Below are 57,281 nucleotides of genomic sequence, written 5' to 3'. Positions count from 1 at the left end.
GTTTGGAAGATTTATATCTACCCTTTAAACAAAAACGCCGTACAAAAGGGCATATTGCCATTGAGGCAGGTATCCAGCCTTTAGCAGATGCTTTATTAGCCAATCCGCAGCTTGATCCCAACCTTGAGGCGCAAAAATACTTCAATACAGCAGAAGAGTTTAAAGAGGCCTTTGTCGACACCAAAGGGGTATTGGAAGGCGCGAAATATATTCTAATGGAGCGTTTCGCCGAAGACCCAGAGTTAGTAGGTGAACTACGTACTTATTTACAGTCTGAAGCAAAACTAAAATCTGGCGTGGTCAAAGGCAAGGAAGCCGAAGGTGCGAAATTCCGTGATTATTTCGACAATGCAGATGCTTTAAAAACTGCGCCTTCACATCGAGTTTTAGCCATGCTGCGGGGGCGTAATGAAGGCATTTTACAATTGAGCATTGATGTTGATAAACCTGATGAGGCTCTCTTGCATCCGTGCGAGGTTTTGACTGCTAAGCGCCTTGGTATTCAAAATAAACAACGTCCTGCTGATGCTTTCTTAGCTGAAGTCGTGCATTGGACTTGGAAAGTGAAACTCCACACTAAACTTGAAACCGATTTACTCAGCGATTTGCGCCAAGCTGCCGAAACTGAAGCAATTCGCGTGTTTGCGCATAACTTAAAGGATTTGCTGTTAGCCGCCCCCGCAGGTCAGCGCGCGACTTTAGGCCTTGATCCGGGGTTGCGGACAGGTGTGAAGGTGGCAGTGATTGATAGCACGGGGCAATTTATTGATCACACCACTATCTACCCGCATGCCCCGCGCAATCAGTGGGAGGAGTCAATTGCGACTTTAGCTAAATTAGTTGCAAAATATCAGTTAGAACTGGTGGCGATTGGTAATGGCACAGCTTCACGAGAAACCGATAAATTAGTTGCTGAGCTACTGAAAAAACACCCTGAACTCAATCTGCAAAAAGTAGTAGTGAGTGAAGCAGGTGCTTCGGTGTACTCAGCTTCTGAAACTGCAGCGAAAGAATTTCCCGATTTAGATGTAACGATTCGGGGGGCTGTGTCGATTGCGCGTCGTTTACAAGACCCGCTCGCTGAGTTAGTTAAAATCGAACCCAAGTCGATTGGCGTAGGGCAGTATCAACATGATGTCAGTCAAGTCCAGTTGGCCAAAAATCTGGATGCAGTGGTAGAGGATTGCGTCAATAGTGTCGGGGTAGAGGTAAATACAGCTTCGGCGGCTTTATTGCGACGAGTCGCTGGGTTAAATCAAACAATTGCAGATAATATCGTTGAATTTCGGAATAAAAATGGCCGTTTTACCAGTCGGGAAAATTTATTAAATGTGCCTCGTTTAGGCGCGAAAACTTTTGAGCAAGCTGCTGGGTTCTTACGGATTCATGGCGGTGAAAACCCTTTAGATAGCTCAGCGGTTCACCCGGAGGCCTATTCTGTAGTAGAAGCGATTGCTGCTAAAACCAAGACGAATTTGCAAAGCTTGATTGGCAATTCACCACTTATTAAATCTTTAAATCCTGTCGATTTTACGAGTGAAAAATTCGGTTTGCCGACCATTACTGATATTCTCGCAGAATTAGATAAACCGGGACGCGATCCACGCCCAGCATTCAAAACAGCTAGCTTTAAAGAAGGGGTCGAGTCCCTCACTGATTTAAAAGTGGATATGCTGCTGGAAGGTACAGTTACTAATGTTACAAACTTTGGTGCTTTTGTGGACATTGGTGTGCATCAAGATGGCTTAGTGCATATTTCGATGCTAGCCAATCACTTTGTTAAAGACCCTCATTCTGTAGTGAAGGCTGGCGACATCGTAAAAGTTAAGGTGCTTGAAGTCGATCAAGAACGTAAACGGATTGCTTTAAGTATGCGTTTAGGTGAATCGACTGCTAGTCCGCAAACTAAACGGATTGCCCAGCCTCAAGCAACACAGAAGACAAATTCTAAAGTAGAAATTGCAAATAAACCTGTGCGCCCACCACAGACCGTACCAACAGGTAATAGTGCCTTTGCAGCTGCTTTTGCTAAAGCGCAAGAACGAAAATAGTTCTCTTATGAGGTACAAATTCTTGTGTGTAAGCAGGCTTGTTTTTTTTGGCCTGCTTTTAGCTTCTTTTTAAAGATAGGATTCTATTTTCTAAATAAATAACTATTTAGTTACTAATCATGTGGAGTTAACCTTTTCAATGTTATTCTCTGTAATAATTAAAATTTATTATATATAAATAAGAAATAAGGGCGATGGGGGTAAGATTAGTGAAGAAGCAAACGCTTGGTTTAGTGCTAGTTTTAGCAAGTGGTTATCCATCCTTAACTCAGGCTTTGAGCTTAGGAGACATCCAGTTTAATTCGCGCCTTAATGAACCCTTTAAAGCGCGTATCGAATTATTGAATGCGACTCAACAAGAACTAGATAAATTGCAAGTTCATGTTGCCCCACCAAGTATTTTTGCTCAAGCACAGTTGCAGCGCCCTCAATTCATCGATAGCTTAAAGTTTGCACGCTCCGTTAAGCACGGGAAACACTATCTCATTATTAGCTCTCCTCAACGTGTCGCTGAAACCGAGTTTAATCTGCTGTTAGAAGTGACTAGCCCTAAAGGTGACTTACTCAAGCGCTATTCAGTGGCTTTAAAAGGTGGAGCTGGGGCAAACTCTAAAGTTCAAACTGTACAAGCGCCCATTGCAGAGCCTGCAAATTCTGAGTCCAGTGGAGCGCTAGCCGAAACAATATCAGCTACTCCACCTGCAGATAATCAAGAAAGCCAAGCTAGTTTAGATTTAGCTCAAAACCCCGAGGCTATTAGCAGTGAACAAGGTGCGGAATCTTCAAGGTTTGAGCCAACAAGTGCAGGTGAAGCATCGGCTGCTTTGAATTTAGCGGTGGATACCGAGGAGCTAAGCGCCAATGCAGCGCCAACTCCTGAGTTAGAGGCTGAGCCGGTTCAAGTCATAGCAGCAGTTAATGAGCCTGATGCGGCTGCTTTAGTACCAGTCAGTATACCCGTTGAGCGTTCAACGCGGGTCAGACCCAGTCCTGCTAAAGTAGCGATTCCATTGCCTAAACTTGCTTTCAAATATAAGTATCGGGTGCGTAAAGGCGAAACTATTTTCAGTATTGCTGAGCGTTTGAAAGTAGGAAAGCTGAGTCTAGACGAGACAGTCTTAGCTCTATATGCACGTAATCCTAAAGCTTTTGTGAATGGCGATATTAATCAACTGAAGCCTGGCTCTGTACTGCGTACCCCTAATGCCGTTGGAAAAAGGCGTGTTGTTGAGTCTATACCTGCTCCAACTCAGGTGGTTAGACAAGCCAAGCCTATTGAGCGTCCAGCTCAAGCCCCAGCTGTTAAACCTAAAACTGCACCCGCACCTATTTCTACAGCCGGAACTATCTTAGCGAGTGCACCGGCTACTATCGATCCACCATTGTTACAAGCAGTCCATGAACTCCAACAAGCCTCACAACTTAAACTAAGTGATTTGCAAGAGCGCTTGAGCCAAACTCAGCAATTACTAGAAACACGGGCACAAGAAAATAATCAACTTAAAGAGCTAGTCCAAGAGAAGAATCGCTTACTCACTCGCCGTGAGGAGGAACTGGCTGGTTTGCAAACTGAAGTTGCTCAGCAAAAAACACAAGCTCAAGCTTTAATGACAGTAGGCGCGGCAGGGCCAGAAGGTAAAGCTGATTTAGAGGCATCAGCTAGCACTACTAGTCCGGAAGCATTAGTCACCAATAATACTTGGGGGGATGTGTTAGCTTCACCTTTAGTGTGGCAATCAATGACGGCGAGTACCCTGTTTTTACTCTTGATCGGATTTTGGCAAAGACGCCGCAATGCCGATAAGCTGATGCAGTTACATGTACAAAACAGTATCTTAATGCCGGAGGCGTATGCGGACGAGAGCGAGGAGGAAGAGGGTAGTTTATTAAACTTCCTCTGGGGTGAAGAAGAATTAGAGCAAGCGCGGGAGCAGTTGCAAAACCTGCGGCACTCAATGGCAAGTTTACGTGAGCAGAGTCAGCGCTTACAAGCTTATCTGAACCCGATCCCCCCACTGAGTGCCAGACCGATTACTTCACTACAGGCAAGCTTTCAACTTTGATCGTACCGTGCTGACTAGTAAAGCTTAATTTGTAGCCCGAGCCATCTTGTTGTTGGGATACACCACCAATTTGATGGTCTTGGGTGTCATAAAGAGTGACTTTGCCATCTTGCTCAATGGCTAAGCGCGCTATCGAAGGGAACCAAGCATAACGAGTGTTGTTCTGTGCTCCACTCGTACTGGGGCTACCCAAATGGCTCGGCCACCATTGACCAGATAGCTTGGCTGAATGGTTTGAACTAGTATCACCTGCTTTAGTTGCGTCCGGCTCTACAGAAGTTTCAATGAGTTTTGAACCACTGGCTAAAGCGCTGGATAAATCATTACCAAGATTATCGACGGTAGATTTTAAGTTCTGATTGAACATATCACCAATCATACTCATACCATTGAGCATCCACTGACCAAAACCACCCAATTCAGGATGGTTGAATTGCGCCATCGTCCCTTGACCCTTATAAATTGCGTCTAACATCGTTTTGACAGCTTCAGGCGATAAGTTATAGCGTTGCGCTAACTGCTCAACTAATGCTTGACCCTCTGGGGTTAATTTAAGCATGCATACACTCCAAAATTTTTATACAAACTCGTTCTAGCGGTTGTTTTAAGTATGGTAGGTTTTTTCTAGGCTAACTAAAAAATCTAGGGGTAAAAATAATGGAATAGCAATTAACTCGTGCGATTAGGCTAAATCAATGGCATACCCGCTACAGAGTGAAGTATCTTTGCTTGAATTGCCTAAAGCATTTTGTCGTAAAATGAACTCAAACACGGCGGGTTCTAAAAGTTAATTTGGAGCAACACTACGATGTTAGTTTTGGGAGAGAAAGGCTTAGAATTAGGCCTCGCTAATGGCGAGCAAGCCTATTTTAATTATTATTGGCTGCGTGATAATTGCGCCAGCTCTTGGGATGCTGAGACGCAAGAACGCATCTACGATATTCTTGAAGAACCCGATCATTTAAAGCCGACAACGGCTTACATTGAAGGCTCAGTCCTTGCACTTGAATGGCCAGACGGACACCAAAGCAAATATGACTTAGCGTGGTTAGCGCGTTGGCACACCAACGATAATCGACCTTGTTTGGGGCATGGTGACCTTGCCCAACGCCAGCGCCAGCCTTGGTATGCGGATCATTATCCGCAAGTACAGCGCTTTAGCTTTCCAGAGCTAGTTGAACAGCCTGCTAAAGTGGCTGATTGGACGGAAGCGCTGTTGGATGAGGGTATTGCGCTATTAACCGAAATGCCGAATAGCAATGAAGGTTTGCAGCAAGCTTGTGAACTGATTGGGGTAGTACGCGCTTCGTTTTCTGGTTATACCTTTGATGTGCGTACCGAAGCTAATCCGGTGAATTTGGCCTATACCAATAAAGCCTTGGAACTGCATACCGATTTGCCGCCGGAAGAATTAGCACCCGGAATCCAATTTCTACATTGCCGAGTAAATGATGCCATCGGTGGCGAAAGTTTATTCGTTGATGCTTGCAGCGTGGCGCAAGCGTTTCAGGCGCAATATCCCGATTATTTTAATCTCCTCACCGAGCTAAAAGTTCCGTTCCGCTATACCACTAATTTTCAAGATGTACGTGCGCGTCAAGTGATTATTGAGCTGGATCCGCATAGTGGTGAAGTGAGTGGCATTCATTTCAGCCAGCATCTCGCCGATGTATTTGATTTTCCGCCTGATGTGATGGACGAGTTTTATCCGGCTTTCCGTAAGTTTGGGCAAATGTTACAAGACCCCAAATATCTTATGCGGTTTCGCCTGAATGCGGGCGAGTGCATTGTGTTTGATAATCATCGCGTGGTGCATGGGCGGACTTCGTTTGTGGCCGGAAGCGGTGCACGGCATTTGCGTGGTTGCTATGTGGATCGGAATGAAATGCGCAGCACTTACCGCAGTTTACGTGCCAAATATCCCAGTGTTAAGGAGGATTAAATGAGTGATTCACTTCATTATTGGCAGGAGCGGGTTGATTTAGCTGCTGCTTTTCAGTGGACAGCACGCTTAAATCTGCATGAAGCGGTAGCGAATCATTTTTCTTTAGCGGTGAATCCTAGCAGCACGCAGTTTTTAATTAATCCGAATCAGCGTCATTTTGCCTTGATCAAAGCCAGTGATTTATTGCTGCTGGATGCGAATGATCCAAGCACCATGGATCGGCCTGATGCACCCGACCCGACTGCGTGGGGTTTGCATGGCTCAATTCACCGCTTATGCCCACAAGCGCGCTGTGTGATGCATGTGCATTCGATTTATTCCACCGTCCTTGCCTGTTTAGCGGATAGTAATCTGCCGCCGATTGATCAGAATACCGCGACTTTCTATGAGCGCTATGTAATTGATGAGCAATTCGGTGGCTTAGCTTTTACTGAAGAAGGTGAGCGCTGTGCTGCCTTACTCAGTGATCCGAAAAAGAAAGTGATGATTATGGGTAATCATGGCTTGCTAGTGTTGGGTGACACGGTGGCAGATACGTTTAATCGTTTGTATTACTTTGAGCGGGCGGCAGAAACTTATATTCGCGCTTTGCAAACCGGCAAGCCATTAAGAGTGTTATCGCATGAAGTGGCGGCGAGAACCGCGAATGAATTAGATAATTATCCGAGCCAAGCCGAACGGCATTTTGCGGATATTAAAACATTGTTGGGGCGTGAAGGTTCGGATTTTATGAGTTAACTGCAGGATTGTTAGGAATATACTTGAAATAGCTGGCGATGATGGTTGGCTTTGCTACAAATACGACATTGGGTTTGAGCTGTTTGCATTGCTGGATAGTGAAAAGGACTGCCACAAGTTTGGCAGCGTGTTTGCTTTAAAAGAACAGGCTCTGGTTGTGGGCTATAGGTTTTCAGTGTTAAGGCTTGTTGGTCGCAGCTATCAACACACAGTTTGCAGCCAGTACATTGCTCTGGGCTAGTTTCATAGGCCATTTCCTTTGCCGATAGTTTGACTATGCTCAAGGCTTGATGGGGACAGAGCTGTATACAAGCATCACAGGCATTACAGCGTAGCGGATTAATCTGTGCTGCAAAGGGGTATAATGCACTCTCTGAATTGGGATTAATTGGCAAAGAAGCGGCCCAAGCTTGCGCTGGTTTTAGTTCAGGTTCAAGGCTCAATTCTTTAGCCTCTAAACCTTTTTCTACTGCTAAATTCACTGCTTGCTTTAAGAATTGGCGTCGAGTTTGTGCGGTCTCAGGAGAACTAGAGGGTTTAAGGCTGGTTCGTTGCTGATTCCAAGTTTGTGGATCTAAGTGTTGAAACTGGATGAGGGGAGCGGCACGACTTGCTAGCAGTCGATTAAACTCCTCTAAATGTTTAGTAAAGGAACTGGTCTGTTGGCGTGGACAATGCTGACAATCACCACACGCAAACTTAAGCTGCTGATACCCTAACTTATAGGCTTCAGTAAGGCGGGCAGGGGAGATTAAATACAAGCAAGGGATAAGCCCCTTACCCTTGAGTTTCTGGTCGGTGTATTCACAAGCTACGAGTAAAGTTTGTTTACCCGCTAATTCCCCACTTAATAAATCCAGTTCTTGAGTTAAGGCAGTTTCAGTGCAAGCAGCCACACATAAGCCGCAGCCATCGCAGCGGCTGGTGTCTATGGCCAAGCTACCCGCATCTAAGAGCCAAGCTGCATGCGGGCAGGCCTCTACGCAGTTAGTACAACTAGCAATTTCACACTGACTGTGTACACAACGTTCAGGATGGATTTCAGGTAAAACCCATTCCTGTTTTAGCTGTTTAAACCACTGCAACATGGTTTAAGATCTACCAACTCAGTGAACTACCAGGGAAATAACGCATGGTTTGCGGTTGTACCGCCGCTAAGGTTTTTGCCTTCATGCGTGCTTCGATTTCCTCCTGACTAGGGCGTAATTCCCCCGTAATGCTCGCTAATAAATCACGTAACTCATCAACATATAAAGCCGTCAATAAAGCCAGCGCTCCGTAAAATTCCGTTGTACAACGGGCGGAAACCCGCTGTGCAAACGGTAATAGCCACCGTAATAAATGTTCATCCATGAACCGAGCAGCTTCGGTCAGTTGTAGTGAGTTTTGTTCATTAGCCGTTTTCTCCAGTAAATAAGCGACAAAGAGCAGCTCATTCACTAGATGATCGTCCATGAGCTTGCGCCAATTAGGAACGACTAACTCATGTTTGGCATACCATTCGCGTACTTGAAACATGGGCTGCTGACAGGTCAACTCCTCATCATCAATCCAGACTGATTCATTAGGTGAGCCATGAAATTTGCCATTCAAATAAATATCAGCAAAGTCACAAGCTAACTCATCTAATAAACTAGCAGGTAGTTCAGCAGGAAAGCCTTGTAGGCAAGTCATTAATTCCTGCGAGGCTAATTGCAATACTTCCGTATTAGCATTCAAGGCTAAAAGTTCCGGAAAGCCCATTTCACGCAAGGCTTGCAAACGTTCTTTAGTCAATTCAGTGGCATGTAAGTCAGCCAATAAACGTAAGTCAGTGGCTAGCAAACGACAGAACTGCGTTAGCAGTAAAGAGTCATCTAAGTTGATGCTAGCCATTGGTTTTTACCCCAGTTGCTGCTGGAGTAGCAGGAACCGTTTGAACCGGTGCAGTTGGTGTAGGCACGGGAGCAACTGGGACTGCTTGTGTAGGAGCTGGCGCTGCTTGATTGAGTGGTGCACCCACCGCCCCTTGACTATGCGCGATAAACACAATCGAAGGATGGGTCAACTCAGGATCAGCCATACCTTTGACTTGACCTACTACAGTTTCATGCGGTGCACGTGCTTTAGTTTCATAAGTACCTGCACGTAATTGGTCAATCGGGCCAATATCGAGTACCCGCATCATGCACGCTTGTACACAATAAGGTTTACGTCCCGCATCAATTTCATCCACGCACATATTGCATTTGGACACAATATTTTGCTCTGGAATAAATTGGGGCGCACCAAACGGACACGCAGCCTCACAACGACGGCAACCAATGCAAAGGGTAGAGTCAATATCGACAATACCATCTTTTTCGCGTTTGAAAATCGCACCGGTGGGACAAGTCGGTAAACACGCAGGTTCAGCACAATGGTTACAAGACATATTGACCTTGTAAGCATAGACCTGAGGGTAAGTACCCCCTTCTACGTACATCACACGACGGAAACGTGGGCCTGGAGGTAAACCATTTTTGTCTTTACAGGCAATTTCACAGGCACGACAACCGATACAATCCACATTATTGTGAATAAAACCAAATTGTTGCGCAGGTTTTACGGGTGTATAGACTTCTTTTTTGCGTCGTACAATCGCTTCTTTAATTGCACTTTGATCTTTAACTACTTCATTTGCCATGATGCTTCTCCCTTAAAGATCACGCCGGAAGACGTGGCTACGTGAAGTAGCTAATTGATCCCAACCCGGCTTATGCGCTAAATCAGTTTTTTGTACATTCACCAGTACCGTATTGTACGCAAAGGCTCCCGCAGGACTTGGCTCATCGAGGGTTAAGAAGTCTGGATTACCCGCACGGTCAATACCGTTCTCATCCAAATCCATCCATGCACCTTCGTGCAGTACCATCACCCCAGGCATGCAACGCTCGGTTACATAAGCAGGTACTACGACCTTACCGCGATCATTAAATACCTCAACCGTATCACCTGTTTTAATGCCTAACTTCTTAGCGTCAGAGGCATTAATAGTTACTTCTTGTGAGTAGGTCTCACGTAACCACGCGATATTGTTAAAGATTGAGTGAGTACGCCAACGTGGATGGGGCGAAATCAAATGGAACGGATGTTTAGTGGTCTTTTCCGCTGCATTTAAGGATTCCCAAGGCTCAATCCATTTGGGAATCGCAGGAATGTAGTAACCATAAGCGGTCTTAGTCCAATCGGTGTATTGAGCTAAGGTAGTCGAGAAAATCTCAATCTTGCCGGATGGAGTTTCCCACTTCACACCTTTCTCAATATTGTCTTGGAACGCAACGTGGGGACGATCTAATTTAAATTTGTAAACGCCATGTTTTTTGAAATCTTCCCATGACATTTCCACACCTTGATGGTGTTGCACACGTTCCCACCAAGCCATGAGATAAGCTTCATCTACATCATCATCGTGATTAAAGTACTCACGCGTTGCACGAGGATTGTACTTCTTACCAAACTCATCACCCCCTAAACGATACGCCAATTCGGTGTAAATTTGGAAGTCAGTCTTACTCTCACCCATCGGTTGAATCACCTTAGGACGATGAATGTAGTAGTGACCTTTATACCAGGGTAATGCGACATCGTGACGTTCAAAGTGAGTAGCAACGGGTAACAGTACATCAGCCCATAAACCGGAAGGCGTAATGGTAGAGTCATTACAAACCACCAGATCGAGCTTCTTAATCGCCTGAATTTCTTTATTAATATTGGTTAATTGGTTAAACCAATCTGAGCCTTGCCAGAAAATCCCGCGAATATTAGGAATAACCCCATCACCCGCTTGACCACCTGGCCATAAACCAATCTCTTCACGTTTAACATTAGGATAATTGAGTACGCAATGTGCCCAGCGATCAGACTTAATAGACTCATAGAACACATTGGCATATTCGTCATAAGGATAAGCGACTGCTTCAGAGTGCCAGCCTTTACCAATCCCTTCCGCACAACCACCAAGTACCCCTATATTACCTGTCATGGCTTGTAATGCCGCTGCCATACGATTGTATTGCTCACCGTAAGCATTACGTCCAGGCGCCCAGGACGCTTTTAAAGCAGCAGGTTTAGTCGTGGCGTACATTTCTGCTAATTTCTTAATATCATCCGCAGAAACGCCACAAATATTGGCTGCCCACTCTGGGGTTTTAGGAGTATTGTCGTACTTACCTAAAATGTAATCCTTAAAGTTTTCCTGACCCTTAGCCCAGTCTGGCATAGTACCTTCGTCCATACCTTGAACGAACTTATTAATGTACTCCTGATCGTGCCAATTTTTGCTAAAGATATAATGCGCCATACCTGCCATCATCGCAGCATCGGTATTGGGGCGAATTGGAATCCACCATGCATCATACGCTGCCGCAGAGTCAGTGTATTGCGGATCGACTAGCACAAACTTACAACCTTTTTGTTTAGCCATACGCATGTAATAAAACGTATTACCGCCATGGAAGGTGTAAGCAGGGTTCCAACCCCACATAATGATCAGTTTGGAATGCGCAAAAGCATCGTCTTCGTTACCGTCTTGAATCGTTCCGAAGGTAATACGCGAGCTAAATTTAGTACCTTCATAAGAGGGAATCGACCATGAGCTAGTACGGCAACCATACATGCCCAAGAAACGCCCTAATAGACCTTCTACTTGGTCAGACTTATGGAGTACCCCATATGACGCACCTGCATAGGATTGGTCGAGTAATGCAGTAGGACCATATTTTTGCTTTAGCTCTTGCATCTTGCCTGCGACTAAATCTAAAGCTTCATTCCAAGACGCGCGTTTGAATTTACCTTCACCACGCTCACCCACACGAATCATGGGATAGAGTAAACGTTCTTGTGAGTACAGACGTGCACGATAAGAACGTCCCCGTAAGCAAGCACGTAATTGCGGTTCTTCAAAGGTATCTTTACCAAACTCGCCTTCGGCTTGATAACGTCCATCATCAGTGGATAGACGTACAATCACATCCCCTTTTTTGTGAGCCACCAACATATGACGTGAACCGCAGTTGTGTGCACAACTGGTTACAACCGTGGTTAAATCGTCATCACGAGGATACGGTTCGTAAGCAAACGCTTTGGCTTCTTTCGGTTTTACGGTTAAACCACCGGCTGCAAGCGCTGCCGAGCCGACCGCAGTGGTTTGCAAGAAAGTACGGCGATCCATTTGGAGCGCAGTTTTTAATTTCTGTTTCCAATCAGTTCCAGTCATGGCGTGCTCCTTGGTTTATTGTTGAGCCGGTGCGCCCTGAATGAGGAAGCGCAAGTCAGATTCAGTTGGGCGATCTTTAGCCCAATCGGGAGCAGGGCTTGATCCGGGCCAAGGGTGACGTGGATAAGGAAAACTGGTGCGATACCAAGAGCGTCCACCATGACAGCCATAACAGGTGTCACTGTTAGCTGCACCTTCTTTTTCTATATCAGCTGCTTTTAAAAAGTTAACTTGGTGACGAGTGGTGCGAATGGCTGCATGACATAACAAACAGTTATTTTGGAACATTTGTCCACTTTCATGCCAAGGACCAGTTAAACCCATATTTTTATAAGGAAACTGACCATGACACATCAAGCACACTTGTGGGTTGACCATCTTGCGTAGAGTTAAATTGGCTTGAGCATCAGCACTGCCTGTGCCGGTTTCTTCGCGTGGATCATTGCCTTGATGGCAAGTTGTACAGCTCATCGTAGCAACCTTTTTAATAAAAGGGGCCACTAAATGGCGCTGATGGAAAGTCATTTGCTCACCTTGGTAAGTATCTAAGGTTTGATACCAAGCGATAGTTTGATTCTTATTGAGGCCAGCAGGGGTGGTGTCACGCGTATTGGTGGTGAGAACTTCTTGGTGACAGGCTAAGCATTGTGCATCAGTGGCTTTATCAATCGCTGGCTTGAAATGAATTGGGTTCCAACGGGCTTGTTCATAATTGTTAGTAGCCGTTTGCTGAGGAACTTGACTTAAGGTAGCTTGAATATTAGCAATAGTTTGTTTTGCAATTTCTTCATTAGATACCGGAGTAATAGTCATTGCCTCTGGAGCTGGAGCTGTCGAGCTAACTTGCGTAGTAGGTGTTGTATTAGTTGCTGGAGCTGCGGCAACTGAGGGAGCGGTATTATAAACAATGTACTCAACAGGTTTGGGCGCTGGTGCAGGAGCCAACATTTTTTGTACTGCGAGTAATTCATCTGCACGGTTGGGTTGACCAAAAAGTAAGCCTACAAACACAGCAAGCACACCAGCAACCCCTAAAAAGAAAGCGAGAGCCAAAGCTAGTTGTGGCCACCTCTCCCTAATAAAACTCATCTTAGAACTCCTTATGACTGAGCCATAGATACAAATTGTATCTATGGCTTTGGCTAGTTAACGATAAATCGTTCTAGTGGTTATTGCTTAGGAGGTGTCCAAGTTTGACCGGACATGCCGCCCATACCGGACATGCCGCCCATACCGGACATGCCACCCATACCGGACATGCCGCCCATACCGGACATGCCACCCATACCGGACATGCCACCCATACCGGACATGCCGCTCATACCAGTTTGAGCCGGAACCCATTCAGCACATACCCAGCCTGGCCCTGGCTGACCGGACATGCCGCTCATGCCGCCCATTCCAGACATTCCGCTCATGCCACCCATACCGGACATTCCGCTCATGCCACCCATACCGGACATGCCGCTCATGCCACCCATACCGGACATGCCGCTCATGCCACTCATGCCACTCATACCTTGTTGCTGACCGGACATGCCGCTCATTCCGCCCATTCCAGACATGCCACCCATACCGGACATGCCGCTCATGCCACCCATTCCAGACATGCCGCTCATGCCACCCATTCCAGACATGCCGCTCATGCCACTCATACCTTGTTGCTGACCGGGCATGCCGCTCATGCCGCCCATTCCAGACATGCCACCCATACCAGACATACCACCCATACCAGACATGCCACCCATACCGGACATGCCACCCATACCGGACATGCCGCCCATACCGGACATGCCGCCCATACCGGACATTCCGCCCATACCGGACATTCCGCCCATACCGGACATGCCGCCCATACCCGACATGCCACTCATGCCGCCCATTCCAGACATTCCGCTCATACCCGACATGCCGCCCATACCGGACATGCCGCCCATTCCAGACATACCGCCCATACCGGACATGCCTTCTTGAGCTGGTACCCATCTAGCACAAACCATGCCTGGCATACCCGACATACCGCTCATACCCGACATGCCACTCATGCCGCCCATACCGCTCATGCCACCCATACCCGACATGCCACTCATACCTTGTTGTGTCTCAGCCAGTGCTACACCACTGCATAACAAAGTAGCGACAACCAATGACAAAGCTTTTTTGTAAATATGTTTCATAAAAATCTCCTACGAATTGTGTGTAATGGTGTGGGTCTTACTTGTTAATGGATTGCCTGTGCCAACCGCGAAGGTCATAGCGGTCGTTCATACCTGCATGCGTAAACGGATTGAACCAAGAACCTTGATCTTCTAGAAAACCTAAAGACGCAGGATAAGGTTGCTCAACACCAGTTAAAGCGTGGGCATACCACTGTGCATCTTTATTATCAGTGCTAAGAACAGGAGCACTGTGCGGACGTTGAGCTGGATTCGTGCCAGCAACATAAAGCAGCTCATCAGCAGAGCTAGGGGTACTTGTAATAATTAAACTAATTAAACCAATGACTAAGCTGAAGCTACGCATTAGGGTTCCTCCGGCAGGTTCTGTACTTATTCCTTAAGTGAATAAGCATTTGCTGTGCCATGACTGGTGTATCTATTTAATGCCTTGAATTGATGAGTATTTATTTTTTATGTTCAGAGCTAGCTAAAGATTTTAAATGACAAAATGTCATAAAATTTCTGACTAAATGTCAGAATCAGCAAGAGTAAAGACAAAATGTCAGGAAGGGTTTACACTTCTAAGTGATTCGCAAACTTATTAAGTCCTATTTGCAGTGTTATGAACCTTAAAAAGCTTTTCCAACAACAGCCGTTAGAAAGACGTTTTTTAATATTTCTATTCGGTGTATTAGCTTTAGTATCTGCAAGTTTTTTAGTGTTTTTTTATGCTTTTTATCATGCACAAATCAGCGAGGAACGGACTAAGACCTCGCAAGCGGTCAGCCTCTTACTACAATCTTCTTTAGAGCGAGCCATGTTGCGGCGCGATTTAGTGGGATTGCAGGAAATTATTACCGACCTAGGCCAACAGTCAGGGGTAGAGGAGGTCTTGATTTTAAACCCAGCTGGAGAGGTACGCTTTGCTGCCAATCCCATGCAATTAGGCAGTTCTGGCTTAAGTATCATGCAGGAGTTTTGCCCCAATTGTGCCATTAATGATTTACCACTAGAGCCGACTTCCCGATTCTTTACCATGCCAAATGGACAAGAGCGTTTACGTACTTTCCATCCAGTGCGCAATAAACCGGCTTGTTTAGCTTGTCATGGTGATAGTCGCGAACATCCTGTCAACGGTATTTTAGTTGTCGATTACGATGCTTCGCCAATTCGGCAAAAAGGTTTGCTCAATATTGGTATGCTGCTGCTAGCGGGTAGTGTGGCTTTGCTGTTTAGTGCTTGGGCAGCATGGTGGTTTATGCAGGCTTATGTTCTTCAACCGATTCAGCAACTCCATCAGGCTAGTTTAGCTTTAGCAGAAGGTAAGTTAGATCGACGCGTACCTATCAAACCAATGACTGATGAAATCAATAATTTAGGCCGTACTTTTAATCTAATGGCTGAGCATTTGCAGGCCAATCATTTAGAATTAAAAGAGCGTGAGCGTTTCTTACAGGATTTGCTAGATGCTGTACCTGACGGGGTGCGGGTGATTGATCGCAACTATCGGATTGTGATGGCCAATCGTGCCTATCTGCAGCAATTAGGTTTAGAAAGTTTTGCGCAACTTCAGCAACAACCGTGCTATCAAGTTACGCATCAGTTAAACCAAGCCTGTCCTCCTTCGCTACGGACTTGCCCTTTAGATTGCTTGCATGCTGAGCAAACTAGTTTGCGCTTTATGGAAACCCTGCGCCGTGCTGATGGTAGTTATTTGTCAACCGAGGTCTATGCCGCCCGTTTAGTGGTAGCTACCTTGCAGGGGACAGAATATTGGATTGTCGAAGCTATCCGTGATTTAGATCAAGCAGTGCATTATTCACATGAACAAAAGCTAGCTGCTTTAGGCGAGTTAGCAGCCGGTGTCGCTCACGAAATCCATAATCCATTGGCTTCCGTGCAAATTGCCCTACAAGCCAGTGATCAAGTAGTAGATGCGGTGTCTGAGCCTGAAGCAGTGCATGAATTACGTGATTATTTGCATCTAGTGGGTGAGCAGGTTGAACAGTGTTTGGATGTAACACATCGCTTAATGAAATTAGGCAGTTTAGCAAGCAATCACCCTGAATTAGTCGAGGTGAATATCGTGATCAAGGAAACCTTATCCTTGTTACGGTTTGAGCGTGAACAGCAAGCTATCCAAGAGCAATTAGAGCTTGCAGATAGTAATCCGAGAATTTTGGCAGCTGACAATGACTTACGTATGATTATTCTGAACTTAGTTCAAAATGCATTTCATGCGATGCCTCAAGGTGGAACTCTAAAAGTGCGTAGTTTGAAGCAGGTCGGCCAAGTCATTATCGAGATCGAAGATACAGGGGTTGGTATTGATGAGGCGATCATTGTACGTATTTTTGACCCCTTTTTTAGTCGTCGCCAAGGAAAGTCAGGGTCAGGTTTGGGTTTAACGATTGCCCGTAGCTTAGTGAAACAACATCAAGGAAAGATTGAGGTACCTGTTCACCAGGCAGGAAAAACCTTGTTCAGAGTCACTTTTCCTGATGTGGATGCACCAATAGATAAGGATTAGGGATTGGTATGCTGCCTTTATTGTTAGTGATTGATGATGATATGACACTAAACCGTTTGATTGTTGGGCAACTCAATCGTTTAGGCTATGCAGCAACTGGCGTTTATTCATGGGCAGATGCTCAACACTATCTACAGCAGCATGATCCCCAATTAATTATTTTAGACTGTCAGCTCCCTGATGCACGCGGTTCTGAAGTTTTGCCTTCTCTAGCGCTTGATTATCCAGTCATTATGTTGACTGCTTATGGAAATGTAAAAGATGCAGTCAAAGCCATGCGTGATGGTGCGGCTGAGTATTTATTGAAACCAGTGAATATGGATGAACTAGAACTGATCATCCGGAAAACACTGGATACCCATAATATGAAAAAGGAGTTTCTCTATCTCAAAGAAAATGCCAAAAAACGTCGCTCTTTTATGATTGGCACCAGTAAAGAATTAAAAAATGTCGAGAAAATGATTGATGCGGTTGCCCCTAGCAGTATGACCGTATTAATTCAAGGTGAAAGTGGTGTTGGCAAAGAATTAGTCGCCCGCGAAATCCATGAGCGTAGTCAGGTTGCTAAATCAGGTTATGTAGCTCTGGATTGCTGCACAATGCAAGAAAATTTATTTGAGTCAGAATTATTTGGCCATGAAAAAGGTGCATTCACAGGAGCTGATCGGCAGAAGAAAGGCTTAATCGAAAGTGCTGAGGGGGGGAGTTTATTCTTAGACGAAATTGGAGAAATTACTCCAACTATTCAAGCTAAGTTATTGAGAGTACTAGAAACTGGTCGTTTTCGGCGTTTAGGGGGGAATCGCGATTTAAGTGCTAATGTACGGGTGGTAGCTGCTACTAATCGGGACTTACTGGCGATGTCACAGGAAGGACAATTTCGCGCCGATTTGTTCTATCGCCTTAATGCCTTTACTATTTATGTACCCCCTTTACGTGAGCGTACTAAAGATATTCCAGCTTTAGTGGAGCATTTTATTCGTAATCATGATTTTTCGCGGCGGGTGAATAAGCATTTGACCGAAGCGGCTTTGCATAAGCTTCTGCACTATGCTTGGCCGGGAAATATCCGTGAGTTAAAGAATATGGTGGAGCGGGCGATTATCCTTTCAGCCGATTCCGCCGAAATTTTACCTGAGCATTTCACTTTAAATTCTGAGCACTCTGCACATCCTAACGCGAGTACAACTCGCAAAGCAGTGAGCTTAAGTTTTGAAGAAGTTCCAACCTTAGACGAAGTAGAAAAGTCTTATGTGCATCTACTGTTGAGCAAATATAGTGGGCATCGTGGCAAAGTAGCCCGCGCTTTAGGGATTAGTGAACGTAATGTCTATCGTTTACTGCGTAAGTACGAATTAGCAGCCGTCAATACAGAGTTTGAGTAGGATGTTTAGGTAAGTTTAAATTGATATTTAGTGCGCAGCGATCTCAGTAGCTAAGTCTAGGCAGGGGATTGTGAAATTGTTATCATCCGCGCTTTTCTTTTTATAGACAGAGTGTTAGCTGCAGCATGGAACTGAATCTTGTTTATACCAAAATCAAAGACCTGCAAGCGCGTTTAGAGGCGCTTAGGGGGTATCTTTGACTACGAAACCAAGCATGAACGCCTCGAAGAAGTTAATCGTGAATTAGAAGACCCGAAAATTTGGGATAATCCTGATTATGCTCAACAATTAGGCAAAGAGCGTGCCTTCTTAGAAAACGTCGTCGGTGGCATCGACCGTTTAACCAATGGCTTTAATGATGCCAATGATTTATTAGAGATGGCCGAGGCCGAAGGCGATGAAAGTAGTGCCAATGAGGTCATTGCCGAAGTCGACTCTCTAGAACAAGATGTGGAAAAGCTTGAATTCCAACGGATGTTTTCTGGCGAATTGGACCGAAATAATGCTTTCCTTGATATTCAGTCTGGTGCGGGTGGAACAGAAGCACAAGATTGGGCAGAAATGATCTTGCGCATGTACCTGCGCTGGGGCGAGGCTAAAGGCTTTAAAACTGAGTTGATTGAAGCCTCTGCCGGTGATGTGGCAGGTATCAAAAGTGCCACCATTAGCTTTGAAGGTGAATATGCTTTCGGCTGGTTGCGGACTGAAACAGGCGTACATCGCTTGGTACGTAAATCGCCATTCAGTGCGAATGGGATGCGGCATACCTCGTTTGCTGCCGTGTTTGTCTCCCCTGAGATTGATGACAATATTGAGATTGATATTAATCCAGCCGATTTGCGGATTGATGTGTATCGTGCCTCAGGTGCAGGTGGTCAGCACGTTAACCGGACGGAATCAGCGGTACGGATTACGCACTTGCCCACTAATACCGTGGTGCAATGCCAAAACGGGCGCTCACAGCATCAGAATAAAGACACTGCGATGAAGCAACTGCGCGCTAAGTTATATGAGCTTGAATTGCTCAAGCGTAGCGAAGAAAAGCAGGCTTTAGAGCAAACTAAATCCGATGTAGGTTGGGGTAGTCAGATTCGCTCTTATGTTTTAGATCAATCGCGGATTAAAGATTTACGTACTGGAGTGGAAACCTCCAATACCCAAGCAGTATTAGATGGTGGACTCGACCGCTTTATTGAGGCGAGCCTAAAAAGTGGACTATAAAGCGGACAGATTCCATGAGTGAACAAGATAATCAGCAACACGCTCATCAAGACGATAACCAATTAATTCAGCAACGCCGCGAAAAACTAGCAGGCTTGCGTGAGCAGGGTAATGCCTTTCCCAATGATTTTGTACGTGAGCACAAAGCAGCCGACTTACATGCAAACTACGAGCAGTATGATAAAGAATGGTTTGAAGCTAATGAGGTTAAAGTATCGGTAGCAGGGCGGGTAATGCTGCGCCGGATGATGGGTAAGGCGAGCTTTGCTACCCTTTCGGATACCTCGGGGCGTATTCAAGTCTATGTACAATTACAGCGAGTGGGTGAAGCGGTATTTGAGGCTTATAAGCATCAAGACATTGGCGATATTATTGCGGTCGAAGGTGTGCTGTTTAAGACTCAAACGGGGGAGCTTTCCGTAAAGGCTTCAGCAGTACGCTTATTAACTAAGTCACTGCGCCCTTTGCCGGAAAAATTCCACGGCTTAACCGATCAAGAGCAGCGTTATCGTCAGCGGTATATTGATCTGATTATGAATGAGGAAAGCCGTAATACTTTCCGGATGCGCTCGAAAATCATTAGCTATATCCGCAATTTCTTCACCCAGCGCGATTACATGGAAGTCGAAACACCGATGCTGCAAGTGATTCCGGGTGGGGCGAGTGCGCGTCCGTTTATTACTCATCATAATGCACTCGATTTATCTATGTACTTGCGGATTGCGCCTGAGCTTTATCTGAAGCGTTTGGTGGTCGGTGGTTTTGAGCGTGTGTTTGAAATCAATCGCAATTTCCGCAATGAGGGCGTGTCGGTACGGCATAACCCTGAATTCACCATGATTGAATTCTACCAAGCCTATGCCACTTATGTAGATATGATGGATCTAACTGAGGCTTTATTTAAAGGCTTAGCAGCTGATTTATTAGGTAGCACGGAAGTCCCTTATCAAGGTCAGGTGTTTGATTTTGCTAAGCCTTTCGAGCGGATTACCATTCGTGATGCAATTTTGAAATATAATCCTGAGGTTACACCTGAACAAATCGACAACTTAGATGCAGCACGCTTAATTGCCAAGAAAGTGCATGCACCGATTAAAGACAGCGATGGTTTGGGTAAAGTACAAGTCGCAATTTTTGAAGAAACCGTTGAGCATTTATTGCAACAACCTACTTTTGTCATGCAACATCCGGCAGAAGTATCGCCTTTAGCACGCTTGAATGACGAGAATCCGTTTGTCACTGATCGCTTCGAGTTCTATATTGGTGGGCGCGAGATTGGTAATGGTTTTTCTGAGTTAAATGACGCGGAAGATCAAGCCGAGCGCTTCCTCCAGCAAGTGCGCGAGAAAGAAGCCGGTGATGATGAAGCCATGTTCTATGATGCTGATTTTGTGCGTGCACTGGAATATGGCATGCCACCCACAGCAGGCGAAGGGATAGGAATTGACCGCTTGGTGATGTTGTTTACTGACTCGCCGTCGATTCGGGATGTGATACTTTTTCCGCATATGCGCCCTGAAGCCCTTTAAACAGCTCATCTCACTCCTCAAACAAGCTATCGACAGTAGGTAGCTTGTATGATTCTTGTGTTCTACTATCAATATCTATTCTAAAGCTTTGCACGCATCGATACTTGCCTTTTTCTATGACTAATTCTTCAGAATTAGAACGCCTACAAAACTCAATTTTTACAGCCTTCGGCTCAATTCCTTTTCCAAGATTTGGTTTAAAAGCAGCCAGAGCACTAGATGATTGGATCACCGATGAAGATGTATTAACCAAGATTACACTAGAAACCGATATACATGGCGAATGGTGGGAAATACCCGCAATAGAGCTAGAAACCTACGCATATGATGCTATGTGCTATTTAGAACCTGATGGTATGTTGTTTTATATACCTGCGTATCTAAATAATGCCTTAAATACCTTAAAGTATTCAGCTTTGATGACCTTGATTTTTTGGATGACACCTTGGAAACGTGAAAACAGTGAGGATGAAGAGCATTTTCAAGAAATGTATAGTTATTTTTGCAGTAAATTTTCAAAATTCACGAATACGCAAAAGCAGGTTTGCAAATCGGTATTAAGTTACTTTGTCGAAAACTCAAATGCTATGAAAGTAGATGAGTTTTTCACAAATCAAGCTCTACAAGAAATTCAGGCTATTTTGAGGCATGATTATTGGAAAGTTTCAGTCGTGGTGGATATGAAAACCTTACAAGCCTAGTAACATCAAGGGCGTTTAAGTGTTTAAACGCCCTGATTCATTTAAGCTTTCAAGGCCTTAGCATGCCAAGCAATATGCTCGCCAATAAATGTACCAATGAAATGATAGCCGTGGTCATAGCCATCTTGCATACGCAGAGTGAGCTTTTGTCCACCTTGTTCGCAGGCCGCTTTAAAGTTCTCCGGCAGCAATTGCCCCTCAGTTAAGAACTCATCCGCTGTGCCTTGATCAATCAAAATATCCGGCACCCGCGCACCGGCTTGTACTAAACAAGTCGCATCGTAGGTTTGCCAATCCGCTTGATTCGAGCCGATATAAGCGGTAAAGCAGCCTTGTCCCCACGCACCATTTACGGGATTACAAATGGGTGAAAACGCCGAGACTGAACGATAAGCTTGCGGATTTTTCAGTGCCACAATCAGCGCACCATGCCCTCCCATCGAATGCCCAGAAATCGACTTCACACCCGCAATAACGGGGAAATTGGCTTCAACCAACGAGACCAATTCCTCAGTCACATAGGCATACATATGATAGTTTTTATCCCAAGGTGCTTCAGTGGCATTGACATAAAAACCTGCACCTTTGCCCAAATCATAACGCTCTGGCACATCCGGCACATCATCACCGCGTGGGCTAGTATCAGGGATAATCAAGGCGATACCATGTTCCGCTGCATACCGTTGTGCTCCCGCTTTGACACGAAAGTTATCATCGGTACAGGTCAAGCCAGATAGCCAATACAACGCTGGTACTTTCTGCGTCTCCGCTTGTGGCGGCAAGTACACCGAAAAGGTCATGGTGCAAGCGCAAGCTTCCGACTCGTGCGTATAGCGATTGAGATAACCGCCCCATTCTTTAATGCTTTCGATTTGCTGCATACTCACCTCAGAAAATAATCACTGAGCGAATGCTCTCACCATGATGCATTAAATCAAAGGCTTTATTAATGTCTTCCAGCGGCATGGTGTGCGTGACCATACTATCCAGTTCAATCTTGCCATTCATATAGTCTTCTACATACCCCGGCAATTGCGTGCGGCCTTTTACCCCACCGAAGGCAGTACCTTTCCAAGTACGACCTGTTACGAGTTGGAAAGGACGAGTAGCAATTTCTTGGCCTGCACCAGCTACCCCGATAATGGTAGAAACACCCCAGCCCATGTGAGTACATTCCAGCGCATCGCGCATGACTCTGACATTGCCGATACATTCAAATGAGTAATCCACGCCACCATTGGTCAAGTCTTTAATGTACTCAACGACTGAACCATTCACTTCTTTCGGATTGACGAAATCAGTTGCCCCTAAGGCTTTGGCGATTTCCCATTTGGCAGGATTCAAGTCCACCGCAATAATGCGTCCGGCTTGAGCCATCACTGCACCTTGAATAACCGATAAACCGATACCGCCTAAACCAAATACCGCAACCGTAGAACCTGGCTCAACTTTGGCGGTATTTAACACCGCGCCAATCCCCGTGGTAACGCCGCAGCCGAGTAAGCAAACTTTATCTAAAGGGGCAGCAGGATTGATTTTGGCGAGGGCGATTTCTGGAACAACCGTGTATTCGGAGAAGGTTGAACAGCCCATATAGTGGTAAATTTCTTTACCACCGACTTTAAAGCGGCGCGTATGGTCAGGCATATATCCCGTCCAAACCGTAGCTGCAATCGATTGGCAAAGGTTGGTTTTTGGCGATTGGCAGTATTCACAAACACCACACTCTGGGATGTATAAAGGAATAACATGATCGCCAGGCTTGAGGTTTTTCACCCCAGGGCCGCATTCTTCCACAATACAGCCACCTTCGTGACCTAGGATACAGGGGAAAGCACCTTCAGGATCATCACCGGAAAGGGTAAAGGCATCAGTATGACAGACACCCGTCGCAACGACCTTTAATAAGACCTCGCCTTCACGTGGCTTTTCTACTTCTACTTCTTCAATGACTAAGGGTTTTTGCGGCTCCCACGCCACGGCTGCACGGCATTTCATAGCACTCTCCTTCTGTTTTTAATGACGATTAAAGTCAACATAGAATGAATGTTCATTTCTGTCAATCATCCCTGTTCAGAAATTTAATCAATCTGCACCGCAAGTTTCTCACTGGCTTAGCTTATAAAATGCAGCTTAGCTCCAATTTTCATAAGCTTGCTTTAGGTTTTGTCAGTAGGTTTAATTTTTACAGGGTCGCTGCCTGCTTGATTCGATAATATTGACGAGTATCAAACACCGATTGGGTTAAGCGCAAGCTTGGAGGTAGTAAATTAAGTTTATACACATGCCGCGGATGAGTTCCGCCCACCCCTGGACTACCCAAATTATACCGACTACCTAACAGATAAGGATCAGTCAAATTCCGTACTACACTGATAATCCCTAAGCCAGAAGCTAATTTTGGATCATACCAAGTCAGATAGTCATCACAGTGCAACCGGCCACGATAATGATGCAACACACAGCAATTAATGCCGACCATCTTGCCTTGCCATTGATAGCGGTCGATTTTGAGAATAGCGCGCCCTGAATGTTGTACCGCTGCCAACCACGCTAAAGTCACATGCGCATAAGCATCCTGGTCTTTTAATTCAGCCGCCGTGAAGCGCTCAGCCCAAACCTGCAGAAGCCAAGGTCGAGCCTCAACAATATTGATTAACTTCCCTGGGACAATGCTGAAACTAGCGAGTTTTTTAAGCTTACGGCGAATATCGGTACGGCGGCTCGGAGAAAGTAACTGCAGATATTTTTCAAGTGGTAAGCCATAAGCGCTGGCGGTAGGTTCTTGCTTTACCTGCGGATCATAACTCACAACATCGGTATCAAAATAAGGCAAACGTAAACGCTTTAAAACCTGTAAAGCACCTGGGGTGTAAGTTGGGCTAATCGCTGGCGAATTCGGCATAGCCGCGATATAAGTATAAGTATCATTGTTATAGCATTGCCCTACTGGCAAATAGCCATCCGCTTTGCCGTGATAATCAAAGCTTAAAAATAAGCGCGGATTACGCATTCCCGGATAACGCAAAAGCTGCTGCACCAGCATCGGTGAAGCATATAAGGAGCCATCATCTAGGTCTTTGAGGATTTGTAGTTCTTTTAAGCTTAATTCCACTGGACACTATCCCTGCCAAACTCCCCCTAACCCTCGCTAAACTAGGCTGAAGAAGCTAGCAGCACCCGCATAGCTGGTGATGGAAATACGACTAATGACACTCTAAAAAACCAGCTGAGCATGAACAGCTGGTTAGTTTATCAGTAGTCAACTAGAGCTTAGTTACTGATCTGTAAAGCCTACCCGTTGATGGGAGCCATCACAATAAGGCTTATTCGCTGAAGCTCCGCAGCGGCATAAAGCGGTCATAGTGTGGGTAGTAGTCGCACCCGTTTTATCTTGTACTTCAATCGCACCTTGCACAATTAACGGGCCATTTGGCGTTACTTTGACTTTAACCACTTCTGTTTTGGTAGTGGCTGCGGGTATGCTCGCTTGATCCATTTTGTAAGATAAGGCACCAGAAGGACAGCTTTTCACTTGCTCAATTAAGCGCTCTGTGGTGGCCGCATCCACCTTCACCCACGGACGCTGTTGAGGATTAAACACCTGCGGCAAACTACGGAAACACAAGGTTGAGTGAATACATTTAGCCGGTTGCCAAACAATCGTCACTTCACCATTCGAATACTCTTTAACAATCGCTTGATTAGGCATGACTCACTCCTTTTTCAGTTAATTTCAGCTAACGAGCCGACTCAATGCCGACGTTTCGGTGGCAAAATCAGATTAGCAAACATTAAACCTGCCACAATCGCCATAAACGCCAACAAGACTTGTGCACTATTCATAGTATTAGCAAGGATTGACTCGCCGGTCACGAAATTATTTAAACCAATGTACATCTTGCTCCCCGGCACTAAGAGCACAATGCCTGGTAGCAGCACAATTGAAGTCGGTCGATTCTTGAGTACTGAATAGGCATTCGCATAAATGCCTACCACTAAAGCACCCATCAAACCGGCTAAGCTCGACTCAAATACGATTGCCCCTAAACTCGCACTCACATAAGCAATCGTGCCTGCCAATAAGCCCCAAGGCGCATCTCGCCAGCTAATTTTAAAAATAATTAAGAGTGACAGACTCAAACCGAGCACTGCTAGGTAACTCCAAATACTTACGGTAGCTGCCTGCAAAGGAATTTGTGGAGTAGTCCACCAAATACCGGCTAAGGCGAGGCCAAACATCGCACCAAAATAGAGCTTAAACACTGTCATCCCCGCATCCATAATCCGCACCGTACCCGATAAAACATGCCGTGCGGCTAATTCACGCAAACCAATCGTCATCACCAGCCCCGGAATATAAGCAATAACTCCTGCCAAAATCACAATAGGCACATTTAACTTAGCGCCTAATGCGGTAGCACCACTAATCCCAAAAGCGATTAATAAAGCAGTAAGTGGCTCTAACATTTCCTCCAAACGTTTAGAGCGTTCAGATAACACTACTAGTAAATAGGCAAAGCAGCCAGCAGTACTGGCCGCAACGATTTCTGGCCATTGTGCTCCACAAACCAAAGCAAAACTTGCCGAGAGCACACCCCAAGCTAAGAGCATTAACCAGCGTGGATAAGGGTCTGGCATGGTTTTAATCTGTTCCAGTTGAGTACGTGCTTGTTTTAGATCGATTTGTTTAGCCAGCACGGCATCCACCAATTCATGCGTGCGGGCGAGTCGATTCAAATCAAATAAGTTCGGTTGCACTCGCTCGATATGGTTGTGTTCCTCATCCGAGTCTTTTTCCCGAAATAGGAAATGCATCGTGGTCGGTGTGACTAAAAATACTCCCTCAATCCCTAAAGCAGTGGTGACTTCTTCCAATAGATTTTCTAAGCGATGCGCTGGAGCACCATAAGTATGTAAGCTAGTACCAAGCTTAATAATAAAGCGGCGTAGCTGCCCTAATTCAGATGCTTGCATGGTGCTTAAAGACTCTCAAACTGGAGTTAAAATTGTTATAACCCTAAGCGCTTGGCTTTCTAGCGGCTAACTTGCCATACTAGCTCGCGCCCTTAATCGAGCAAATAATATCCTGTTGTGTTCCTGAAAAGCGCAATAGGCTCAAATTTTTTATAAGCACTATGAGAAGAACTTCATGAGCAAATCAATCAAAGTCGTGGCTATTAGCGGCAGTCTGCGGGCGAAATCAACCAATACTGGCTTACTGCACTATGCCCAAGCGCAGGCACCAGAGGGGATGGAAATTACCATTGCTGACATTAAAAACTTACCCTTTTATAACGCTGATCTCACTGAAAAACCTGCCGCCGTGCACACCCTATTAGCCCAATTAGCGGAGGCAGATGCTTTATTATTAGCTTGTCCTGAATATAACTATTCTATTGCGCCTGCTTTGAAAAACGCTTTGGATTGGGCCTCACGTGAACCCAATAATGCTTTGTTATCCGGTAAGCCAGTTGCTATCGTGGGTTCTGCAGCAGGGATGGGTAGCGCCCGCGCTCAATACCATTTGCGCCAAGTTTGTGTGTATTTAAACCTGCATCCTTTGAATAAACCGGAAGTTTTCTGTAATGCTTTTGCTAATACCTTTGATCAAGACGGCAAGCTGACTGATGCCAGCATTCAAGGTTTAATTAAAGAACAGTTAGCGGCCTTACGTCTCTGGATTGAGCAGCTCAAAAAATAACTTATCTGCACTCACTCTGAAGCCTCATCCAAGCTTCAGAGTGTTTAGCTTCCTCCTTTTTCAAAGCGCCTATAGACTTTAGCCCTGATTGCTTTAATATGGACTCTAAATGGTATTTTAAGTTATGCTGAAAAGGAGCCTAAAACTATGAAACACTCTTATCTCACCTGGGGTTTAGCTGCTAGTTTCTTAGTGGGTAGCACGAGTCTGGTTGCTAGGGATAATAGACCAGACCTTGCTGATTTAGTGATCGGTCAATATCATGGCGAAGTCACCTCAGACTCTCGTGGTAGTTCAAAAACGGATGTGAATCTAACAGTGACCAAAAAAAGCCCAACTAGTGTCTTAGTCACTTCAGATTATGCACGTTTAGGGAGTGTTGTTGTGCCTTTGGAGGCTTTACCTAATCGGATTATTTTAGCAGCTTCAGGTAAATCAACCTTCCTTTGGGATGGCAAACAACGCCCCGTGCGCTTAGATTATTCACCCGATGGCTCGGTGGCTTATGTCGGTTATAAGCAATAAATTTTAGTGGTTACTTCTGTTTAGCCACCCACGCAAAATGCAGCTGCAAAGCCGGATCAGCCAGCAAAGCTTGTAAACTTATGAACGCCTTTGCTAGCTGCATTTCAGTGTAAAGATCGTGAATCCCATTATGGCAAAGCCGACAGACTGCAATACCTTGGTTTAATTCGTCGCGACCATATTTTTTCTTAAAAGCTGTGCGGCGATGTAGCTTGCGGGGAATTAAATGATGAAAAGTGAGAGCGGTGTTACGTCCACAGCAAGTACACACACCAAAATGCTCGGAGTGCTTTAAGCCCATAGTCTAAATTGCAATTAAATAGTCCGCCTTTGCGCGCAAACTGGCTACTAAAGTGGCATTTTTAGCATCACTGGATAACACTCGTTCTAAAGCAACCTCCTGGCTAATACCCCAAGCTTGCTGATGCCGCTGCACTAAGCGGGCTTGGGCTAATTCCAGCGGGGTATCTAAATACCAAGTTTCATCCCATAAGCCTTCTAAACCAGCCCACTCCTGCTCACGATAAAGAATATATAAACCCTCGACCAGCACAATTTGGCAACTAGGCTCGACGCTAATCGCATCCGCTACGGGGTCACCTACACTATGTTCAAAGATCGGCCAAGTTACCTTTCTTCCCTGCCCGAGTTTCAGGTCACGAATCTTTGCCACAAAACCAACTGCATCAAAGGTCCAAGGCGCTCCTCTTCGTGCAAAGGCACGCTCTGGGTTCGGCATCGCCTGTAACTGCGCTTTACTTAAATGAAAACCATCCATGCTAAGTACTTGCATTGAGCCAGTTGGATTGGCTGTTAGAAATTCGTTTTGTAATTGCTGAGCTAAGGTGGTTTTACCTGAACCGGGCAGGCCAGCTAGGCCGATTAGAATCCGTTTAGAGCTAACGGTAGTTAAGGTTTGCAGATGCTGCAGAGGGTAGCTAAGTAGTGGTACATGGACTTTATTCATAAATAACTAAGTTTGCTATTAAATAAACTATGGGGACTTTTAACAACATCAATCGAATTGCAGTAGCTAGACATCATTTAACAAGTTTTATGCAAAGTACAACTAAAATTTACCCTCATACCTAGCATGAGGGTAAATACAAATACTATAGTAATGCTCTACCAATCTAAACGCTGCCCATCCCGAAAAAATCCCCCCGTTGGCCCATCTTCTGGCAATTGTGCAGCCCAAAGAATCCCCGGAATCGCTTCCTCAATACTCCGATCCGCTTGGCTACCTCCCATAGCCGTGCGCACCCAACCGGGACAAACACTATTCACCTTAAATTTTGGATTATGCACCTCCGCGACGGTAAAGGTAGTGAGAGCATTTAAGGCAGTTTTAGACAGCCGATAGGCTGGGTAACCCGCCCCCATCTCAGTTAAGCCGCCCATGCCGGAAGATACATTAACAATCCGTGGAGCAGATGATTTTTCTAAAAGCGGCATAAAAGCTTGCGTCATACGTAAAGCACCGACCGTATTGATATTAAAAGTCGCCAACATAATTTCAGGGTCAGCAGTGGTGAGATTCGGATGATCACGTTCCAAAATTACGCCGGCGTTATTGATCAAAACGTCTAGATGGTCAATCTGTTGGCTGATCTGCTTAGCTGCTGCTTTAACCTGCTCAGTCTTGGCTACATCTACAGCTAGCCCAATGGCCTGCGGTACTTGGCTTGCAGCTTGGGCAATTTGCTCTGGATTACGCCCGAGCATAAAGACTTGATAGCCTTGAGCTGCAAGTGCTTGGGCTGCTCCAAAACCAAGGCCACGATTGGCTCCAGTAATTACGGCTGTTTTTTGCATTCATTCATCTCCTTAAATTAAAAATTTTAAGCTATCTTACTGGATAACACGGAGCAGCTATACTTAAGGCTGAAGTTCACATATTGAACGGTATAATCTTTGCAACATAATCATTGTTCGGTCGTTAAGTTGCTCGTCCTTCGTCGTGAAAATGTCATAAATTAACAATAAATTTAAGTAGTCGTAGCCTAGAAGGCTCACAACTACAAGGCAGCGCTGACAGTTCATTTAGTCTGGTGGTTTCAGGAGGTAAATCATGGCTCAATCTTTAGCACTCACCAGTTTTCTGGTGCACGATTATGATGAGGCCATCGCTTTTTTTAAGCGTCTGCAATTTGAGGTGCTTGAAGATAAGCACTTAAGCCCTGAAAAGCGTTGGGTTCGGGTCGCACCACAAGGGCAAGGTGGCAATGCTTTATTATTGGCACGGGCTGCTACTCCAGAACAACAGGCGCAGGTGGGGAAACAAGCCGGTGGACGAGTTGCTTTCTTCCTACATACCGATAATTTTTGGGAGTATTACGATTCCTTACAAGATAATGGGATTCGGTTTGTAGAAGTGCCACGCAAAGAACCTTATGGAATGGTGGTAGTTTTTCTGGATCTCTATGGTAATCGTTGGGATTTAGTCGAAGCCCCAACACCAGTTGTTTAAACTAAGTTATTGCTGATTGAGACAAGGCGCATTGATTTGCGCTAAGCTCGCCGCCATGAGCAAAATCAGCTATCAAGCCCAAGATGAGTATGGCATGGTCACTGTGTATGACGACGGTGATTGTTCTATTTTATCCTTTGCCACCAATGATGAACAAAGCCGCTGCCTGAAAGCTGCGCCCCATATTCTGCAATATGACTACACCCAAGCCATGTTATTGGTGTTGCTATTCTGCCAACCCAAACGTGTTTTATTGCTAGGTTTGGGCGGCGGCAGTTTAGCTACAGCCTTGCATCATGCGGTGAAAAATATCCACATTACCGCTGTCGAGTTACGTGCAAATGTGATTGAGGTTGCACACCGTTATTTTCAACTCCCACGTGCCAAACGCCTCGAGGTTATTCAGCAGAATGCCGATGATTTTCTATTCAATCATCAGTTGCGCAAAGTCGATGTAATTTTTGCGGATTTATATGATGCGAGCGGTACGGCGGAAGTGCAGTTGCGTGCTGATTTTATTCACCGCTGTGCCGACTTATTAAAAGAGCAGGGCTGGCTGGTGCTGAATTGCTGGCAAGAGCAACAAGACGATCCTTATTTACGCAGTGCATTACGCGAGCATTTTGCTGACCTGCGTTATGTTTTAACCGGCAGTAAAAACTGGGTGATTCTGGCGGGAAAAATCGCAAATTATGATGCAAATAATGTCTTGAGAGAAGCCGCATTGCATTGGTCGGAGAAGCTGGAGTTTTCGCTGAATAAACATTTATCGCGCTTGCGGTATTTGGAGTAATTCTTCAGCCTATTAAACACGCTGTTTTTTTTCCAGATAGTCCAAATATTTGCGCAAATATTGCAAAGTCTGCTGAGGCGTTTGCGGTTTGTGCTTAGTAGGCTGTGCTGAGTTACTGGTATCCAAACCATTGACGGGCAAGCCATTGTGTAGCGATCTCAAGCCGTCTTCGCTCAGGTCACAGTAATCGGTGAAATCTTTAAAACTCAACATTAGTTAGCTCCTATGCACCCTAGCTAGCCCATTCGTAACCCGAATAGTCTTAAGTGGTGCCTGTCTGTGGTGGTCGTTCGCCGCTAGGGTACAGAATTACAGTGTAAAAATAACTGCATAATTCGTACCAAAGCCTGCATTTCTTATTCATAACAGCTCTAGCTGGGGGATACTAGTTTAAATGTAGGTAATTTTGTTAATTATCAATGGAGCTAGATTTATTAAGTCTGTAATGGCTGGTAAGTTAATCTTGAACTGCTTTAGGCCGATTAGCCTTGCTAGCACAGAGCTGGCACAATGACTACATGATCTCCCGCAAATATCTCTATCTCATTGCCCTTGCCCGTGAAAAGCACTTCGGTCGCGCGGCGGCGGCTTCTCATATTTCACCTTCGACACTCTCGGCTGCCATCCGTGAAATTGAGTTGGAGTTGGGCGTGGCAGTGGTCAATCGTGGGCGTAGTTTTGCGGGTTTAACGCGCGAAGGGCAGTGTGTCGTCGAGCATGCGATTCGCTTGGCAGCTACTGCTGAAGGATTGCGCCAAGAATTGCGTTCTTTGCGTGAGGAGCTGACGGGGCATTTGACCTTGGGAGTGATTCCAACTGCGTTAACGGTGGTCGCTAGTTTAACGGCCGCGTTTGCACGTCAGCACCCGCAAGTGAATCTGGAAGTACGTTCACTCGGCACTGGTGAAATTCTCAAGCGCATGCAGCAATTCGATATTGATGCAGGGATTATGTATGTCGAATCGGGGGTGCAGCAGCAGTTATTGACTGTGCCGCTCTGGGATGAGCATCATGTATTTTTGTGCCCACTCGATAGTGAGTTAGCCAATCGTGAAACGATTACGTGGTATGAAGCCACCCATACACCACTCTGCCTGCTTACCTCCGATATGCAAAACCGCAAAATGATTGACGCGATTTTTAGTCAATTGGGTTATAGCGCCGAACCGAGTCTGGAAACCAATTCGATTATCAGTATGCTGGCACATGTGTCGGCGGGTGGTTGGTCTGCAATTTTGCCACAGAATGTCTTGGAGTTAATTGGTGTACCGGCGGGAGTGAAAGTCTTAGCGCTCACTGAGCCAAGTTTTAGTTCGCAGACAGGCTTGGTAGTGGCTGGGCGCGAGCCGTGGTCGCCGCTGATAAGTGCCTTGATTAAAACTGCAGAAGAGTTAGAAACATATCTTAGTTCTACTACTTAATTCACTCTAAAAAAATAGATTGATAATAGACGCTAAGTTTATTTTGAAACAGTTGAGAGGGATGGCAAAAACCGATAGAGAATAGCGATCCGTCAGTCTTTGCCTCCATTCTTATGTAAGCTATTTGGAGACAAAGACCTAAAATTTTTTAGTGCTTGAACTTATTCTGCTAAGACTTTGAGTTCTTCCGCACGTTGCGCATTGACCTGCATCAAACAAAATACCTCATGTGCAGCAATCATTTCACTTAGAGCACAATGCATATTGCGGTATTGAATCCAAGCTTTTTGACTGGCTTCGAGTTTATTAAGTAAGTCGGCTTTATGATCATAATCTTTTAATTTAGTTTCAATTGCTTTGTAATAAGTATTAATGTCCTTTTTAGCCATTTCCGAGACGGTTTCCGAACAAGCACTCATCACGCCATTATTCATCGTACCTGCTGCCTTAGTGCATTGACCATATTCAGCTTCGTATTTAGTTTCAGCTTGTGCCACAGACGCTAGGCTGGCTAATACCAAAACGGCTAAGGTTAATTTTTTCATAATCATTTCCTTGGAGTCATCTTTTTAAAACTTGGCAGGTAATAGGATTGAGGTTTAATAAATCATTCAAATCGTAGGCCACTTTAAAATCTACAGTGCCACTACCGCTTGCGCCCCAACTGGATACTTGGCTAATGAATAAAGGTTTATAGTTAGGTTTCTCAAACTCATAAAACGCCACTTGATAGGTTGCTGAGTCGTCGTCACAACTAGTTTTGAGCGCGGTAACTTTACCCTTACCAAAATCTTTAATTTCAGCAGATTCATTCGCAATCGAAATTTCAATGTCGGTGATAAAACTGCGTGCGCCATTAATAGTGATGGTAGTAGTGCCTATATTGGGATTTTTATCTTTACCTAGTTTCAGCCTACCTTGCATCGTGCTGTCATGTGCACCGGACTTATAATAAGGCCACTGCCATTTTACCCCTTTGATTTTGTCTGCATCTTCCCAGCTATTATTGGTATGACTGGCAGAGTTAGGAATAGCCATAGCGGCAATCACTGATTCAAAAAAAGGTGTGGCGTTTGCTAGTGGACTCAAAAATAGTAAACTGGCAACCATTATGGCTCGCATTACAACTCCTCACTGATGGATAGTTCGACTTAATGAGTTTGACTGGCGATAGATTCTAATGTTTCCACTGACAGTGGAAAGTTTGTAAGGTGGGCGGTAGGTTCAGAGGACAACTCTAAGGCTTATGAAAACCGAATTTGACACTTTTCGTATAAAACTTGGCAAGGAAACCCGTGCTAGAGAATGGATGCAAGTATTACGTGACCGAAAAGCTGAGTGCATTCAGACCCTTGAGCGTGAAAAAATGGTTTTAGAAACTATATTTATGACTGAAAAGCATGGGCGCTTATATTTATCTTGGTTTTCGATCCAAGGTGATAATGCTGAGTCGGTTGAGTCTTCTGAGCATGAAATAGATAAATTGCATGGTGCTTTTTGGGATGAGTGTGTTGATAAGACTTTTACATTAGATACCTTTGAGCATGTTGTTACTTTTGCCCCTGAGAGAATGCAAAAAGCACTGGATAGTTATAAGTAGCACGGTATTTTTGAAAAAGCGCCTGTATTTTCTGCATAAACCTCATCTGGTCTCAGCCTCATTTCCTCTATAATCCAAAGATTCGGTTGCTTATCAGGAAGGAGTCTGCCTTGGTCATGTCTGCACAATCTGCCATTAATGGGCAAGCTAATCCGGCTGCTTTATTTTTATTTATTCGGGTGAGTAAGGCAGGGGAAGCGCATCTGCAAGCACAAATTGCGGCGTTTTATGCCAAGCGTCATGTATTAACCCGTACTGCGCCTGAAGCTCAGATCACGACCGCCATCGCATTTGCTAAAGAGTTGTGGAACAAGCTGCATCCGAGTGGCCCCGCGAATTTTCTCCCGATGCCAGTGATTGAGGGCAACTATCCGCTACCTTTATCGCCTGCCAATGTGTTTGTGCACATTACCAGCCAACGCATTGATGGGTGTTATGAGTTGGCGGATGCTTTGATGAATGGCTGGGAAGGCGCGAAGGTGTTGGATGAGCGTCAAGGTTTTGTGTTTCGTGATCGGCGCGATTTGATTGGCTTTATTGATGGTATTGAAAATCCGGTAGCACTGGATGAGCGCATGGCCGCGACTTTATTGGATGAGTCAGCCGGTGATTGTGCGGGTGGTAGTTTCTTATTGGCGCAACGTTTTGTACACCATTTGAACAAATGGCAAGCCTTGAGTGTGGATGCGCAGGAAAAAGTAGTTGGGCGCAGCAAATGGGATGGCGCGGAACTAGATGACGCTATTAAACCAGCGACGGCTCACAATGTACGCTCGAATGTAGACATCGACATCGTGCGCCATAATTTGCCGTATGCAAGTGTGGGTGGGGAAAAGGGAACGATTTTTTTAGGCTATACCAATAACTTAGCGGTACTGGATTTGATGTTGCAGCGTATGTATGGCTTGGCTGAGGATGGTTTGGTGGATAGCTTGCTGGATTTTACCACGGCAGTGGGCGGGAATTATTTCTTTGCTCCACCGCAGGATTTAATGGAAAGTTTGTTTGATTTGGATGATGTGTGAGATGGTTGCCACCCTCACCCCAACCCCTCTCCCTGAGGGCGAGGGGCTTAAGATAAGGCGTATTTTTTGCTCCCCTCTACCTTTGGGAGAGGGGCGGGGGGTGAGGGTTTTAGAGTTGACCGGAGAAGGCTTTTTGGGAGAGGGAATTGAATAGAGATGAGTCGCTGCTTTTATATTTATTCAAGATAGCTTTATGTTTCTGGGTAATGCTTAAATAGCTTTCTTGCTTTTCCACAGAAGGAATAAAAGGCTTGAACTCACTCAAGACTGTTTTATTGATAGTTGCAATTCCAGTTGTCTGCTTTCCAACTTTCAAGAAGTATTGCTTGCCTCGTTGTGAGCTAATCAAGGCACTTAAAAACTCTGGTTTAATCAGATTTTTTTCATGCAGGCGTACTGAGAAAATATGATTTTGATGAATGCAATTAGGTATTTCACAGTTCCAAATATAGCCACGACCTAATTTATCAGGATCTCCACCCTCTGTTAAAAGAAGATCACCCTTTGCTAATTGGTATTTTTCAGCATCAACTTGTGAAACAGTAATTTCTTGAATATCGGATAAGTCCAAGTAACCATCTTGCACATTAGCTACGCGCATGTAAGGCATGGTAACCGCGGTATCCAAGTCCACTTTTTTACCTTTTGTTACACCAGAGCGAATATCAGCTATATCCTTTAGTAAAACCTCCTCCCACCCCTTCGGATTCGTCACCGGATCACCAAACATATCCAAAAACACCGAACGCAGAAAGTCATCGGCTAATTGAATCGCTTGCTGGCGTTTACGGCGGATCGCATCGGCTTTATCGAGAATAGCGGCAATGCGTTTTTGTTCGGCAAGGGGTGGGAGGGGGATGGTAATTTCTTCAAGAACGGACTTTCTAAGCGCAGGAACAGTTGTAGCTCCAGCATAAGGATATAAATTCAAGCTACACATGAAATGATATAAATAATCAACATCGATTTTGGCTGTATTAGGTATTAAGCCCATCGAGTTATTATCTATGAGCATCTCAGTTGAGGTAATAGCTCTAAAATTCTGACTAATAGCCTCGCCTATCTTTGCGAAAACTATTGTGCCAATTGGAACTGGCTTTGCTTTAAGTTTTGGAAGATCATCGTTATCAACGTAGTTCCCAGCAGATTTAATGTATTTTTTCCCTGAACGACCTACAGAAGAAATATCACCGACTTTAGCAAATGGGTATTGTCCAGTTGCCTTGCCTTGAAATTCGTGAGGAAATCCAAAGCCAGCTTTAAACTCACCTATATCACCAAGTTTAACCAACGGATAACTCACAACATCCCCTCCAATTCCCCCAAATCCGCCAAAATCTCCAATTCCAGCGCCTTCAATTTCTCCAAAATCACCTTAGGCGCTTCATATTCCTCCTGCGCATACACCACTTCTTTATAGCGATTAATCGACAGATCAAATTTATTTGCTGCAATATCCGCCGCCTTCACCACAAACGCCACTTGTGTCTTATCGCCAAAGGCTTGCTCAATCGTTGTAGCATCCGCATTGCTCAATACTAAAGCACGATAACGCTGCCACTGCGCCAATACGTTCGGCAAATCATTCGCCTCAATTTTGCTGCGCTTATCATCCAGCGAATAACCATCTGCCTGCACATCATAAAACCACACGCGCTCGGTTTGCCCGCCTTTGGTAAAAATCAGGATCGCCGTCGATACACCCGCATAAGGCTTAAACACCCCGCTCGGTAGGCTAACAATTCCTTCTAATTGGTTGTTTTCCAATAAAGTTTGGCGTAATTGCTGATGCGCATTACTTGAACCAAACAAAACCCCATCGGGCACAATGACCGCTGCGCGCCCTCCCAATTTCAAGGCACGCAGAATATGTGCCACAAACAGCAATTCGGTCTTCTTGGTTTTCACCAAACTCAATACATCAGGATTGGTATTGCTCTCGTCAAGGCTGCCTTTAAACGGTGGATTCGCCAGTACCACATCGAAAAAGTTTTCTTCCTGTGCGGCGAAATGGTCTTTAATCGACTTATTTAAACTATCTTGATAATGAATTTGCGCGCCACTCACGCCATGCAGCAGCATATTCATACTGGACACGCGCAGCATGGTAGTGTCGAAATCAAAGCCCCAAAACATGCGCCGATTAATATGCTCGCGCTCATGTTCATTCAGCAAATCGCCGCTATAACTCAAATTGCCATCTTCATCAGGAATAATCCCGTCAGGACTGGAATGCTTGCGGTTCAAATATTCACGGGTGCGCGCCAAAAAACCCGCTGTGCCACAAGCAGGGTCGCAAACCGTTTCAGTCGGCTGCGGGTCAAGCAATTCCACCATGCAATCAATAATATGGCGCGGAGTACGAAATTGCCCATTAATGCCAGCCGTGGTGAGTTTGCTTAGCAAATATTCATAAATATCGCCTTTAGTATCGCTGCTTTGCAGGTCGAGCTTATCCACCATATCAACCGCTGCCACCAAGACGGATTCATTCTTAATTGCTAAGTCCGCATCCTGCATATACTCGCCCATATTAATCAAGCCTTTGAGCGCTTTACCCTCCGCACTCAAGTCCTCATTGGGCTGCTCGCCGAGCTTGGCAAAGAAAGGATAAACCTCATCCTTCAAATGCTTATGCAGTTTTCTGCCATCAAGATTCTTAAAATTTTTCCAGCGTAATAACTGGCCGGCTTCACCAAGAGGAAAAATCCGTTCAAAGGGTTTTTGAGTCCGTGCGGCTTTCCGCTCTGCCAATTCTTCCTGCACATCCAACAGGCGCGCAAACATCAAATAACTAATCTGCTCAATCACCGTCAACGGGTTAGTAATTCCACCCGTCCAGAATTTTTCCCAGAGTTTATCGATGTCATTACGTGCTTGTCCGGTGAGCATGAGCTGAGTCCTTGTGCGAAGAAGGGCGGTAGTGTGGCGAGCTTGAGCAGCTTTTGCAAGTTGTGCCATACTATCCACATAGTACACATATATTTGGAGAAATAAATGCCACAATTACATTGTTATGTGCCTGAGGAAATAGCCGCGCAGCTTCAACAAAAAGCTGAGCGCCTGCATTTATCCATGTCCAAATACCTAGCACTGTTGATTCGAAAAGACATTGGCAATCAATGGCCAGATGACTATTTTGAATTATTTGGTTCGTGGGAGGGGGGATTTGAGCGCCCCGAACAGGCTACCTATGAGCAACGCGAGGTTTTGTTCTAAATGTACTTGCTCGATACCAACACTTGTATTCATTTCTTAAATGGCAACTCAATCAAAGTCAAACAGCAACTACAAAATCATGCGCCAAGCGAGATTACTTTATGCAGTGTCGTAAAAGCGGAATTACTTTATGGTGCGCGCTATAGCCAAAAAGTCGAAGTGAATTTACAACGACTCAAGCAGTTTTTCGCACCCTTAGCCAGTTTGCCTTTCGATGATCGTTGTGCCGAAGAATATGCCCAAATCCGTGCCGACTTAACTCGCCAAGGTAAACTGATCGGCCCGAATGATTTAATGATTGCCGCCATTACTCGTGCACATGACGCGATTCTGGTGACGAATAATACGGCTGAATTTCAACGAGTAGCGAATTTGCGTTTGGTGGATTGGTTGTAGTCTTATTATCTAAGGGGAGAGACCTTCTCCTGTTCCCTGCGCAAAAACGGTTTCAACACCCGAAACAAGTCATCTGCATAATCCTTGTTAAACACCCCATCAATCCCCTCATGCGACACGCTCGTGAACGGTGCTTCATATAATTGATCGACCAAAATACTGCCATGCTGTGCAATATAGTTTTTCAGTAGATTCATAAACTGCACTTGCTTGGCGGTGAGCTGGGGATGAGTGTGCAAAAATTCCATAAAATGCGCTTCAACCGCTTGCACATCCAAGCCAATTAATTCGCGCAAAGTCTCGTCTAATTGCTCAGCGGTGCGCCCATAGAAACTATTTAAAACCTCCAAACTCACGCTCGGATGCGTGGTTAAAATCGTTGAAGTGAGGGTTTTTAATTCATTTTCTGCAATCGCTTGATGCTGGCGGATTTTTTGTAATACGGGATTATGGGCAATCATGCTATCCAAAATCGTTTTCAAGCGCCGACGATACAGTAGAGCCTCATCAGCACCGGCGATTTTGACCACACGCTCTTGATCACGAATATGATTATCCGTGGTAGAGGTTATGGGGATAGCATAACTCATTCCATTTTCTGCTTGGCGGTATTTCATAATCCCACGCAATTCCAAGCGCACCCGCTCCAAAGCTGGCATGCTCAAATTTTGCCAAAATGCCGCACTGCGTACTTCTGCAATGAGCACATCTTTTTGCCGTACCGCCTGAATATTGATGGCTAATTTATCAAGTTGTGCTAATAACTCTGCGCGCTTATCAGCTAAACAACTGGCTTTTTCCACCCAGCAAATTTGCAAGCTCGCCATGAGCTTATCGAATTGCGTGGCATGTTTATCTTGCAAGATGCGCGCTGCCATGAGCGGGGCGATTTTGCTGCTTAAAATATGTTGGGTAGCAGGCGAAAATGCCTTGAGGAGCGGCTCAGATTGCTGCAATTCATGCACGCTGCGCAACTCACGTTTGACCGCAATACTCTCATGCGGTAAATCGTTTAAATCCTCACGAATCGATTGTATAGCTGTATCAAACGCGGGAGCATGATTAGCTTTCAGCGCGGCTTTGGCTAATTCAAGGCGGGTTTCAAATAGGGTCTGCAATAAGGATTTGCTGCCTACATCTTCTGGCTCTTGATACACTTCATCGAAGTAATCGAAATTGCCATAATGATCAAAGATATAAAATTCGGTTTTATGTTTGCCTTGCCCAAATAGATTGGGTTTTAAACGCGTGCCTCGCCCAATCATCTGCCAAAACTTCACCCACGACATGGCTTTTTTAGCAAATACCAAATTCACTACTTCCGGCACATCAATACCTGTATCGAGCATATCCACCGAAATAGCAATGCGAAATTCATTATCGCGTTTTTTGAATTCTTTAATCAGAATGTCGACTTTGGGAATGGCATTATGAATGACTTTGCAAACCTTGCTGCCATATTGCGGATAGAGTTTGCAGAATAGTTTTTCCAAATGTTCAGCATGCTCTTGGCGCTGGGCAAAAATAATGGTTTTACCGACCAGTGAGCCGGTTTCATCCTTAAGGCCATGATTCATTAAATTTTCCAGAATCACTCGATCTGTGGCTTCACTGAAAATTTTGCGCCCAAGGTCTTTTCCGGCAAGCCTCGTGTTTTTTGCTTGCTCCTCGCCTAAATCCTCCTCTAATTGATGTTGTTGCTCAGGATTTAGATCTTTGTAGTGAATGCCATCGCGTAGAAATTCGGTGGTTAAATCCTTCACTCGAAACGAGGCTAAATAGGGCGGCTCATTATTAATGGCGGCCTCTAAACCAAACTCATAAGTTGGATCGGTTTTATCGCAATCAAACATAGCAAAGGTATTGCGACTAATAAATTTGACTGGAGTGGCGGTTAAACCTAATTGCAGTGCATCGAAATAATCAAATAAATCACGGTATTTATTATAAATACTCCGATGTGATTCATCCGCAATAATCAAGTCGAAAAATCCCACATCCAATTGAGCAAAGCGTGACATCATCCCCGGATAAGTTGCAATATAAATCCGTGCACTTTGGTCAATGTCATTGGTTTCACCAATCACGCAGCGCGGTTCAGAGGGCAAATTATGTTTAAAAGCTTCATCGGCTTGACTACGCAATTCGCGTCGATCACATAGAAATAACACGCGCTTAGCCCAAGCAGTACGTAGGAGTAATTCAGCTAAAGCAATCGCAACCCGCGTTTTGCCTGTGCCTGTGGCTTGAATGATTAAGGCTTTGCGGCGCTGCTGCTGAAAACGTTCCGCAACCGTTTTAATGGCTTCAATTTGATAGGGGCGATCTGCGATTTTTAAATCAGGATTATGCTGCTCTAAAGTTTTGCTGCGATAAGTACGCTGATAAATCAAATAGTCGAGGCTGTCTTTGCTATAAAAACCGTAAACGGGGCGATAGCTATTATATTGCTGATCATCCCAGATAAAGGTTTCGTAACCATTGGTATAGAAAATCACTGGGCGCTGATAACCCATCTGCTGTAAAGCATCGGCATAGAGTCGTGCTTGCTCACGTCCTGCTTGTAAGCTGGTATTGCCAGATTTTTTTGCCTCAATCACGGCTAAAGGCTGGCCGTTTTCCCCCCACAGCACATAATCAGCGCGGCCTTTGCCTGAGATGTTTTCAGGATAAGCGACTGAAAATTCAAGGCTTACTTGTTGCGTGTTGTGAATATCCCAGCCTGCTTGCGCGAGCAGGGCATCAATTAATAAAGCGCGAGTTTTGGCTTCATCCCATTGCAGAGAATCAGCCACTGTTTGGCTTTGTGTTTTACGCTGTAAAGATTCTTGAGAATTTAATGCCGGTAAACGCTCTGCCTGTTTACTGCGTTCACGCTCTAATAATTCAATAGTTTGTTGTAACTGTTCCTGCTGTTCTTTTAGTTGTTTTTCAGTGGCGGATAAGGATTTTTTTAGCTTTTGAGTTTCTGACTGCGGGTCTTGTAGGTCAACGAAGGTGGGTAAAGTAGTTTTGCTTTTACCGTAGTAATTGACCGCCATATAGCAGGCGAGCTGATAGGCTATCCCTAAAGCTGTTTGTGCTTTGCGTTTATCCCCTAAACCACCATGCGCAGTTTCATTGCCTGCAATACGCAAAAAGTCGATCTGATAAATCAAGGCTTTGCTAGCGGAACTCTGAAAGGCCGGATTATGAATTAAGTCAGAGAAACTTGATTGAGGCAGACGTGGTAATTTATCTAAATGATAAATCGTTTTTGTGACTTCCTCAGCAAAACCGCGCAAGCGTGTTAAGGCACTACCTGGATCAATAAATAATACGGCCTCCGCTAAAGCTGCAATTTCGGCTAAGTTAGGATTATGCTGGCGCAAAAACTCAAAATTAATAGATTCCATGAATCAAGAATAAGTGAACTTTTATTAAAGCAAAAGCCTGCTTAGAGATGGAATGACTATTTTTTGATATTTGTGCTCAAAAGCTGGCTGAGCTTGCAATGTGCGTTGCTGTTTTAATGAGTTCAGCAAACTTATGTGTTTTCACCTACCGCACTGTGTGAAAACACACGGTTTTTTGATGGCTCGTTTTTTAAGTGATTGAAGTAATTAGTAAAAATACTTGGCATTGGTCTTGCTAATACTCTGCTATTTTTAAATTAAGAGTAATAGACCATGCAAAAAATCTATGCTTTCAGCCCTGTAGTGCTAGCCTTGAGCTTAGTCGCTTGTGGGGGCGGTGATGATAATAGCAAAACTACCAATCTCACTATTCCTTTTCAGGCCAAAGCGGGCGCTACGGACATTGCTTGCGGTACACCATTGACCAATTTAGGTCTGAGTGCAGACCAAGGCACGCTTGCTGATTTTGCTTTCTATATTCACGACATCAAATTCAAAACTAAAGCTGGGCAAATGGTTAGTGCTAGTTTGGAGAAAAATGATTTCCAAGACTCAGAATACGGTGTAGCCCTCTTAGACTTCCAAGATAAAACCGATGCTTGTAATGGCGCAGCTAAGCCTACCAATAAAGTCGTTTATGCCAGTGTGAACAATTTAAGCTCAGCGGATATTATCGGGCTTGAGTTTAAAGTTGGCGTACCTGCAGTCGTGAATCATCACAATGCCAGTACTGCCATCGCACCTTATAACCGTTCAGGTTTATTCTGGTCATGGCAAACTGGGCATAAATTTATGCGCCTGGATGTGAATCCGAGAAATAAAGTCCAGCTAGCTTATACTGCTAGTGGTGCGAATATCTCCAATACCTATTTCTTCCATTTAGGCTCTACCGGCTGCTCAGGTGATCCGATCACAGGAGCCGTAGTGAACTGTACAGCACCGAATCGCCCTACTGTAACGCTCACTGCTAATTTCAAAGTCAGCAATCTGACTACTAGCACCGTTGTTTTTGATTATGCGAAGTTAATGGCTGATCTGAATCTAAATAACGATGCGGTGATGCCGCCCGGCTGCATGTCGGGTGCGACTGATATTGAATGTATGCATATTTTCAATAATTTAGGTTTGAGTCATGGTGCACACACTGCCACTGGTTTGCAAAAAGCCTTTAGTGTAGCGAACTAAGAGGCTGATAGAATGCTGGATAGAAGGCGGTTGGCAATACTAGCTTTGGGTTTAGTTTTGAGTGCGTGTGTTGAGCAAGATAACCAAACCTTGATTAATACGGGAGGCTCGGAGAGTGATCGCAGTTTCAACTGGAATATTCCGGCGAATTATCCTTTGCCTGTCGTGCATGCCGATAATCCGATTTCGGAGGAAAAGTTTCAGTTAGGGCGGCATCTTTTTTATGACCCGCGTTTATCAGGGCCAGCCAACTTCTCTTGTGCTTCCTGTCATCGTCAAGAACTCGCTTTCACCGATGGTTTAGCTCAAGCCATCGGTGCAACCGGGGAAAAGCATCCTCGCAGTGCCCAAGCTTTGGTGAATATTGCGTATAATGCGAGCGTGAATTGGGGCAATCCCAGCACAGTGACTTTAGAGCAGCAAGCGCCCATTCCTTTATTTAATGAGTTTCCAGTGGAAATGGGGGTAAATGATAGCAATCAAGGACAAGTGTTAGCGCGCTTACAGGCTGAACCCCGCTATCAAAGTATGTTTAAAGATGCCTTTCCGAATGAAACTCAGCCCATACATTTTGCGAATATCGCCAAAGCGCTAGCTAGTTTTGAGCGCGGTCTAAATAGCTTTAATAGTCCATTTGACCACTATGAGGCAGGCAATCAGTTTGCGATTACACCCGCCGCTAAGCGTGGGATGAATTTGTTTTTTAATGAAAAGACTGAATGTTTTCATTGTCATGGTGGGATGAATTTTACCTTGTCTTCTTTTGATCGTAGTCAAAGCTTTGCAGATACCGAGTTTTTCAATAATGGCTTGTATAATCTCGATGGCAAAGGTAAGTATCCGGATGGCGGTGAAGGTATTTTCGAAATTACAGGCAAGCCTGAAGATATGGGACGTTTTCGTCCACCGACTTTGCGTAATATCGCTTTAACCGCGCCCTATATGCATGATGGCAGTATTGAGAGCTTAGATGCGGTTATTCGTCATTATGCCGCGGGTGGACGCCAGATTAGTTCAGGGGCGAATGCTGGGGATGGGCGCGCTAATCCTTATAAAAGCGGCTTTGTACGCCCCTTTCAACTCACTGAGCAAGAGATTGGGGATTTACGTGAATTTTTAGAAAGCTTGACCGATGAAAGCTTTATTAATAATCCACGCTTTGCGAATCCGTGGGTAGAGTGAGTAAACCATGCGTCGATCAATTTTACTGGAATACTAAGTTTCCTAGGCGGTTAGCGGATCTCAACCGAAACCAAAACCTAAGCTAATCGCCTTTTTTAATTTTTAGAGATAAATGCAATGAAAGACAATCGTTATTGGATAGCAGCCGCGCTAACAAGCGCTTTATTGATGACCACAGGTGCGGCGAGTGCGCATAAAGAGACTTATGATACTGAAACTGAGCGCTGTGCAGGGATTGTTAAAGCTGGGATGAATGACTGTAGTGCACATGAGCATGCTTGTGGCGGTAAGGCGAAAGTTGATAAGGATCCTGAAGAGTGGATCAATTTACCGAAAGGTACCTGTGAAAAAATTACGGGGGGGCGGGTGCTTGAAGACAATGAGTAATCAAGCCAGCCAATATTTCTTCAAGCGATAATTTAAAGCATCGCGGCTAATTCCTAACAGCCGCGCGGCTTGTGTTTTGTTGTGTTGAGCTTTATCCAGTGCTTGTTGGAGCAAGTCACGTTCTAGCGCTTCTAGGTTCACACCGTCGGCGGGTAAAACAAAAGCACTTAAGCTAGTGGGTTTAGTTTGCTGGATTTGTGTTGGTAAATTGGCTGAGGTAATTCTTTGTCCTGCTAGCAAAATGCTTAAGCGTTCACAGGTATTTTTCAACTCGCGCACATTGCCCGGCCAAGCATAACGCTGCAAAGTTTTTAAAGCATCCCGCGCTAAACTGGTTTTAGCGAGACCATGCTGCTCAGCAAAATGACTTAAAAAATGCTGACTCAACACTTCAATATCTTCAGGTCGCTCACGCAAAGGCAGTAGCTCAAGCGGCATCACATTCAAACGGTAGAAAAGGTCACTGCGAAATTGACCTGCACGGCTTTCCTGTTCGAGATTGCGATGCGTAGCGGCTAAAACACGTACATCTACTTGACGGGCGCGTAATTCACCCAAAGGTAGAATTTCGCCTGATTCGAGAAAGCGTAATAACTTGGCTTGTAGGGTGAGTGGTAATTCACCGATTTCATCTAAAAATAAAGTTCCACCTTCAGCAGCTGCAATCAGTCCGATTTGTGCTTGCTCAGCACCCGTGAAACTACCTTTGCGATGCCCGAATAATAAAGATTCGGCAAGGGTTTCAGGTAAAGCTGCGCAATTGACAGTAATGAAAGCTTGCGTTTTGCGCGTGCTGCTGTGGTGAATGGCTTTAGCCACGAGTTCTTTACCTGTACCTGATTCCCCTGTGATTAAGACTGTGACTTGGGTGCTGGCTACTAAACGTGCGGCACACAAAAGAGCTTGCATAGTAGCAGAGCGGGTTAGGATGGCATCGAAATACATAGTGCAGCAAAGCCTTAAGATCTATGTGGATTAGTTGTAAGGCCTTATAGCATAAATCAGCTTAGTCTGGAATTAGTTGAAGCAAGTCTGAAACTGGCACACTATGCTTAGAGATACCAGTAAAATCATGAGCGTTCATTAATAATCAATAAGCTATGCGAGGAGCTTACTATGTTAAAACGCCAATTAATACCCTTGGTTTTCTTTAGTCTAGTGGCTGCTATGACTTCTGGGCAAGCGGACGATGTGACAGATTCTATTCAAGAAGCGAGTGACGCCTATGCTAAAGGTGATACCGCTAAAGCCCTAGAAAGTCTCAATTATGCCGTACAACTGATGCAACAAGCCAAAGCTCAAGGCTTGGAGGCTTTATTGCCTCAACCGCTGTCCGGTTGGACCGCTGAAAAAGCGGAATCAACTGCGGTAGGTGCTGCAATGTTCGGCGGTGGAATTACGGTTGAAAAGCGTTATAGCAAAGATAAAAGTTCAGTCAGTGTACAAATCGTTACCGATTCACCCATGCTGCAAGGGCTAATGACTTTGTTTAGTAATCCAATGTTTGCTACCTCTTCTGGCGGAAAATTAGAGAAGATAGCTGGGCAAAAAGTAATTTCTACCTATGATCCAGCGTCCAAAGCAGGTGACTACCAGTTTGCGGTGGCGAATAAATACATGGTGACAGTGAAAGGCGAGCAAGTCAGTGCGGAAGACATGAAAGCTTATGCTGAGGGAATTGATTTCAAAAAAATGCAGTAAGCGATCCTAAATACTGACTGTTGTGTTTAGCTAGCAAGTTTCTCGCAAATTTATGCTAAAAAACTTGCAGATAAAGAAAGAGATTTTGTCAGCTTTGTTTGCACTAGATGAAGAACTTGCTAGGCTGCTGCTATGGTTTGGAAAACTTCAAATATTGATTGACTAGTCAGTCAATATTAATGAAACTAAGTTTAATCACAGCACAACAGCAGAGTTATCAGAGCATGAGTATTGATAAAAATCAGCCAGACGCCGTCGGGACTTCTTTTATTCTTCGCGCGAGCTGCGTAGCTGCTCGTGGTATTGTCGCGGCAGTAACTTCAGTCTTATTTGAAAAAGGTTGTTACTTAAATGAGATGTCGCAGTTTGACGATCGCGAAAGTGGACGTTTTTTCATGCGTGCTCATGCTCAAGTACAAGTGGGTGCTAGTACGCTTGATGAGATTCGTGAGGCTTTAATTCCAGTGGCTGAGCGCTTCGGGATTGACTGGTCGATTCATAATGCGGATACCCCGGTTAAAGTCTTACTCATGGTCAGTAAGTTTGACCATTGCTTTGATGATTTGCTCTATCGGCATCATAAGGGTGAGTTACCGATGGAGATTACGGCGGTAGTCTCGAATCACCGTGACCTGCGCCCGATGGCAGAACGTGAAGGTTTGCGCTTTATTTATTTGCCAGTGACTAAAGAAAATAAACGCGAACAAGAAGTACGCCTGATGGAAATTGTTGAAGAAACAGGCACTGAATTAGTGGTGTTAGCGCGCTACATGCAAATCCTCTCAGACAATTTGTGTAAACAGCTGCGTGGACGTGCGATTAATATTCACCATTCTTTCTTGCCTGGTTTCAAAGGTGCGAAACCTTATCATCAAGCCTATGAGCGCGGTGTAAAGTTGATTGGCGCGACTGCACACTATGTGACGGCTGATCTTGATGAAGGCCCGATCATTGAACAAGCCGTTCAAGTAGTCGATCATTCTTATTCACCCGATGCTTTAGTTGCAGTTGGGCGGGATACCGAAACAATAGCCTTGTCTAAAGCAGTCAAATTGCATGTGGAGCATCGCGTATTCTTAGACGGGAATAAAACGGTCGTCTTTAAATAAAATCCTCCTCCAAAGCGCTTTGCCAGTACGGTTTGAGTCTGGCAAAGTCGCTTTTAATATGATTGAATGCTGGCCTAATCAATGCAGAGCGCGAGCATCATGCCATCAACAGTTAATTATCAAAGCCTTGCCTTAGCTGGTGTACAGGCTTTATCCCCTTATCAGCCCGGTAAACCTATCGAAGAATTAGAGCGTGAATTAGGTATCACCGATATTCTGAAATTGGCCTCGAATGAAAATCCTTTAGGTGCAAGTCCTAAAGCTTTGGCTGCTTTAGCTAAGCCTTTAAAAGCCTTGGAATTGTATCCAGATGGTAGTGGTTATTTACTAAAAGATGCGCTTGCAAACAAACTGGGTTTACACGCGAAGCAAATTACTTTAGGTAATGGCTCGAATGATGTTTTGGAGTTAATTGCGCGGGCTTTTTTAACGCAAGGTCGAGCAGCTGTGTGTTCAGAGTTTGCCTTTGCAGTTTATCCGATTGTGACTCAGGCCACAGGTGCGGAATTACGCATTGCTAAAGCCAATCCACCTGAGCATGCTGAAATGCCCTATGGGCATAATCTGCAAAACCTATTAGAGAAAATCTCTGCTACAACGCAGTTAGTTTTTATTGCTAATCCGAATAACCCAACAGGTACTTGGTTAGGCAAAGCTGAATTGCTCAATTTCCTACAGCAAGTACCTCAGCAAGTAATTGTAGTTATTGATGAAGCCTATACGGAATATGTTGAAGATCCTGAGTTTCCGAATGCTTTAGCATGGTTAGCACAATTCCCTAATCTAATTGTCACCCGCACTTTCTCAAAAATTTATGGTTTAGCCGGTTTGCGTGTGGGCTATGCTGCCTCTAGCCCAGAAATTGCGGATATTTTAAATCGCGTGCGCCAGCCCTTTAATGTCAATTCCTTAGCCTTAGCGGCCGCGACGGCTGCTTTAGTCGATGATGCCTTTTTAGAGCAAAGTAAAGCGGTAAATAGTAAAGGTTTGCAGCAATGGTTTGCCGCTTGTGCTGCAGAAAACTGGGATTATATTCCAACCGTTGGTAATTTCATTACTATCCATTTAAAGCGTCCGGCTGCACCTATTTATGATGCCTTATTGCGTGAAGGTGTGATTGTGCGCCCCATTGGTGGTTATGGTTTACCTGAGCATCTACGCATCACGATTGGTACTGAGGCGCAGAATCAACGCTGTATCACGGCATTGAAAAAGGTGCTGGCGGCGTGATTAATAAATTAGTGATTTTTGGGGTAGGGCTAATCGGTGGTTCGTTAGGTTTAGCCTTACGCCAAGCGAACTATTGTAAGCAGATTGTGGGCTGTGGGCGGAATGCGGAGCAATTGCAAAAAGCAGTTGATCTCGGCGCGATTGATAGTTTTAGCTTGGATGCGACAATTGCGGTGCAAGATGCAGATGTAGTACTGCTAGCAGTGCCGATGGGCGCGATGCCTGCGGTTTTAGAGCAAATTAAAGAAGCTTTACCTGCCAACTGTATTCTCACCGATGCGGGTAGTACGAAAGGTTCGATTGTTGATCAAGTGACTGCCATTATGGGCGCTGACTACCAACAGTTTGTGCCCGGTCACCCAGTGGCGGGTCGGGAGAAAAGTGGTGTAGAAGCAGCGGTGGCTGATCTGTACCAAGGACGGCGAGTGATTCTAACCCCTACCGAACACACTAATCGCCAAGCTTTAGCCACTGTTGCAGGGATGTGGGAAGTAACCGGAGCATTAGTGGAGCAAATGCCAGTAGCGATGCATGATCAAGTATTAGCAGCTACTAGCCATTTACCGCATGTATTGGCTTTTTCTTTGGTTGATACTTTGCTCAATATGCCGCAACAGGAAGATATTTTGCGCTATGCAGCGGGCGGTTTCCGTGATTTCACGCGGATTGCCTCCAGTGATCCAGTGATGTGGCGCGATATTTGTCTGTATAACGACCAAGCTATTCTCGATATGATCCAAGCTTTGCAAACTAATTTGGCTGAGTTTGCCACCCTCATTCGTGAGCATAATGGCAATGCACTGCATCAACGTATGACTAAAGCCAAACAAGCCCGCGATAACTATATAGCTCGTTTTGAACCCCCTAAATCAGTAGGACAACATTAAAGTGAGTCATCAAAATCTTCGTTTTATTGTGCAACCCAGTGGCAAGCTAACAGGACGGATTCGCGTCCCTGGGGATAAGTCCATTTCGCACCGCTCGATTATGTTGGGTTCGTTAGCAGAGGGCATAACTCAGGTGAGCGGTTTCCTACAAGGGGAAGATTGCTTATGCACTTTGCAAGCCTTTCGCAACATGGGCGTGCAAATCGATGGGCCGACTGAAGATGGCAAAGTTACCATTCACGGCGTGGGTTTACATGGTTTAAAAGCACCTAGTACTGACTTAGATATGGGTAATTCAGGGACTTCCATGCGCTTAATGTCTGGGCTTATGAGTGGTCAAGCCTTTGATGTGCGCATGACAGGGGATAGTTCTTTGTCAAAGCGTCCGATGAAGCGTGTGACGGTACCTTTAGCGCAAATGGGCGCGCGCATTGACGCGACTGAGCAAGGGACTCCACCCTTAAATGTACACGGTGGTAGTCGGCTCAAAGGTATTCACTATGCAATGCCAATGGCGAGTGCACAAGTTAAATCAGCCCTATTATTAGCTGGTTTATATGCGGAAGGTGAGACTTCTGTTACTGAGCCAGCACCTACCCGTGATCATACTGAGCGCATGTTGCGTGGGTTTGGTTATGCGGTCAAAACTGAAGGCAATCAGATTAGTTTACAAGGGGGCGGTAAGCTTACCGCTACAGCCATTGATGTACCCTCAGATATATCTTCAGCTGCTTTCTTCATGGTGGGAGCAAGTATTGCAGAAGGCTCAGATTTGATTATTGAGCATGTGGGTATGAACCCAACTCGTACTGGTGTGATTGATATTTTGCGTTTAATGGGTGCGAATTTAGAGTTGTTAAATCCACGTGAAGTCGGCGGTGAGCCAGTTGCGGATGTTTGGGTGCGCTCAGCTAAATTAAAAGGGATTCGTATTCCTGAAGAGTTAGTGCCGCTAGCGATTGATGAATTTCCGGTGCTTTTTGTGGCTGCGTCTTGTGCCGAAGGCGAAACAGTTTTAACTGGCGCTGAGGAGTTGCGGGTAAAAGAAAGTGACCGTATTCAGGTGATGGCAGATGGTTTAGTCGCTTGTGGGATTAATGCTCAGCCCACACCAGATGGCATTATCATTCAAGGCGGTAAGCTGACTGGAGGGGTAATTACCAGCCATAACGATCATCGAATTGCGATGTCATTTTCAATTGCTGGTTTACGTGCGAGTAGCCCTATGCTGATTAATGATTGTGCAACGGTGAATACTTCATTTCCGGGCTTTGTGCAATTAGCCCAACGCGCTGGTTTAGAGATTAGTACGGATGGAGAATAAACAAGCACCCGTCATTACCATTGATGGCCCAGCAGGTTCTGGTAAGGGCACAATTGCAACATTGCTAGCGCAACACCTAGGCTGGCAGTTATTAGACAGTGGTGCGATTTATCGAGTAGCGGCGCAAGCTGCTTTAGAAGCTGGTATTCCCTTAGAGGATGCCACTGCTTTAGTTGAGCTGATTCAAAGCTTAGAGATGCATTTTGCCGATGGTAAAGTTTGGCGCAATGGTCAAGAGGTCAGTTTAGCGATTCGTACTCCTGAAACTGCTGACGCAACTTCACGTATTTCAGCCTTGCCTGCCGTACGTATTGCCTTAATGGATCGCCAACGCGCATTTCGGCAATTACCGGGTTTAGTGGCTGATGGACGGGATATGGGAACGGTGATTTTTCCTGACGCTAAGCTTAAGGTTTTTTTAACTGCCAGCCCCGAGATTCGTGCTGAAAGACGGCATAAGCAGTTGAGTGAACAAGGAATTTATGCTAGTATCACCGCCCTTATCGGAGAGATTAAAGAGCGTGATGAACGTGATAGTAATCGATCCATAGCACCCTTGCGTCCAGCCGCTGATGCATTGATGATTGACAGCAGCCAGTTAAATCCTGAACAAGTGCTTCACTTGATTTTGCAGAATCAATAAAAAGCGCTGGAAAACTATGCAGAGGCCCAGACAAGGATTGTCCGGGCTTTTTATTTTTGCCCATCATAACAGGATGTTATGGTGAACATTTAAAATCTACAGGTAAATTGATTCATGACTGAAAGTTTTGCAGAACTGTTTGAAGAGAGCCTATCTTACACCCAGATGAAACCAGGCTCCTTGGTTAACGCGACGGTTATTGATGTACGCCCTGATTTCATTATTGTCAGCGCTGGCCTAAAGTCGGAAGGGGTAATTCCGGCTGAGCAGTTCAAAAACGAACGTGGTGAAATCACTGTTCAAGTGGGTGACTTAGTTGAAGTTGCCTTAGACACAGTTGAAGATGGTTTTGGTGAGACTCGTTTATCTCGTGAAAAAGCACGTCGCATGCGTGCTTGGGAAATCCTTGACGAAGCCTTCAAAAATGATGAAATCGTTACTGGTATCATCACGGGCAAAGTTAAAGGTGGCTTCACGGTTGAATTAAGCGACATCCGTGCATTCTTACCAGGTTCTTTAGTCGATGTGCGTCCAGTACGTGACACTGCCTATTTAGAAGGTAAAGAACTTGAATTCAAACTGATCAAATTGGATCAGAAACGTAATAATGTGGTTGTTTCTCGCCGTGCTGTGGTTGAAGAAGAGTACAGTGCAGAGCGTGAAGCCTTATTGGATAACCTCCAAGAAGGTCAAGCGGTTAAAGGCGTGGTTAAAAACCTCACGGACTACGGTGCCTTCCTTGACTTGGGTGGTATTGATGGCCTGTTACACATTACTGATATGGCTTGGAAGCGTGTTAAGCATCCTTCTGAAGTGGTTAATATCGGTGACGAAATTGAAGTTAAGGTTCTTAAATTCGACAAAGACAAAAACCGCGTATCTTTGGGTCTGAAACAATTAGGCGAAGATCCATGGCAAGATTTAGTTCGTCGTTACCCACGCGAAACCCGCCTGTTCGGTAAAGTTAGTAACTTAACTGACTATGGCTGTTTCGTTGAGATTGAAGATGGCGTTGAAGGCTTAGTGCACGTCTCTGAAATGGATTGGACGAACAAGAACGTTAACCCAGCTAAGGTTGTAACTTTGGGTGACGAAGTTGAAGTCATGATCCTCGACATTGATGCCGATCGTCGTCGTATTTCTTTAGGTATGAAGCAATGCCAAGCCAATCCTTGGGATGAGTTTGCGACTTCACATAATAAAGGCGACAAAGTATCTGGTAAGATCAAGTCAATCACTGATTTTGGTATCTTCATCGGTTTAGATGGTGGTATTGATGGTTTAGTGCATCTGTCTGATATTTCTTGGAATGCTCCAGGCGAAGAAGCAGTACGTAGCTATAAGAAAGGTGATGAAGTAGAGGCGGTTGTTCTTGCTGTTGATCCAGAGCGTGAGCGTATTTCTCTGGGCATCAAACAAATGGAACAAGATCCATTCTCTAATTTTGTTGCTGCTCATGCCAAAGGTAGCTTCGTGAAAGGTAAGGTTGTTGAAGTCACTGCTAAGTCAGCACGCATTGATTTAGGCGAAGGCATCGAAGGTATTTTACGTGCTTCTGAGTTATCACGTGATCGTGTAGAAGATGCGCGTACCTTATTAAACGAAGGCGATGAAATCGAAGCTAAATTTATGGGTGTCGATCGCAAGACTCGCGCGATTAACCTGTCAATTAAAGCAAAAGAGAATGAAGAAGAAGCTCGTACCATGAAGGAATACACTAAGGGTTCTGCTTCCACTTCATTAGGTGATATCTTTAAAGAGCAAATGAGTGATTAATAATAATTAATCTTTTTGCTCCTTAAAATGGAATAAAATCAGTTTGGCCAAGGATGGCCTTTATTCCTGATGTTAGGTAATTGTAAATTTGGTTTTAATACCAGTGCAATTACCTGCATTCCCCGCTAGAATTATAAAACTCAAATTCAGATAAATAAGCTTCAGGAGCGTAACGGATGACCAAGTCTGAAATCATTGATATTCTAACCCGTAAACAAAGTCATCTGAGTAGTAAAGATGTTGAACTGTCGATTAAGTTATTATTAGAATCGATGAGTGAGACTTTATCATCAGGTGGGCGTATTGAAATTCGCGGCTTTGGTAGTTTTTCGCTGCATCATCGGACTGCACGGAAAGGGCGTAATCCAAAAACAGGTGACCAAGTGAGTTTACCACCTAAGTTTGTACCGCATTTTAAACCAGGTAAAGAATTGCGTGAGCGCGTTAATAGTTCACGGCAGCATTATGCTATTCAAGACTGATTTTTTCTTTTTTGTCATTCCTACTTTTCTTTACTCCCTAGGAGGCTTTTTAGCCTCCTTCCTTATTTAATATGCTAGAGATTTTATTTCTTTTACTGCCTTTAGCCTTCTATTCCGGCTGGCGTACTGCGCATAAAAAAAATCGTTCTAGCCAAACGGGAGCTACTGAAGTCTCTACCCGTTTTGTTCAAGGTATTAACTTTCTATTAAATGAAGAACCAGATAAAGCTTTAGATGTTTTTCTAGAAGCTCCTAGTTTAGATGCTCAAGCGGCAGAAACTTTTCTAGCTTTAGGAAAAATGTTTCGTAATCGTGGCGAGGTAAATCGTGCTCTACGTTTGCATCAGCATTTAGTGGCACGTCCAGATTTAACGAATACTCAACGCCAGTTAGCAATGCTAGCTTTAGGTGAGGATTTTTTTTCAGCTGGTTTATTAGATCGCGCCGAAGGTGTTTTTAATGAGTTAATTAAAAGCTATCCAAAAAATACCACAGCTTGTATTCCGCTTAGGCGAATTTATGAGCAGCTCCATGAGTGGGAAAAAGCATTTACTTTAACCGAATGTTCAGTCACTGATAAAACTGAACGTACGCATTTAATGACTCATTATCTGTGTGAGCAAGTAGAAGAGTTATTAGCTAAAAATCAATTATTCCAAGCAGATGAAAAACTAAAAAAAGCTTTAAGTATTTATCCGCAATCGGCTCGGGTGCAAACCTTATTAGCTGAATTAGCTTTAGCGCGTGGTGAGCGAGCAGTGGCTTTAAAATACTTTCGCCAAGCCTTAGTCTATGATCAGCATTTATTGAGTTCATTAGTTAAGCGCTTATTGAGTGTATTCACTCAACCTACTGAATTACAACAGTTATATGAGGTAGTAAGCACTGAGTATCGTCGCAACCCAGATGCTAAAATGTTGCCTGCTTTAGCAGCTATTGAGCAGGAAATAGGGCAGGGTGGTAGTTTGGTGCCTGTGTTGCATCAGCATTTACAGCATGAGTTGGGAAATTTACAAACCCTCACTTGTGCGGCACGTTATTTAAGTAAGGAGTCTGATACTAAGACTACCTTAAACGAACTCAGTTTAGCTTTGGGGCGTTTAGCGAACACATTACCACGGTTTCAGTGTGCTAATTGTGGTTATAAATTGCATGAGTATGTTTGGCGTTGCCCAGCCTGTCATCATTGGGACTCGGTACAGAGTCAATAAAGTCTAACTTCTCAAATTAGGAACCTACTGTGACAACTCGCTTAATTATTGCTTTAGATTTTCCTGCTGCTGAGCCAGCACTCCAGTTAGTCAAACAGTTATCTCCGCAAGATTGTAAATTAAAAGTGGGCTTTGAATTATTTGTAGCAGCCGGTCCGGATTTTGTGCGCCAACTCGTAGCACAAGGCTTTGATGTCTTTCTGGATTTAAAATTTCACGATATTCCTAATACAGTGGCTGCTGCTTGCAAGTCTGCGGCTAATCTTGGGGTTTGGATGATCAATGTGCATGCTGCGGGTGGCGATAAAATGATGCTGGCAGCTCGTGAGGCTTTAGTAGGTTTTCAACAGCCACCGAAATTGATTGCTGTAACCGTGCTAACTTCAATGGACAAAGTACAGTTAGAAAAGATCAATATTACCCAATCGCCGGTTGAGCAAGTCAGTCATCTAGCAGTTTTAACTAAACAATGTGGTTTAGATGGCGTGGTATGTTCGGCTCAAGAAGCGGAAATCCTAAAACAGGTTTGTGGTTCAGAGTTTTTATTAGTGACTCCAGGGGTTCGCCCAGTGGGTAGTCAGCAGGACGATCAAAGTCGAGTTGTCACACCGCTAACTGCAAGGAAGTTGAAGATAGATTATGTGGTAGTGGGTAGACCTATTACTCAAGCAAAGGATCCTCTAGCTGTCATTCGCACTATTAACCAAGATTTAGCTTAATTCAGTTAATTTTTAATTAGGGTGCATAGTCATCTCATTTGGTCGGCAAGTGACTGAAACAAAATACCTGAAAGTGGGTTAGGTTATTGTCTTTGAAAGCTCACGAATAGCGGTGAATCAGTTATCCTAAGCTATTTCGATGCCAGTACCACAAATTACTGAGGATGATTCAACTAGAATCCCCTCGTCTGGGTTTAACTGATGTAGTTTTAATGCCGTATTTATCCAAGGTTCTTTGTTGGCTTGGAAGGCTAGAGCAGTATTTAAAATTGAGTGCTTTCGTAATGCGTTTTGCTCTTGCACATTAAGCTGTCTTTTTTTGCGCAGTTGTGGAATGTCTAGCATGTTGGGCTAGCCTCGATGAACAAAATTATCATTTTAGTGTAGTGCTATTTTCAGTGGCTTGAAGTAGTAACCGATAGCCACTAGCTCATTCACCAAATCCGAACAGTTCTTCTGAATTTTCTGCTTTCTCAAACAAACTACTTGCCTTATGCTGAGAGGATGAGGAGAAGCACACTAACAAAATGCGCTTGGTTGCGACCTCGGTTGTAAAATAATCAGGATGCTCATATGAACACCACCTTAGAAGCGCTTATTCAAGCTCACCGCGATCAAGCGGGCGCTTTATTACCCATATTACATGCGATTCAAAATCAACTCGGTTATGTGCCTGCTGAGGCCACGCCACTTATTGCCAAAAGCCTGAATCTCTCCCGTGCCGAAGTACATGGCGTGATTAGTTTTTATCATCATTTTCGCACTACGCCACCCGGCAAACATACCTTGCAAATCTGTCGCGCCGAATCCTGTCAGTCAATGGGTAGCCGCGATTTAGAAGCTCATGCCAAAGCCGCTTTAGGCATTGATTACCACCAAACCACTACCGATGGCGCGATTAGTTTGGAGCCAGTGTATTGCTTAGGCAATTGTGCTTGTTCGCCTGCAGTGCGTGTGGGTGATGAAGTGCAAGGGCGGATGGATGCTGCGCACTTGGATGCGTTGATTGCTGAATTGCGTCAAGGAGGTGTCGCATGAGTTATAAGATTTATGTGCCGTGTGACACAACGGCGGTGTCGATTGGCGCGGATAAAGTCGCCACTGCGATTAGCCAACAAGCTCAAGCGCAAGGCTTAGCAATAGAGTTGGTGCGCAATGGCTCACGCGGCCTCTTTTGGCTGGAACCGATGGTGGAAGTTGAAACTGCGCAAGGTCGCGTAGCTTATGGCCCCGTGCGTATGAGTGATGTCGCCAGTTTATTTGAAGCACAATTCCTAGAAGCGGGGGATCATCCCTTAAAGCTTGGCTTAACTGAGGAAATCCCATTCTTAAAGCAGCA

The 57,281-nt window shown here is 44.8% G+C and carries 57 protein-coding genes (2 of these 57 cut by a window edge); 33 read left to right on the top strand and 24 right to left on the bottom strand.

Annotation, left to right across the window (positions count from 1 at the left end):
* Together Q0230_RS07145 and Q0230_RS07140 are read left to right on the top strand one after the other, a co-directional pair.
* A protein-coding gene (locus Q0230_RS07145) for a Tex family protein (protein ID WP_298609187.1) crosses the window boundary here: on the top strand, positions 1-2,051 show its 3' portion. It extends 289 nt beyond the left edge of the window; only the last 2,051 of its 2,340 coding nucleotides appear in the window; its start codon lies beyond the left edge, outside the window; its stop codon occupies positions 2,049-2,051.
* Positions 2,052-2,260: 209 nt separating this feature from the next.
* A complete protein-coding gene (locus tag Q0230_RS07140; RefSeq protein WP_298609186.1) occupies positions 2,261-4,114 on the top strand; it encodes a FimV family protein in 1,854 nt (617 codons plus the stop codon).
* On the opposite strand, the gene Q0230_RS07135 is transcribed toward Q0230_RS07140, so the two are convergent.
* The gene (locus Q0230_RS07135) at positions 4,083-4,673 is read right to left on the bottom strand and encodes an SHOCT domain-containing protein (protein ID WP_298609185.1); all 591 of its coding nucleotides are present in this window, start codon (positions 4,671-4,673) and stop codon (positions 4,083-4,085) included. The genes Q0230_RS07140 and Q0230_RS07135 overlap by 32 nt on opposite strands.
* Positions 4,674-4,922: 249 nt before the next feature.
* Between Q0230_RS07135 and Q0230_RS07130 the strand changes: the two genes are divergently transcribed.
* On the top strand, positions 4,923-6,056 hold the full coding sequence (locus Q0230_RS07130; RefSeq protein ID WP_298609184.1) for a TauD/TfdA family dioxygenase: 1,134 nt from the start codon (positions 4,923-4,925) through the stop codon (positions 6,054-6,056).
* The gene (locus Q0230_RS07125) at positions 6,057-6,797 is read left to right on the top strand and encodes a class II aldolase and adducin N-terminal domain-containing protein (RefSeq protein ID WP_298609183.1); all 741 of its coding nucleotides are present in this window, start codon (positions 6,057-6,059) and stop codon (positions 6,795-6,797) included.
* An 11-nt stretch (positions 6,798-6,808) separates the two neighbouring features.
* On the opposite strand, the gene Q0230_RS07120 is transcribed toward Q0230_RS07125, so the two are convergent.
* The 7 genes from Q0230_RS07120 to Q0230_RS07090 all read right to left on the bottom strand — a co-directional run bounded on the left by Q0230_RS07120 (position 6,809) and on the right by Q0230_RS07090 (position 14,556).
* Positions 6,809-7,885 carry a 4Fe-4S binding protein gene (locus tag Q0230_RS07120; protein WP_298609182.1) on the bottom strand — a complete coding sequence of 359 codons (1,077 nt, stop codon included), beginning with the start codon at positions 7,883-7,885 and terminating at the stop codon, positions 6,809-6,811.
* A 10-nt stretch (positions 7,886-7,895) separates the two neighbouring features.
* Entirely contained in the window at positions 7,896-8,672 is a 777-nt protein-coding gene (locus tag Q0230_RS07115; protein ID WP_298609181.1) for a molecular chaperone TorD family protein, read from the bottom strand.
* Complete coding sequence (locus tag Q0230_RS07110; RefSeq protein WP_298609178.1) at positions 8,665-9,462, bottom strand: 4Fe-4S dicluster domain-containing protein; 798 nt, start codon at positions 9,460-9,462, stop codon at positions 8,665-8,667. The genes Q0230_RS07115 and Q0230_RS07110 overlap by 8 nt, the downstream gene beginning before the upstream one ends.
* A 12-nt stretch (positions 9,463-9,474) precedes the next feature.
* A complete protein-coding gene (locus tag Q0230_RS07105) occupies positions 9,475-12,033 on the bottom strand; it encodes a molybdopterin-dependent oxidoreductase (protein WP_298609177.1) in 2,559 nt (852 codons plus the stop codon).
* 15 nt (positions 12,034-12,048) lie between these two features.
* Positions 12,049-13,122 carry a hypothetical protein gene (locus tag Q0230_RS07100; protein ID WP_298609176.1) on the bottom strand — a complete coding sequence of 358 codons (1,074 nt, stop codon included), beginning with the start codon at positions 13,120-13,122 and terminating at the stop codon, positions 12,049-12,051.
* An 80-nt stretch (positions 13,123-13,202) separates the two neighbouring features.
* Entirely contained in the window at positions 13,203-14,210 is a 1,008-nt protein-coding gene (locus tag Q0230_RS07095) for a hypothetical protein (RefSeq protein WP_298609174.1), read from the bottom strand.
* A gap of 37 nt (positions 14,211-14,247) precedes the next feature.
* On the bottom strand, positions 14,248-14,556 hold the full coding sequence (locus tag Q0230_RS07090) for a hypothetical protein (RefSeq protein ID WP_298609173.1): 309 nt from the start codon (positions 14,554-14,556) through the stop codon (positions 14,248-14,250).
* Positions 14,557-14,814: 258 nt separating this feature from the next.
* On the opposite strand from Q0230_RS07090, the gene Q0230_RS07085 reads away from it, so the two are divergent.
* From Q0230_RS07085 to Q0230_RS07065, 5 genes are all read left to right on the top strand, one after another.
* On the top strand, positions 14,815-16,722 hold the full coding sequence (locus tag Q0230_RS07085) for an ATP-binding protein (protein WP_298609171.1): 1,908 nt from the start codon (positions 14,815-14,817) through the stop codon (positions 16,720-16,722).
* A gap of 8 nt (positions 16,723-16,730) precedes the next feature.
* Complete coding sequence (locus tag Q0230_RS07080; protein ID WP_298609169.1) at positions 16,731-18,107, top strand: sigma-54 dependent transcriptional regulator; 1,377 nt, start codon at positions 16,731-16,733, stop codon at positions 18,105-18,107.
* A gap of 125 nt (positions 18,108-18,232) precedes the next feature.
* Positions 18,233-19,328, top strand: a protein-coding gene (gene prfB, locus Q0230_RS07075) for a peptide chain release factor 2 (protein ID WP_298609168.1) whose coding sequence is annotated in 2 segments (ribosomal slippage) — positions 18,233-18,304 and positions 18,306-19,328 — 1,095 coding nt in all. Because the reading frame shifts where the segments join, the coding sequence is not laid out codon by codon here.
* A 14-nt stretch (positions 19,329-19,342) separates the two neighbouring features.
* Entirely contained in the window at positions 19,343-20,857 is a 1,515-nt protein-coding gene (gene lysS / locus Q0230_RS07070; protein ID WP_298609167.1) for a lysine--tRNA ligase, read from the top strand.
* Between the two features lie 116 nt (positions 20,858-20,973).
* Positions 20,974-21,558: a DUF6714 family protein gene (locus tag Q0230_RS07065; protein WP_298609166.1), complete on the top strand. Its 585-nt coding sequence runs from the start codon at positions 20,974-20,976 to the stop codon at positions 21,556-21,558.
* Between the two features lie 41 nt (positions 21,559-21,599).
* Here Q0230_RS07065 and fghA read toward each other — a convergent pair whose 3' ends face one another.
* The 5 genes from fghA to Q0230_RS07040 form a co-directional block, all read right to left on the bottom strand.
* On the bottom strand, positions 21,600-22,439 hold the full coding sequence (gene fghA / locus Q0230_RS07060; protein ID WP_298609165.1) for an S-formylglutathione hydrolase: 840 nt from the start codon (positions 22,437-22,439) through the stop codon (positions 21,600-21,602).
* Positions 22,440-22,446: 7 nt separating this feature from the next.
* A complete protein-coding gene (locus Q0230_RS07055) occupies positions 22,447-23,556 on the bottom strand; it encodes an S-(hydroxymethyl)glutathione dehydrogenase/class III alcohol dehydrogenase (RefSeq protein ID WP_298609163.1) in 1,110 nt (369 codons plus the stop codon).
* Between the two features lie 187 nt (positions 23,557-23,743).
* Positions 23,744-24,673: a hypothetical protein gene (locus Q0230_RS07050; protein WP_298609162.1), complete on the bottom strand. Its 930-nt coding sequence runs from the start codon at positions 24,671-24,673 to the stop codon at positions 23,744-23,746.
* Between the two features lie 162 nt (positions 24,674-24,835).
* On the bottom strand, positions 24,836-25,270 hold the full coding sequence (locus tag Q0230_RS07045) for a (4Fe-4S)-binding protein (RefSeq protein WP_298609161.1): 435 nt from the start codon (positions 25,268-25,270) through the stop codon (positions 24,836-24,838).
* 41 nt (positions 25,271-25,311) lie between these two features.
* Positions 25,312-26,535, bottom strand: coding sequence for a threonine/serine exporter family protein (locus Q0230_RS07040; RefSeq protein ID WP_298609160.1), 1,224 nt, complete (start codon positions 26,533-26,535; stop codon positions 25,312-25,314).
* 175 nt (positions 26,536-26,710) lie between these two features.
* On the opposite strand from Q0230_RS07040, the gene Q0230_RS07035 reads away from it, so the two are divergent.
* Positions 26,711-27,262 carry an NADPH-dependent FMN reductase gene (locus Q0230_RS07035; RefSeq protein ID WP_298609159.1) on the top strand — a complete coding sequence of 184 codons (552 nt, stop codon included), beginning with the start codon at positions 26,711-26,713 and terminating at the stop codon, positions 27,260-27,262.
* 147 nt (positions 27,263-27,409) lie between these two features.
* On the top strand, positions 27,410-27,787 hold the full coding sequence (locus tag Q0230_RS07030) for a hypothetical protein (RefSeq protein ID WP_298609158.1): 378 nt from the start codon (positions 27,410-27,412) through the stop codon (positions 27,785-27,787).
* Between the two features lie 10 nt (positions 27,788-27,797).
* Here the strand turns inward: Q0230_RS07030 and Q0230_RS07025 are convergent, their stop codons facing one another.
* From Q0230_RS07025 to Q0230_RS07015, 3 genes are all read right to left on the bottom strand, one after another.
* Complete coding sequence (locus Q0230_RS07025; protein ID WP_298609157.1) at positions 27,798-28,088, bottom strand: HNH endonuclease; 291 nt, start codon at positions 28,086-28,088, stop codon at positions 27,798-27,800.
* A gap of 3 nt (positions 28,089-28,091) precedes the next feature.
* Positions 28,092-28,754, bottom strand: a complete 663-nt coding sequence (locus Q0230_RS07020; RefSeq protein ID WP_298609155.1) for a hypothetical protein — start codon at positions 28,752-28,754, stop codon at positions 28,092-28,094.
* A gap of 158 nt (positions 28,755-28,912) precedes the next feature.
* Entirely contained in the window at positions 28,913-29,602 is a 690-nt protein-coding gene (locus Q0230_RS07015; protein WP_298609154.1) for an SDR family NAD(P)-dependent oxidoreductase, read from the bottom strand.
* Between the two features lie 256 nt (positions 29,603-29,858).
* Between Q0230_RS07015 and Q0230_RS07010 the strand changes: the two genes are divergently transcribed.
* Together Q0230_RS07010 and Q0230_RS07005 are read left to right on the top strand one after the other, a co-directional pair.
* Positions 29,859-30,257 (top strand): VOC family protein, encoded by a 399-nt coding sequence (locus Q0230_RS07010; RefSeq protein ID WP_298609153.1) that lies wholly within the window; start codon positions 29,859-29,861, stop codon positions 30,255-30,257.
* 55 nt (positions 30,258-30,312) lie between these two features.
* A complete protein-coding gene (locus Q0230_RS07005; protein ID WP_298609150.1) occupies positions 30,313-31,050 on the top strand; it encodes a methyltransferase domain-containing protein in 738 nt (245 codons plus the stop codon).
* Positions 31,051-31,062: 12 nt separating this feature from the next.
* Here the strand turns inward: Q0230_RS07005 and Q0230_RS07000 are convergent, their stop codons facing one another.
* Positions 31,063-31,263, bottom strand: coding sequence for a hypothetical protein (locus Q0230_RS07000; RefSeq protein ID WP_298609148.1), 201 nt, complete (start codon positions 31,261-31,263; stop codon positions 31,063-31,065).
* 305 nt (positions 31,264-31,568) lie between these two features.
* Here Q0230_RS07000 and Q0230_RS06995 point away from each other — a divergent pair, with 305 nt between their 5' ends.
* The gene (locus Q0230_RS06995) at positions 31,569-32,471 is read left to right on the top strand and encodes a LysR family transcriptional regulator (protein ID WP_298609147.1); all 903 of its coding nucleotides are present in this window, start codon (positions 31,569-31,571) and stop codon (positions 32,469-32,471) included.
* Positions 32,472-32,632: 161 nt separating this feature from the next.
* Here Q0230_RS06995 and Q0230_RS06990 read toward each other — a convergent pair whose 3' ends face one another.
* Positions 32,633-33,016 (bottom strand): lysozyme inhibitor LprI family protein, encoded by a 384-nt coding sequence (locus Q0230_RS06990; RefSeq protein WP_298609146.1) that lies wholly within the window; start codon positions 33,014-33,016, stop codon positions 32,633-32,635.
* Between the two features lie 16 nt (positions 33,017-33,032).
* Positions 33,033-33,593: a hypothetical protein gene (locus Q0230_RS06985; protein ID WP_298609145.1), complete on the bottom strand. Its 561-nt coding sequence runs from the start codon at positions 33,591-33,593 to the stop codon at positions 33,033-33,035.
* A gap of 124 nt (positions 33,594-33,717) precedes the next feature.
* Between Q0230_RS06985 and Q0230_RS06980 the strand changes: the two genes are divergently transcribed.
* Both Q0230_RS06980 and Q0230_RS06975 read left to right on the top strand, forming a co-directional pair.
* On the top strand, positions 33,718-34,071 hold the full coding sequence (locus tag Q0230_RS06980; RefSeq protein WP_298609144.1) for a DUF6176 family protein: 354 nt from the start codon (positions 33,718-33,720) through the stop codon (positions 34,069-34,071).
* A 116-nt stretch (positions 34,072-34,187) separates the two neighbouring features.
* Positions 34,188-35,096, top strand: coding sequence for a Dyp-type peroxidase (locus tag Q0230_RS06975; protein ID WP_298609143.1), 909 nt, complete (start codon positions 34,188-34,190; stop codon positions 35,094-35,096).
* Between the two features lie 109 nt (positions 35,097-35,205).
* On the opposite strand, the gene Q0230_RS06970 is transcribed toward Q0230_RS06975, so the two are convergent.
* The gene (locus tag Q0230_RS06970; protein WP_298609142.1) at positions 35,206-36,399 is read right to left on the bottom strand and encodes a restriction endonuclease subunit S; all 1,194 of its coding nucleotides are present in this window, start codon (positions 36,397-36,399) and stop codon (positions 35,206-35,208) included.
* Positions 36,396-37,988 (bottom strand): class I SAM-dependent DNA methyltransferase, encoded by a 1,593-nt coding sequence (locus Q0230_RS06965; protein ID WP_298609141.1) that lies wholly within the window; start codon positions 37,986-37,988, stop codon positions 36,396-36,398. The genes Q0230_RS06970 and Q0230_RS06965 overlap by 4 nt, the downstream gene beginning before the upstream one ends.
* A gap of 105 nt (positions 37,989-38,093) precedes the next feature.
* Between Q0230_RS06965 and Q0230_RS06960 the strand changes: the two genes are divergently transcribed.
* Entirely contained in the window at positions 38,094-38,315 is a 222-nt protein-coding gene (locus Q0230_RS06960; RefSeq protein WP_298609140.1) for a hypothetical protein, read from the top strand.
* Positions 38,316-38,711: a type II toxin-antitoxin system VapC family toxin gene (locus Q0230_RS06955; RefSeq protein ID WP_298609139.1), complete on the top strand. Its 396-nt coding sequence runs from the start codon at positions 38,316-38,318 to the stop codon at positions 38,709-38,711.
* Between the two features lie 5 nt (positions 38,712-38,716).
* Here Q0230_RS06955 and Q0230_RS06950 read toward each other — a convergent pair whose 3' ends face one another.
* Positions 38,717-42,106 carry a DEAD/DEAH box helicase family protein gene (locus Q0230_RS06950; RefSeq protein ID WP_298609138.1) on the bottom strand — a complete coding sequence of 1,130 codons (3,390 nt, stop codon included), beginning with the start codon at positions 42,104-42,106 and terminating at the stop codon, positions 38,717-38,719.
* A gap of 273 nt (positions 42,107-42,379) precedes the next feature.
* On the opposite strand from Q0230_RS06950, the gene Q0230_RS06945 reads away from it, so the two are divergent.
* From Q0230_RS06945 to Q0230_RS06935, 3 genes are all read left to right on the top strand, one after another.
* Entirely contained in the window at positions 42,380-43,291 is a 912-nt protein-coding gene (locus Q0230_RS06945; RefSeq protein ID WP_298609137.1) for an MbnP family copper-binding protein, read from the top strand.
* Between the two features lie 30 nt (positions 43,292-43,321).
* Positions 43,322-44,473: a methanobactin export MATE transporter MbnM gene (locus Q0230_RS06940; protein WP_298609136.1), complete on the top strand. Its 1,152-nt coding sequence runs from the start codon at positions 43,322-43,324 to the stop codon at positions 44,471-44,473.
* 117 nt (positions 44,474-44,590) lie between these two features.
* The gene (locus tag Q0230_RS06935; protein WP_298609135.1) at positions 44,591-44,860 is read left to right on the top strand and encodes a DUF2282 domain-containing protein; all 270 of its coding nucleotides are present in this window, start codon (positions 44,591-44,593) and stop codon (positions 44,858-44,860) included.
* Here Q0230_RS06935 and Q0230_RS06930 read toward each other — a convergent pair whose 3' ends face one another.
* Positions 44,861-45,805, bottom strand: a complete 945-nt coding sequence (locus tag Q0230_RS06930) for a sigma-54-dependent Fis family transcriptional regulator (protein WP_298609134.1) — start codon at positions 45,803-45,805, stop codon at positions 44,861-44,863.
* Between the two features lie 171 nt (positions 45,806-45,976).
* On the opposite strand from Q0230_RS06930, the gene Q0230_RS06925 reads away from it, so the two are divergent.
* The 10 genes from Q0230_RS06925 to pyrF all read left to right on the top strand — a co-directional run bounded on the left by Q0230_RS06925 (position 45,977) and on the right by pyrF (position 55,942).
* Complete coding sequence (locus Q0230_RS06925) at positions 45,977-46,561, top strand: hypothetical protein (protein WP_298609133.1); 585 nt, start codon at positions 45,977-45,979, stop codon at positions 46,559-46,561.
* 224 nt (positions 46,562-46,785) lie between these two features.
* Positions 46,786-47,670 (top strand): formyltetrahydrofolate deformylase, encoded by an 885-nt coding sequence (gene purU, locus Q0230_RS06920; protein WP_298609132.1) that lies wholly within the window; start codon positions 46,786-46,788, stop codon positions 47,668-47,670.
* Between the two features lie 99 nt (positions 47,671-47,769).
* Complete coding sequence (gene hisC / locus Q0230_RS06915) at positions 47,770-48,900, top strand: histidinol-phosphate transaminase (RefSeq protein ID WP_298609131.1); 1,131 nt, start codon at positions 47,770-47,772, stop codon at positions 48,898-48,900.
* Entirely contained in the window at positions 48,897-49,787 is an 891-nt protein-coding gene (locus Q0230_RS06910) for a prephenate dehydrogenase/arogenate dehydrogenase family protein (protein ID WP_298609130.1), read from the top strand. Before hisC ends, Q0230_RS06910 begins: the two co-directional genes overlap by 4 nt.
* A gap of 1 nt (position 49,788) precedes the next feature.
* A complete protein-coding gene (gene aroA / locus Q0230_RS06905; RefSeq protein ID WP_298609129.1) occupies positions 49,789-51,111 on the top strand; it encodes a 3-phosphoshikimate 1-carboxyvinyltransferase in 1,323 nt (440 codons plus the stop codon).
* Positions 51,101-51,754 carry a (d)CMP kinase gene (cmk, locus tag Q0230_RS06900; RefSeq protein ID WP_298609128.1) on the top strand — a complete coding sequence of 218 codons (654 nt, stop codon included), beginning with the start codon at positions 51,101-51,103 and terminating at the stop codon, positions 51,752-51,754. The genes aroA and cmk overlap by 11 nt, the downstream gene beginning before the upstream one ends.
* A 114-nt stretch (positions 51,755-51,868) precedes the next feature.
* Complete coding sequence (rpsA, locus tag Q0230_RS06895; RefSeq protein ID WP_298609127.1) at positions 51,869-53,530, top strand: 30S ribosomal protein S1; 1,662 nt, start codon at positions 51,869-51,871, stop codon at positions 53,528-53,530.
* 176 nt (positions 53,531-53,706) lie between these two features.
* The gene (locus Q0230_RS06890) at positions 53,707-54,012 is read left to right on the top strand and encodes an integration host factor subunit beta (protein WP_298609126.1); all 306 of its coding nucleotides are present in this window, start codon (positions 53,707-53,709) and stop codon (positions 54,010-54,012) included.
* Between the two features lie 71 nt (positions 54,013-54,083).
* The gene (locus Q0230_RS06885; RefSeq protein WP_298609124.1) at positions 54,084-55,223 is read left to right on the top strand and encodes a hypothetical protein; all 1,140 of its coding nucleotides are present in this window, start codon (positions 54,084-54,086) and stop codon (positions 55,221-55,223) included.
* A 29-nt stretch (positions 55,224-55,252) separates the two neighbouring features.
* Positions 55,253-55,942 (top strand): orotidine-5'-phosphate decarboxylase, encoded by a 690-nt coding sequence (pyrF, locus tag Q0230_RS06880; protein WP_298609122.1) that lies wholly within the window; start codon positions 55,253-55,255, stop codon positions 55,940-55,942.
* Positions 55,943-56,068: 126 nt separating this feature from the next.
* Here the strand turns inward: pyrF and Q0230_RS06875 are convergent, their stop codons facing one another.
* The gene (locus Q0230_RS06875; RefSeq protein ID WP_298609120.1) at positions 56,069-56,287 is read right to left on the bottom strand and encodes a hypothetical protein; all 219 of its coding nucleotides are present in this window, start codon (positions 56,285-56,287) and stop codon (positions 56,069-56,071) included.
* A gap of 228 nt (positions 56,288-56,515) precedes the next feature.
* On the opposite strand from Q0230_RS06875, the gene Q0230_RS06870 reads away from it, so the two are divergent.
* Both Q0230_RS06870 and Q0230_RS06865 read left to right on the top strand, forming a co-directional pair.
* Positions 56,516-56,980 (top strand): formate dehydrogenase subunit gamma, encoded by a 465-nt coding sequence (locus Q0230_RS06870; RefSeq protein ID WP_298609117.1) that lies wholly within the window; start codon positions 56,516-56,518, stop codon positions 56,978-56,980.
* Positions 56,977-57,281: the 5' end (the start) of an NADH-quinone oxidoreductase subunit NuoF gene (locus Q0230_RS06865; RefSeq protein ID WP_298609115.1), read on the top strand. 1,246 nt of this gene lie beyond the right edge of the window; the window shows 305 of its 1,551 coding nt (coding positions 1-305); the start codon lies at positions 56,977-56,979; its stop codon lies off the right edge, out of view. Before Q0230_RS06870 ends, Q0230_RS06865 begins: the two co-directional genes overlap by 4 nt.

This window comes from uncultured Thiothrix sp., from assembly GCF_937876535.1.
Lineage (GTDB): Bacteria > Pseudomonadota > Gammaproteobacteria > Thiotrichales > Thiotrichaceae > Thiolinea.
Note: the sequence above shows the minus strand (reverse complement) of the source record. Positions and strands in the feature narration are given on the sequence as shown.

Excerpts from the sequence above, each read along its gene's own strand:
- Q0230_RS07135 (WP_298609185.1), bottom strand. The coding sequence starts at position 4,673 with ATGCTTAAATTAACCCCAGAGGGTCAAGCATTAGTTGAGCAGTTAGCG.
- Q0230_RS07130 (WP_298609184.1), top strand. The coding sequence starts at position 4,923 with ATGTTAGTTTTGGGAGAGAAAGGCTTAGAATTAGGCCTCGCTAATGGC.
- Q0230_RS07125 (WP_298609183.1), top strand. The coding sequence starts at position 6,057 with ATGAGTGATTCACTTCATTATTGGCAGGAGCGGGTTGATTTAGCTGCT.
- Q0230_RS07120 (WP_298609182.1), bottom strand. The coding sequence starts at position 7,885 with ATGTTGCAGTGGTTTAAACAGCTAAAACAGGAATGGGTTTTACCTGAA.
- Q0230_RS07115 (WP_298609181.1), bottom strand. The coding sequence starts at position 8,672 with ATGGCTAGCATCAACTTAGATGACTCTTTACTGCTAACGCAGTTCTGT.
- Q0230_RS07110 (WP_298609178.1), bottom strand. The coding sequence starts at position 9,462 with ATGGCAAATGAAGTAGTTAAAGATCAAAGTGCAATTAAAGAAGCGATT.
- Q0230_RS07105 (WP_298609177.1), bottom strand. The coding sequence starts at position 12,033 with ATGACTGGAACTGATTGGAAACAGAAATTAAAAACTGCGCTCCAAATG.
- Q0230_RS07100 (WP_298609176.1), bottom strand. The coding sequence starts at position 13,122 with ATGAGTTTTATTAGGGAGAGGTGGCCACAACTAGCTTTGGCTCTCGCT.
- Q0230_RS07095 (WP_298609174.1), bottom strand. The coding sequence starts at position 14,210 with ATGAAACATATTTACAAAAAAGCTTTGTCATTGGTTGTCGCTACTTTG.
- Q0230_RS07090 (WP_298609173.1), bottom strand. The coding sequence starts at position 14,556 with ATGCGTAGCTTCAGCTTAGTCATTGGTTTAATTAGTTTAATTATTACA.
- Q0230_RS07085 (WP_298609171.1), top strand. The coding sequence starts at position 14,815 with ATGAACCTTAAAAAGCTTTTCCAACAACAGCCGTTAGAAAGACGTTTT.
- Q0230_RS07080 (WP_298609169.1), top strand. The coding sequence starts at position 16,731 with ATGCTGCCTTTATTGTTAGTGATTGATGATGATATGACACTAAACCGT.
- lysS (WP_298609167.1), top strand. The coding sequence starts at position 19,343 with ATGAGTGAACAAGATAATCAGCAACACGCTCATCAAGACGATAACCAA.
- Q0230_RS07065 (WP_298609166.1), top strand. The coding sequence starts at position 20,974 with ATGACTAATTCTTCAGAATTAGAACGCCTACAAAACTCAATTTTTACA.
- fghA (WP_298609165.1), bottom strand. The coding sequence starts at position 22,439 with ATGCAGCAAATCGAAAGCATTAAAGAATGGGGCGGTTATCTCAATCGC.
- Q0230_RS07055 (WP_298609163.1), bottom strand. The coding sequence starts at position 23,556 with ATGAAATGCCGTGCAGCCGTGGCGTGGGAGCCGCAAAAACCCTTAGTC.
- Q0230_RS07045 (WP_298609161.1), bottom strand. The coding sequence starts at position 25,270 with ATGCCTAATCAAGCGATTGTTAAAGAGTATTCGAATGGTGAAGTGACG.
- Q0230_RS07040 (WP_298609160.1), bottom strand. The coding sequence starts at position 26,535 with ATGCAAGCATCTGAATTAGGGCAGCTACGCCGCTTTATTATTAAGCTT.
- Q0230_RS07035 (WP_298609159.1), top strand. The coding sequence starts at position 26,711 with ATGAGCAAATCAATCAAAGTCGTGGCTATTAGCGGCAGTCTGCGGGCG.
- Q0230_RS07030 (WP_298609158.1), top strand. The coding sequence starts at position 27,410 with ATGAAACACTCTTATCTCACCTGGGGTTTAGCTGCTAGTTTCTTAGTG.
- Q0230_RS07025 (WP_298609157.1), bottom strand. The coding sequence starts at position 28,088 with ATGGGCTTAAAGCACTCCGAGCATTTTGGTGTGTGTACTTGCTGTGGA.
- Q0230_RS07020 (WP_298609155.1), bottom strand. The coding sequence starts at position 28,754 with ATGAATAAAGTCCATGTACCACTACTTAGCTACCCTCTGCAGCATCTG.
- Q0230_RS07015 (WP_298609154.1), bottom strand. The coding sequence starts at position 29,602 with ATGCAAAAAACAGCCGTAATTACTGGAGCCAATCGTGGCCTTGGTTTT.
- Q0230_RS07010 (WP_298609153.1), top strand. The coding sequence starts at position 29,859 with ATGGCTCAATCTTTAGCACTCACCAGTTTTCTGGTGCACGATTATGAT.
- Q0230_RS07005 (WP_298609150.1), top strand. The coding sequence starts at position 30,313 with ATGAGCAAAATCAGCTATCAAGCCCAAGATGAGTATGGCATGGTCACT.
- Q0230_RS07000 (WP_298609148.1), bottom strand. The coding sequence starts at position 31,263 with ATGTTGAGTTTTAAAGATTTCACCGATTACTGTGACCTGAGCGAAGAC.
- Q0230_RS06995 (WP_298609147.1), top strand. The coding sequence starts at position 31,569 with ATGATCTCCCGCAAATATCTCTATCTCATTGCCCTTGCCCGTGAAAAG.
- Q0230_RS06990 (WP_298609146.1), bottom strand. The coding sequence starts at position 33,016 with ATGAAAAAATTAACCTTAGCCGTTTTGGTATTAGCCAGCCTAGCGTCT.
- Q0230_RS06985 (WP_298609145.1), bottom strand. The coding sequence starts at position 33,593 with ATGCGAGCCATAATGGTTGCCAGTTTACTATTTTTGAGTCCACTAGCA.
- Q0230_RS06980 (WP_298609144.1), top strand. The coding sequence starts at position 33,718 with ATGAAAACCGAATTTGACACTTTTCGTATAAAACTTGGCAAGGAAACC.
- Q0230_RS06975 (WP_298609143.1), top strand. The coding sequence starts at position 34,188 with ATGTCTGCACAATCTGCCATTAATGGGCAAGCTAATCCGGCTGCTTTA.
- Q0230_RS06965 (WP_298609141.1), bottom strand. The coding sequence starts at position 37,988 with ATGCTCACCGGACAAGCACGTAATGACATCGATAAACTCTGGGAAAAA.
- Q0230_RS06960 (WP_298609140.1), top strand. The coding sequence starts at position 38,094 with ATGCCACAATTACATTGTTATGTGCCTGAGGAAATAGCCGCGCAGCTT.
- Q0230_RS06955 (WP_298609139.1), top strand. The coding sequence starts at position 38,316 with ATGTACTTGCTCGATACCAACACTTGTATTCATTTCTTAAATGGCAAC.
- Q0230_RS06950 (WP_298609138.1), bottom strand. The coding sequence starts at position 42,106 with ATGGAATCTATTAATTTTGAGTTTTTGCGCCAGCATAATCCTAACTTA.
- Q0230_RS06945 (WP_298609137.1), top strand. The coding sequence starts at position 42,380 with ATGCAAAAAATCTATGCTTTCAGCCCTGTAGTGCTAGCCTTGAGCTTA.
- Q0230_RS06935 (WP_298609135.1), top strand. The coding sequence starts at position 44,591 with ATGAAAGACAATCGTTATTGGATAGCAGCCGCGCTAACAAGCGCTTTA.
- Q0230_RS06930 (WP_298609134.1), bottom strand. The coding sequence starts at position 45,805 with ATGTATTTCGATGCCATCCTAACCCGCTCTGCTACTATGCAAGCTCTT.
- Q0230_RS06925 (WP_298609133.1), top strand. The coding sequence starts at position 45,977 with ATGTTAAAACGCCAATTAATACCCTTGGTTTTCTTTAGTCTAGTGGCT.
- purU (WP_298609132.1), top strand. The coding sequence starts at position 46,786 with ATGAGTATTGATAAAAATCAGCCAGACGCCGTCGGGACTTCTTTTATT.
- hisC (WP_298609131.1), top strand. The coding sequence starts at position 47,770 with ATGCCATCAACAGTTAATTATCAAAGCCTTGCCTTAGCTGGTGTACAG.
- cmk (WP_298609128.1), top strand. The coding sequence starts at position 51,101 with ATGGAGAATAAACAAGCACCCGTCATTACCATTGATGGCCCAGCAGGT.
- rpsA (WP_298609127.1), top strand. The coding sequence starts at position 51,869 with ATGACTGAAAGTTTTGCAGAACTGTTTGAAGAGAGCCTATCTTACACC.
- Q0230_RS06890 (WP_298609126.1), top strand. The coding sequence starts at position 53,707 with ATGACCAAGTCTGAAATCATTGATATTCTAACCCGTAAACAAAGTCAT.
- Q0230_RS06885 (WP_298609124.1), top strand. The coding sequence starts at position 54,084 with ATGCTAGAGATTTTATTTCTTTTACTGCCTTTAGCCTTCTATTCCGGC.
- Q0230_RS06875 (WP_298609120.1), bottom strand. The coding sequence starts at position 56,287 with ATGCTAGACATTCCACAACTGCGCAAAAAAAGACAGCTTAATGTGCAA.
- Q0230_RS06870 (WP_298609117.1), top strand. The coding sequence starts at position 56,516 with ATGAACACCACCTTAGAAGCGCTTATTCAAGCTCACCGCGATCAAGCG.